Here is a 43,863-nt window from a genome sequence, read left to right as displayed (position 1 = left end):
GTGCTCCAGCGGCCTTGTGCCGGCAGTGGCTTGAGCTGTTTGGGATGGGCATCGTAGCGGGAACGGTCCAGCGCATAGCGCACGGGAACAATGGCAATGTCCGGGCCCTTGAACGGGCACTGGCCGGTGGCACTGGCGGGTGTCTTGTCGAAGCGTGCTGCGCGCCGCTGTTGAAGGGTTCCGTGTTTAACCGTCATGTGTCGCGTCCGTGGCGTTCAGTGTGGTGTGGCAGTAATCGTCCAGGGCTTCGATACGCAACTCGGGAGGGAGGTGCTTCTGTTCGGGAAACAGTGCGAGCCAGTGTTGATAGGGGCTGTCGGCCCGTTCCATGAAATCGAGGCCCCACGTGTGGCAGATATCCGCCCAGGTCACGAAGGCGTACTCACTGATCAACCCCCATGCCTGCCCTGTGTCCAGTACCCGTTCCAGCCAGTTCTGAACTTGTTCGGCGCTGTGTGCGGCAAATCTCTGAGGATGCTGTTCAGTCAGCCAGGCATGAATCTGCCTCATGAACAGCCACTGATATGCCTGTTCAAAGGCTGCCAGTTGAGGCTCCCCCAACAGGGCGAATCGATCGTTCCAGTCTTCAGGCGGGGCTGTGCGGGTAAACCGGGTGACGGGTTCCTCCGGGCTGGCTTGCCACTGATGAACCGGGGCCTTGACCCAGGCGTCGTTGATGGGGCCGAGCAGGGTGTTCAGGTGTTTCTGGCCGTAGCTCGACAGCCAGAAATGCGACACGACAGGGTCGGCAAAGCGCAGCAGACTGGTATTGCCGAGATGATCCGGCGGTTTGATGAAATGGCGCAGATGTCGGGCAACCGTCTGCAAGGGAGCCTGACTGGTGAGGAAAATGGCATGTTCGTGTCGGGCCGGGGTCTGTTGCCATTCATCGATCAATGAGGTGCCGACGGGGGCATGCACCAGGATTGGCCCTTGTTCCATGATCGGAGCCAGGGACGTCCCGAGGTAGAGGGGATCGATTTCCAGAGGCTCACCCCGTTGTTGCAGATAACGAATGGCATGCGGGTGCAGGGCTCCGTCTATCAGCAGGTAGTTGGCCTGGTGAATGCCTGTGGACATTCCTTGTTCCTTCGTGGTGACGGGCCCTATTGCCCGTTGAATGGCAAAGGCACAGTCAAAAGGCATGCCTGATTTTAATTTTTCATATAAATCAGTGTGTTATGGTTTTTGTGTGACGAGATCGTTTGTTTCTTGAACAGGACTTCAGAGGGATGTGCGCAATACCTTGCGTGACTGCGCAATGTGTTGCGCAGTGGGTCGCGATGCTGGAGTGATGAGGAGGGAAAGTGGGCTTCCGATCAGTTGCCCGCAGGCAGTGCGCAATTTCTTGCGCATAGAGGCTCGTGATCATTCACGGTTTGATCGGTAAAAAACGGCACCTCGAGGGCGTCATGAAAACCGGGAGTGTTTATCATGACCCAGGTTGTGGAGCCCTCGATTAACTTGTCTGAAGAGTTCATTCATGTCCGATGTAAAAGCTGAAGTCGTCATTACTTATTGCACCCAGTGCCAATGGTTACTGCGTGCCGCCTGGCTGGCTCAGGAGTTGTTGAGTACGTTCTCGGACGATCTGGGCAAGGTTTCTCTGGAACCCGGTACGGGCGGGGTGTTTCGCATTACCTGTGATGGCGTGCAGATCTGGGAGAGAAAGGCCGATGGCGGGTTTCCGGAAGCCAAGGTGCTCAAGCAGCGGGTACGTGACCAGATCGATCCGCAGCGCGATCTGGGTCATAACGACAGGTCGGGTCAGCCAGAGCGTCAGTGATTCCCGGCGGCTGTGGCGGGCGTGGTGTCCTTTTGATTCATCAGCCCTGAAACCATGATGGCGACAATGATCAATGCACCCCCCAGCAGCATGCGCGGCGATGGTGTTTCAGCGAATATCAGCCAGGCGAACGCAATGCCATAAAGGGGCTCCATGGCAAAGACAATCGCGGCAGTGCGGGCTTTGATCACGGCCAGACTGGCGACGAACAGGCTGTGAGCCAGGCCCGTACAGAACACGCCCAGCAGCCCTATCCATAACCAGTCCAGTCTAGAGACGTCTTTCAGTTCTCCAAAGGCGGCAGGTAACAGGCACAGCGCGACAATCAGGTTCTGGCACAGCGCAGCCTGGACCGGCGGGACATGCGCGGAGCTGGCACGGTTGACCAGCGACAACAGAGAGAACGTCAGCCCTGAAAGAATCGCCCACAGCAGGCCGGTGGTGGCCTTGTTGGCGAAGTCGAAATCAGGCGTAACCAGAATCAGGCCCGCACTGACCAGCAGCACCAGAAGCATTTCCATGCGACGGATCCGCTCGCGAAAGAACAGGCCTTCAAGGATCACCGTGAAGGCCGGAAAGCTGGCGAACCCCAGGGTCGCCACGGCCACGCCCGAGATCTTCACTGCCATGAAGAACGTTACCCAGTGAGCGCTCAGTAAGACCCCACTGAGCAGCAGTGTTGCCCAGTGCCTTGTGGGCAACGATTGCCAAGGGGTATTGCGGGCAATGCGAATGAATAGCCCCAAGGCAGTCGCAGCAAAGGCGGCGCGACCAAACACGATGACCGAGGGGGAAGCTGCCGCCAGTTTGCCGAGTACCCCGGCCAGGCCAAACATCAGTGCCCCGATATGCAAGGCCCCGAGGGCTGAACGCTGATTCATGTGGATACCTGGTCGACAAGATGGCGGACCAGTCTACACCGGTACGAAGGGGTGTCATCACACGGTCATGATGGTGTCACATTCGGTTAACGCCCATGACGCACTCTCTTGGAAAACCTGCGGAGGTCGCCCATGAGCAGTGCTCAGCTTGCCAAACCCAGCTCCAAGCAATGTGTGCGGACCTTGTGGATTTCCGATGTGCATCTGGGCACTCGGGACTGTCAGGCGGAACACTTGTCGGCTTTCCTCAAGCGTTATCGGGCCGACAAGGTGTATCTGGTGGGCGACATCATCGATGGCTGGAAGCTGCGCAGCGGCATGTACTGGCCCCAGGCGCATACCAATGTGATCCGTCGGCTGCTGACCATGAGCAAGCGCGGCACTGAGGTGATCTATATCACCGGCAATCACGATGAGTTTCTGCGCCGTTACTCGAAGCTGATCCTGGGCAATATCCAGTTGGTGGACGAGGTGGAGCACGTGACGGCGGACGGCCGTCGCTTGCTGGTGATCCATGGCGATCAGTTCGATGTCATCACCCGCTATCACCGCTGGCTGGCCTTTCTGGGCGATTCGGCCTATGAATTCACGCTGACCCTCAACCGCTGGCTCAACCATTGGCGGGCGAAATACGGTTACGGCTACTGGTCGCTGTCTGCCTACCTGAAACACAAGGTCAAGACCGCCGTGAATTTCATCAGCGACTTCGAGGAAGCCATTGCTCACGAATGCGTGAAGCGAGGACTCGATGGCGTAGTGTGCGGGCATATCCACCATGCAGAAATTCGCAGGGTCGGGGAGGTGGAATACCTCAACTGTGGCGACTGGGTGGAGTCCTGCACGGCCCTGATCGAACACCTGGATGGCACCATCGAACTGTTTCGTCTGGCCGATGCGCACCAGCGGGAAAGGAATCTTGTGCAGCCGGAGCCGGAGGAAGTCGGCGAGTCTGTCGTCTGATCCAGCTCAGAACGGAATCTTGCCCAGCAGCATGTCGCGGTACATGACGAAATCGCCGAGCAGGCTGTAGAACGGATGCCGGAAAGTGGCCGGGCGATTTTTCTCAAAGAAGAAATGGCCTGCCCACGCAAAGCCGTAACCGGCAACGGGAAGCCACCACAGCAACCACCACCGACCGCTGCCGATACCGAATGCCAACAGGAATATCACCAGACTGGTGCCGATGAAGTGCAGGCGTCGGCTGATGCTGCTGCGATGTTCCTGCAAATAGAAAGGGTAGAACTCGGCAAAGCTCGCAAAGCGCTTGATGTGGTCCATGATGCTCACCCTCGTATCGGCCTTGTTGGGGAACAGTCTAGCCGAGAGCGGGTGAGCGGGGCATCAATGCCGCCAGAAGGCCGGCACACACAGCACCAGAATGGTGATGATCTCCAGTCGTCCCAGCAGCATGCCACCGGACAGAATCCATTTTGCAGCATCCGGCAGGGTCGAGAAGTTGCCCGCTGGCCCGATGATTTCACCCAGCCCCGGCCCGACGCCGGAAACCGTGCTGGCTGCGCCGGTCAGGGCGGTCATCCAGTCCAGACCCAGCAATGAGAGCATCAGGGCGATCACGCAGATGGTGATGGTAAAGAAGAACGAAAAGGTCAGGATCGAACGAACGATTTCGTCGTCCAGCCGATGGCCGTTGTAGGTCTGCTTGATGACTGCGCGTGGGTGGATCAACTGATTGAGGTTGGCCCTGAGCAGGATATAGGCCACCTGGAAACGGAAGATCTTTACGCCTCCGGCCGTCGAGCCCGAACAGCCGCCAATGAAGCCCAGATAAAAGAACAGCATCAGCGAGAAATTGCCCCACAGGCTGTAGTCGCCCAGGGCGAAACCGGTAGTGGTGACGACCGAGGTCACGTTCAGGGCCACGTGCCGAAGCGCCTCGCTCCAGGGCAGATCGGTGGTTGCGCCATACCAGAGGGTCATCAGCAGCCAGGTCACCAGCAGCAGGCCTATCAGCCCCTGAACCTGCTGGTCCCTGAACAGGGCCTTGCGGTTGCCGCGCAAGGTGGCCACGTACAGGGTGAAAGGCAGGCTGCCGAGAATCATTACCACGATCGCGACCCAGTGCACGGCCGGTTGTGGCCACTTGGCCAGGGAGAGATCTGACGTGGAAAATCCGCCGGTGGAAATCGCGGACATCGAGTGGTTGATCGCATCGAACAGGCTCATGCCCGCAGCCCAGAAGGCCAGGCTGCCCAGGGCCGTGAAGCCGACATAAGCCAGGACGATGAACTTGGCCACCATGTGCGAGCGGGGCATGACCTTTTCCGAGCGGTCGGATGACTCGGTCTGGAACAGGCGCATGCCACCGATGCGCAGCAGGGGCAGGATCGCGACCGCCATGCCGATGAAGCCGATACCCCCCAGCCAGTGCAGCATCGAGCGCCAGATGAGAATCCCCGGCGACATGCTGTCCAGGTGGCTGAGCACGGTCGAGCCAGTGGCCGTGATGCCGGACATGCTCTCGAAGAACGAGTCGGTGTAGCTGATGTGCTGGGTCAGCAGGAAAGGCAGGGCGGCGAAGATACAGACGATGATCCAGCTGGACACCGTGAGCATGTACATGTCCCGGGGGCGAAGATGCACATGTTCAGGACGACCGGGGACCACAAGCGCCAGGCCGGCCATGAAGGTAATGGCGCTGGCCCACAGGAAGGAACGCAGGTCTTCGAAGCGGTCGTATATCACGAGTGTCGCCATGGGCACGATCATGGCGACCGCCAGGGTGATCAGGAAGATGCCGATAATGAAACCGATGATGCGAAGGGTCGGCAACGCCATGAACTGCTCTGACTTTTATAGGGAAAGGCGGCCATTTTACCTGTGCTTGAGGCCATGTAAACCGACAGGTCGCCGTCATTGATGGTAAGTAATTTCCCGACACACTCGTTATTGAGTCTGAACACATTCTAGAATGCCCGACCCATTTCCAAGGAGATTGCCCATGGAGGCTCTCGACGTTTTGCTCAATCGTGTTTCCGTTCCGCGATTGGTCGAACCCGCCCCGGATGCAGCGCAGCGGGAAATCCTGTTTGGCGCGGCCTTGCGTTCGCCGGATCATGGCCAGTTGCGGCCTTATCGTTTTATCACGGTTGAGGGGGCCGCCCGCGAACGTATGGGCGAGTTGCTGGCCGAAGCATTGCAGCAAGGCGGTGGCGAAGTGACGCCTCAGGCACTGGAAAAGGCGCGCCTCGGCCCGTTGCGTGCACCCCTGGTGGTCGTGGTGGTTGCCCGGTTGCAGGATCACTTCAAGGTGCCGCGCAAGGAACAACTGATCACGGCCGGTTGTGCCGCTCATGGTGTATTGCTGGCGGCCTATGCGCAGGGCATCGGTGCGGTGTGGCGTACCGGCGAGCTGTCATATTCGCCTCTGGTTGCCAAGGGCTTCGGCCTGTCTGCTGATGAAGAGGTCATCGCCTTCCTGTATCTGGGGACTCCGCAAAACCCGCCGCGTGAAGCGCCGAAAGTGGCCGTGGACGGGTTTGTCAGCGAATGGCAGGGCTGATGGCCGGTCGCCCGGTCGGGCGACCGGACTTTATCCGTTTGTCTGCGGGTTGACGGGGGCGAAGGGAATTTCCAGTGTGGCAAGGAAGCCGCCTTGTGGATGATTGCCCAGTGTCAGGCTGCCCCCGTGGCGCTCCGCCGCCCGTTTCGCGATGGCCAGTCCCAGGCCATGACCGGGAGCTGTCTGGCCCGGTGCCCGATAGAACGGTTCGCCCAATTGTGGCAAATGCTCTTGCGCGACACCGGGACCACGGTCGCGGACGCTCAGTCGTATGTGGTTTTCCATGCGCACGGCCTGGACATCGATAGGCTGGCCCGGTGGGTTGAAGCGCAGGGCGTTGCGCAGCAGGTTGTCCACGGCACGTTCCAGCATGTCCGGCCAGCCTTGCAGTTGCAGGTTGTCCTGAATTTGAAGCTTTATATCCTGCTGGGTGCCGTCCAGTTGGGTGTCGTTTTTCAGGCGATGCAGCATTTCGCTCACGTCCACGGGTTCCGGGCTGCCAAAGTCTGCATCCAGGCGTGCCAGTGCCAGAATTTCGCTGATCAAGGCCTCCAGGCGATCGCATTCACGGCCCAGACGTGGCCAGAGTTTTTCCCTTTCAGCCGGTTCTGCGCGTTCTGCCAGTGCAAGGGCAATGCGCAGTCGCGCCAGAGGCGAGCGAAGTTCATGGGAGACGTCACGCAGTAACTGACGCTGACTGCCGATGAGGCTTTGCAGGCGGGCACCCATGCGGTTGAAGTCGGTCGCCAGCACGCCGAACTCATCACGTCGGTTGGCCAGTTGCGCCAGGCTGTGTTGTTGATAGCTGGTTTGCCCCAGGTCATGCACGGCTCCACGCAGACGACTCAGTGGCCGGGTGATGGAGAGCGTCACCAGCAAGCTGAACAGGGTCAGTACCACCAGCGCGATCCCCAGCGCACTCAGCGGCCACATCAGGCTGCGGCGGTGCCAGTCTTCCAGTTCGGGGTGTGGAATGCGAAAGATCAGCAGGTAAGTGATGCCGGTATTGGCACTGGTGTATTCGGTGGTCAGGCGACGCCATGGCAATTGGCGCGGATCGTCCTGCTGGCGGGCTTCGAAAGCGGCGGCGCGTGGGGGGAAGGTTCCCGGTATCACGGGTTCGCCATTGTCATTGAGCACCTGAACGTCGATCCGATAGCGACGCTTTATGTTTTGCAGGTAGTCCTGGGCGGTGACGGCTCCTTGTTCTTCATAGATCTGCGCCCACTGTTTCGGCAGATCGTTCAGGACCGGGTGACGGTTGAGAATCCAGGCATCCTGATTGAGCATGTGCCCAAGCAGAATCGACAGGCCTGCAACCAGGGCAATGGCTAGCCAGAAGCTGGCCAGAATTCGCCAGAACAATGAGCGCACAGAATGACCTCAATGGAGAAACCCGGCAGGCTGCGGAGCCTGTCGGGTCTGGATTACGTGAGCAAGCTCACAATCAGGGCGATTATTGCGCCTTTTTTGCTTTTTCTGCCTTCCAGGCTTTGAATTCCGCCCATTCGGCACGGCGTTCTTCCTGTTTTTTCTTGATTTCGTCGAACTGCTTCTGTTGATCAGGTTTGAGCAGGGCACGAATGTCGCTGTCGGTCTTGGCCTTTTTGGCTGCCAGTTCGTCTTGCAGGGCTTTCTGGTCGGCCGGGGACAGCTTGGCCAGGTAGCGTTCGGTGATTTCATGGCGACTGTGCATCTGCTCGCCCAGCAACTTGCCGATCTGTTGGCGCTGTTCGCGATCCAGGTCCAGTTCACCGAAAGGGCCCGGGCCGCGTTTCATGTCCGGGCCTGGACCCCGGTGATCACGATCCTGATGCATGCCAGGAGCATCGAAATCAGGGCCGCCGGGTTGTGGAGCAGCCATGGCAACGGTAGGCAGGGCTGCTGCGAGCATCAAAGCGATCAGGGTCTTGCGCATGGTGAATCTCCTTGTCTCTAGTCCGGCTCTGTGCCGTTGGAGCCCAGTTTAGGGAGATCAAGGTCAAGGGCGGTCAGCCTTGGGTAAAGCTTGTGTAAAGCGCGTCAGGCCCCGTCTTTACAGGCGTCGGGGCCTGTCGTTTCACAGGCTGTAGAAGTAGCCGCGGCTGCGCAGGGCCACGATTCGTGGCCGGCCATCGGGGTGCGGGCCGATCTTCTTGCGCAGGTTGCTGACGTGCATGTCCAGGCTGCGGTCGTAGAGGGTCAGTTTGCGTCCCAGGGCCAGTTGAGCGAGCTCCTGCTTGTCCAGCGGCTCGCCGGGCTGACGCAGCAGCGCTTCAAGCAGGCGGCTTTCCGAAAGGGTCAGGGTCAGTTCTTTTTCATCGATACTGACCACGCCGCGCACCGGGCTGAAACACAGGTCACCCAGTTCAAGCTGGCTGGGCGTGGCAACCGGGTGACTGCGGCGCAGCACGGCCCGTAGCCTGGCCGTCAGCTCGCGTGGGTCGCAGGGTTTGGCCAGATAGTCGTCGGCACCCAGCTCAAGGCCAAGGATGCGATCCAGCGGTTCGCCGCGGGCCGACAGCATCACGACGGGGAGTTCGGGGTGATCGGTGCGCAATTGCTTGAGCAACTCGAGGCCGCTGCCGTCGGGCAGCATCACATCCAGGACGACGGCTGCCGGGGCTGTTTCAGCCAGTGCGCGACGTGCGCTGTTGCCATCGTGACAGGCCCGCACCTGAAAGCCTTCCTGATTCAGCCAACTGCTCAGAAGCTCACAGAGCTCCTGATCATCATCAATTAATAACAGCTCGCTCATGACTCACTCAATTTAGCCATTGCTGACGTTTCTTACGTCTACCGCCGACCAATATACCGCACAGAAGGGAGGTCATCGCAACGCTACCCCCTGCGATGAACCATTGTTGTTGCTCTGTCAGCATTCGTGAAGAGGTGGCGGATTGTGCTTCTTTGAGTTGTAACTTGAGTCTTTGGTTCTCTTGCCGCAAACGCGTCAGTTGCGCGTTCTCGCGATCGGTCTCGGCATTCTGCGCCTGCCTGAGAGCTTCTTCCCGCAGACGCTCGCTTTCCTTGAGGCGTTGCTGAAGCTCGGTAATCTGACTGGACTGGCCGGGTAAGTGCACTGCCGGCGGGGTGCTGGAGGGACTGGTTTCCTCAGCCTGAACCTCAACCGTTGCCGCGAGTACCACCATCAACAGACACAAAGCACCTGGACGCATCTGAACTCCCTGATAATGCAGTCTTTTATTCGGACATTGAGTAGGTTGTCGGCAGGGCGTCAGGAATGATGAGCAGGTGAAGGTGTAGGAGCGGATTCATCCGCGAAGAGGCCGGTACATCTCTACCGTCTGGAATACCATTTTCGCGACCAGGGTCGCTCCTACATACCGCTTGTGCAAGAAGGGTTACGGCAGGACTTGCTTGAACGGCTTGACCACGACATTGGCATAAACGCCAGCAGCCACGAACGGATCGGCCTTGGCCCAGGTTTCGGCGGCGGTCAGGGAGTCGAACTCGGCGACGATCAGGCTGCCGCTGAAGCCGGCAGAACCCGGGTCATTGCTGTCCACGGCAGGGTGCGGGCCAGCCAGGACCAGACGACCTGCATCCTTGAGGGCGTTGAGTCGTTCCAGGTGAGCAGGACGTACGCTCAGGCGTTTTTCCAGCGAGTCGGCAACGTCTGTGGCGATGATGGCGTAGAGCATGTCAGTCCTCGGTTTTGGTGGTGGAAGAAGGTGCCGCGTCACTCAGGTGACGGCTCAGGTAGATGCCCTGGGCGACCAGGAAGATCAGTGTCATGCCCAGGCTGCCGAAGACCTTGAAGTCGACCCAGAAGTCTTGATAAGTGAAGGCGACATACAGGTTGGCCGCACCACAGAACAGGAAGAACAGGACCCAGGCCACGTTGAGCCGGGTCCAGACGGCTGCAGGCAGGTTCAGGGCATGGCCCATGACGCGCTGGATCAGTGGTTTTTCACCGATGAAATGGCTGCCGGCGAAAGCCAGGGCAAACAGCCAGTTGACCACCGGCGCTTTCCACTTGAGGAAGGTTTCGCTGTGAAAGGCCAGGGTCAGGCTGCCGAAGACCAGACAGGCAATCAGGGTCAGCCACTGGCTCTTTTCCAGTTTGCGCTGCTTGACGTACAGAATGCCGTACACCACCACAGAACTGAGAATCAGCATGGCCGTCGCACTGAAAATACCGCCCAGCATGTAGCTGTGGCCCAGGATGTCGACGGCTTGGGGTTCGGTTTTGTAGACGGCGAAAAACAGGAGCAGCGGGATGAAGTCGATGAGTTGTTTCACAATAGCAGCCAGAAGCAGGATGTGACGGCATAATAACAAACATCAAAGACAGCGAAAGCACCCTGACATGAATGTTGATCTGCACTGCCACAGCACCGCTTCGGACGGCTCTCTTGCGCCGGCCGCCGTGGTTGCCCGTGCCTATGAAAACGGCGTGCGCGTCCTTTCACTGACCGACCATGACACGGTCGAAGGCCTCGAAGAGGCCCGTGCGGCCGCGCATTCGCTGGGGATGCAACTGGTCAACGGGGTTGAATTGTCCTGCACCTGGGGTGGGGCGACCATTCACATTCTGGGCTACGGATTCGATGTAAAGGCCCAGGCGCTGGTCGATGCGATCAACCGTTTGCATGAAGGCCGCTGGCTGCGGGCCGAAGAAATCAGCCGTAAATTGGCGATCAAAGGTATGCCAGGGGCGCTGGAGGGTGCCCGGGCGATCCAGCAGGAACTGGGCGACAGCGGCAATGCGCCGGCCCGGCCTCATTTTGCCGATTTCCTGGTGCGTGCCGGTTTCGTCAAGGATCGCGCCGAAGCGTTTCGCAAATGGCTGGGGGCGGGCAAGCTGGGGGATGTGAAACAGCATTGGCCGACCCTGGAAGAAACCGTCGCGACCTTGCGGGCTTCAGGTGCCTGGGTCAGCCTGGCGCATCCATCGCATTATGACTTCACACGCAGTAAACGGCGTAGACTGGTCGCCGATTTCATCCAGGCCGGTGGTCATGCCATCGAAGTGGTCAACGGGATGCAACCTGCCGAACAGGTGGGGACCCTGGCCATACTGGCTCGCGAGTTCGGTCTGCTGGTCACTGCCGGCAGCGATTTTCACGGGCCTGGGGCCTGGTCCGAGATCGGCATCTATCGTCCGTTACCTGAGGATTTGCCGCCCCTGTGGTGCAGATTCAAACATGAACAGCCTACTGCCTCCGTCTGAACAGGAAGTTACCGTGAGTCAATTTTTCCAGGTCCACCCGGAGAACCCGCAACCGCGCCTGATCAAACAGGCGGCGGAAATCATCAAAGCCGGCGGGCTGGTGGTGTACCCAACCGATTCGTCCTATGCGCTGGGTTGCCAGATCGGTGACAAGAGTGCCATCGAGCGCATTCGTCGCTTGCGCCAGCTGGACGACAAGCACAATTTCACCCTGATGTGCTGTGACCTGTCACAGCTGGGCCTGTTCGCCAAGGTCGATACCGGCGCCTTTCGTGCGCTCAAGACCCATACGCCCGGGCCTTACACCTTCATCCTCAATGCCACCCGCGAAGTGTCACGCCTGATCCTGCACCCCAAGCGCCGCACCATCGGCCTGCGGGTGCCCAGCCATCCGATTGCCCAGGCCTTGCTGGAGCAACTGGGCGAGCCGTTGATGAGTGTCAGCCTGATCATGCCGGGCGACAGCGTTCCCTTGAGCGATCCTTACGAGATGCGCCAGATCCTGGAGCATCAGGTGGATCTGATTATCGACGGCGGAATGGGCGGAATTTCGGCGTCTACCGTCATCAACCTGGCCGATGGCGAGCCGCAGGTCATCCGTGTGGGCTGCGGTGATCCGACGCCCTTTGACGAAGACGCCTGATGACGAACGTGGAAGCGGTAGACAGTCAGGCCGATGCCCAGCAGGAGTTGCCGTTTGCCCTGGTCTATGGGCAGGCGGTCACGCAAATGCCGCTGGACCTTTACATTCCGCCGGATGCCCTGGAGGTTTTCCTCGAGGCATTCGAGGGCCCGCTCGACCTTCTGCTCTACCTGATCCGCAAACAGAACATCGACATCCTCGATATTCCGGTGGCAGAAATCACTCGCCAGTACATGGGTTATGTCGAGCTGATGAAAACCGTGCGCCTTGAGCTGGCCGCCGAGTACCTGGTGATGGCCGCGATGCTGGCCGAAATCAAGTCGCGCATGCTGCTGCCGCGCTCGGCCGAAGTCGAAGAGGACGAAGAGGACCCGCGTGCCGAACTGATTCGCCGTCTTCAGGAGTACGAGCGCTTCAAGGCGGCGGCCGAAGGTATCGATGAATTGCCACGGGTCGGGCGCGATGTGATTGTGCCCAGGCTCGATGCACCCGAAGCGCGGGCCCGCAAGCTGTTGCCGGACGTCAGCCTGGAAGAGGTATTGATGTCCATGGCCGAAGTGCTGCGTCGGGGCGACATGTTCGAGAGCCATCAGATCAGTCGTGAAACACTGTCGACCCGTGAGCGCATGAGCGATGTGCTGGAACGGCTCAAAGGCGGTGGTTTTGTGCCTTTTGCCGAATTGTTCAGCGCAGAAGAAGGACGTCTGGGTGTGGTCGTGACCTTTATGGCTGTATTGGAACTGGTCAAGGAGTCCCTGGTCGAGCTGGTCCAAAACGAGCCCTTTGCGGCCATCCATGTCCGGGCGCGAGCCGAGTAGAGCAAGAACTCAATCATGAACCTCAATGAACCCCGCGAACTGGCCCCGTTGCTTGAAGCGTTTCTGCTGGCCTCCGGAAAACCGCAGACGCTTGAACGTCTCTATGAACTGTTCGAGGAGGCCGAGCGTCCCGAGCCCAAGGTTTTCAAGAAAGCGCTGGATATCCTGCGCAAGTCCTGTGAAGGCCGTGCCTTTGAACTCAAGGAAGTGGCTTCGGGTTATCGCCTGCAGATTCGCGAGCGCTTCTCGCCATGGGTCGGGCGCCTATGGGAAGAGCGCCCTCAGCGTTATTCCCGGGCCATGCTGGAAACCCTGGCATTGATTGCCTATCGTCAGCCGATCACCCGTGGCGAGATCGAGGACGTGCGTGGCGTGGCGGTCAACAGTCATATCGTCAAGACATTGCTGGAGCGCGAGTGGATACGGATCGTGGGGTATCGTGATGTGCCCGGCAAACCCGCCATGTTCGCGACCACCAAAGGTTTTCTCGATCACTTCAACCTCAAGAGCCTCGACGAATTGCCGCCGCTGGCCGACTTGCGCGAGATGGAAGCAGAGCCGGTGCTTGAGTTCGACGACGCCCCCGTCCCGGCACACTTGCAGGCCCTGGCCGATGCCAGCCTTGAGGACGATGCAGAAGAACCCGAGGCGCCACGGGACGAAACCAGCTTCCGCAGCCTGTTGGTCGAACTCGACTCCATGGAGCAGGGTCTGAAGATCGACTTCGATGATTTGCTGGTCGATGAGCCGGACAAAGAGCCTGAGGACGACGTCTAATTGCCTTTCGCGAATGATTTCGCTCCTACTGAGTGGGAGCGAATTCATTCGCGAACTGCCCCCAGGCGCTAATACACAAAACGGTGAGAGCCACGCCCGATGAGCAGCACCAGGAACCCTTGCATCAGCCTCTGCAAGTTTGACGACGACATCTGCCTGGGCTGTGGCCGCAGCAAGCGGGAAATCAAGGCCTGGAAAAAGCTCGACAAGGATGACAAGCGTGCCGTGCTGGCCGAGTCGGCCATGCGTCTGGCGAAGCTGAAGACCACTGGTCGCAAAAAGAAGAAGTGAACGGCAGATTTTCAACCGGCTCTGGATGCACAACGGGCTTCATGAGCGTATGATTCGCGACCCTTTGGCGATTCAGCGTCGCCCAGGTTCAAAGTATTTCGCCCTGCGGCTATCCACAGTACGCATGGCAACAGGTCTTGCCGGTCCTCGGCAATCCCTGATTCGACACACCGGGAGGTGCCCAGATGAGTGAAAAAGATACGCAGGACAGCCAGGAAATCAGACCCGCAGGTGAAAAGCTGCAGAAGGTCCTGGCACGCATTGGCGTCGGTTCGCGCCGTGATGTCGAGGCCTGGATCAGCCAGGGCCGGATCAAGGTCAACGGCCTGGATGCGACCCTCGGCCAGCGCGTCGATATGCACGATGCCATTACTGTTGATGGCCGTGTCATCAAGCGCGAAGAGGCGGCCGAAACGGTACGCCGCGTCATCATGTACAACAAGCCGGATGGCGAAATCTGCACCCGTGACGACCCTGAAGGCCGTCCAACGGTGTTCGACCGTCTGCCGCGTCCGAAAGAAGGCCGCTGGATCAATATCGGTCGTCTGGACATCAACACCACCGGTCTTCTGATGTTCACCACCGACGGTGAACTGGCCAACCGTCTGATGCACCCGTCTTTCGAGATGGACCGCGAGTATGCGGTTCGTGTCCGTGGCGAGGTCGATGACGACATGCTGCTGCGCCTCAAGAACGGCGTGATCCTCGAAGACGGGCCAGCCCGCTTCACCGACATTCAGCAGGCACCGGGTGGCGAAGGCTTCAACCACTGGTATCACTGCGTGGTGATGGAAGGTCGTAACCGTGAAGTCCGTCGTCTCTGGGAATCCCAGGGTCTGGTGGTCAGCCGCCTCAAGCGCGTTCGTTACGGGCCGGTTTTCCTCAATTCCGACTTGCCGATGGGGCGCTGGCGCGAAATGAGTCAGCAGGAGGTCGACATCCTGGCAGCCGAAGTCGGCCTGACACCTGTGGCCCAGCCGCAGATGAACGCCAAGACCAAGGACAAGCTGGAGCGTCTGCAGCGTCAGTCGTCCCGACCACTGGGCAAGAACGAGCGTGTACGGACACTGCGTCCGGCCGTTGGCGCCCCGGCGACCAGCGAGCGCACGCCGCGTCAGCCGCAGGTTCCGGGTGAGCGCTCGCGGGGTGACTCCACTCAGCGTCCATCGCCACGCAAGGACTCGGGCAAGCCCGGTTCGCGTTCGCCACGTCCAGCCGATAATGGCCGTGGTACGCCTGTTGCCGAGCGTCCGAGCGAGGTGAGCAAGCGTCCGGCCAAGCCTTCGCCAAAGCGTGCAGGCATCAAGCTGGTGGATGACGACGCTCCGTCGGGCAAGCGTCGTGGGCCGCCAGCCGGTTCAGGCCAGCGTCCTGGCTTCGGACGTCGCAAGCCGCAGTAAAGGCGGCCAATAAAAAACGCCAGTTTCGACTGGCGTTTTTTATGGAGAGCGGTAGGAAATTATTTCCCGCTCTTTGAGCGAATGATTCTCGTTATGTTGTTTGTCGGGTAAATCGACGAAAAATCAGTCTCTTGCGACGACTGTCGGCTTTTTTCTTCCTTGTCTTTCCGGTGTAAACTGGCCGCTCGCGCTTACGTGCCTTCAGGTCCCGCTAAAAAATGACGCAGATTTCCGAACGCTTTCTGGTACAGGCTCACCTTGATGCCAAACAGCCCAAAGCGTTGAGTATCGAAGAACAAGCCCATTACCGTGCCGCGATTGCTGCCGAGCTCAAGGCCAGGGATGCGGTATTGGTTGCCCACTATTATTGTGATCCGGTCATTCAGGCGTTGGCCGAGGAGACCGGTGGTTGCGTGGCCGACTCTCTGGAAATGGCCCGTTTCAGCAACAATCATTCGGCCAGTACCGTGCTGGTGGCAGGCGTCCGCTTCATGGGCGAGACGGCCAAGATCCTCAACCCGGAAAAGCGCGTGTTCATGCCCACGCTCGAGGCCACCTGCTCGCTGGATGTCGGTTGCCCGGTCGACGAGTTTTCCGCTTTCTGCGATCAGCACCCGGATCGCACCGTGGTGGTCTATGCCAACACCTCGGCGGCGGTCAAGGCGCGTGCCGACTGGGTCGTGACTTCCGGCTGTGCGCTGGAAATCGTCGAAAGCCTGATGGATAACGGCGAAAAGATCATCTGGGCACCCGACAAGCATCTGGGGCGTTATATCCAGCGTGAAACCGGTGCCGACATGCTGCTATGGGACGGTGCCTGCATCGTTCACGAAGAGTTCAAGTCCAAGCAACTGGAGGACATGAAGGCGCTGTACCCGGATGCAGCCGTTCTGGTCCACCCCGAGTCGCCCGAGTCGGTGATCGAGCTGGCGGATGCGGTGGGGTCCACCAGCCAGATGATTGCAGCGGCGCAGAGAATGCCGAACAAGACCTTCATCGTGGCCACCGATCGCGGCATTTTCTACAAGATGCAGCAGCTGTGCCCGGACAAGGTCTTCATTGAAGCCCCGACGGCCGGTAATGGCGCGGCGTGCCGCAGTTGCGCGCATTGCCCATGGATGGCGATGAACACCCTTGAGCGTACCTTGCAGTGCCTGCAAGAGGGGACTAACGAGATTTTCGTCGAACCTGCGCTGATTCCCCATGCCGTGCGTCCTTTGCAACGCATGCTGGACTTCACCCAGGCTGCTCGTCTTAAACAGGCCGGTAATGCCTGACAGGTGTTTCTGAAACGAAAATCCCGGCCAGAGCGCCGGGATTTTCGTTTTGGGGGGAGGGGGTCAGTTCATCATGTCCTTGACCATCCGTTCCTGATCGATCAGGTCCTTCTGGCGGGCATCGATCCGGGAGGCCAGCTGGAAGTTGTTGCTGGCGCGGCGTTTGGCGAATTCCAGTTGCTGGATGGCCTGACGGAAGTCACCGACCAGTGCAAAGTATTCGGCACGGGCCTGATGCAGCCCGATGGTATTGCCGTTCAGGCCCCGGGTTTCTGCCACGACGTACCAGATGTCCGGATCGTCGGAGCGGGTCTTCAGCAAGGCTTCCAGTGCCTTTTCAGCTTCGGCGGTGCGGTTCTGCTTGAGCAGCACATCGATGCGGATATCGTTCAGAGGGTAGTTGCCCGGATACAGCGTGAGCATGCGATCAACCCGTTGCTGGGCTTCCGCCAGACGGTTGTTGGCAATGTCCAGATCGATCTGCGTCATGTTGTAGGTGATGTCATTGGGCGCCTTGGCCAGCAATGGCTTGAGTTCTTCGCGCGCCTCATTGAGCTGTCCGCCCTTGATCTGCGCGATGGTCAGCCCATAGCGTGCAACATCGGAGTTCGGGTTTTCCACCAGTTGGGCGCGGAAGCGCTTGGCGGCCATGCCGGGGGTTTCTTCATAGAACAGTGCGACACGGGCACGCATCAGTTGATAGAGCTGGCTGTCTTCCTTGCCGCCCGGCCTGGCCTGTTCGGCACGGTTGCGGGTGTCGGCGATCCGTGACTCGCTGACCGGGTGGGTCAGCAGGAACTCCGGTGGCTTGGCATCGAATCGATACTGACGCATGAGGCGCTCGAACATGGTCGGCATGTTGCGCGGGTCATAGCCTGCCTTTTCCAGGTTCAGGATGCCGATGCGGTCTGCTTCCTGTTCGTTCTGACGCGAGAAGCGCCGTTGTTCCTGGATCGCGGCGGCCTGTGAGCCGGCAATGGCCGCAATACCGGCGTCACCGGCACCGGCAGCGGCCATGACGATACCGGCCAGCATGGCGGCCATCACGGGCACCTGCATGCGTTGCTGGGCCTCGACGCCACGAGCGAAGTGGCGTTGTGACAGGTGAGCGAGTTCGTGAGCCAGCACCGAGGCGTATTCGCCTTCAGTCTGGGCATTGAGGAAAAGCCCGCCGTTGACACCGATGATCCCGCCGGGCGCTGCGAAGGCGTTCAGCTGAGGGCTGTTGATGAGAATGAATTCGAGACGCCGGTCCTGAACCTGGCTTGTTTCAGCAAGGCGATAGACTGACGTTTCGACGAAATCCTTGAGCTGAGGGTCAGACAGCTGGCCGACCTGGGCGCGCAGCAGGCCCAGCCATGCCCGGCCCAGTTGATGTTCCTGTTCGGGGGATACGATGGAAGAGCTGGCGTCGCCCAGGGATGGAAGATCATCGGCCATGGCCGGCATGGCAAGCAGGCAGGCGAGCGTGAGCAATGTAGGACGCAAAAAATTCATGCACTAGGCTCTGAGCTGGAGAACCCTTACTGTAGCTGGCTCAATAGTGTGCTGACCAGAGTGAGGTATTCTTGCTGCCCTGTCTGAAATGTCCGAACACATTTTTTCGAGTCCTTTTCAATTCAATGTGTCCGCCTGGAGAGAAACGATGTCTGACGCTGTAATGCAACCCGAGGCCTGTGATGCCGAGCTCGATGCGAGTGGTCTCAATTGCCCGTTGCCGTTGCTCAAGGCCAAGATGGAGCTCAATCGTCTGCCCAGTGGTGCGGTATTGAAGGTGATCGCGACCGATGCGGGATCGCAGCGTGATTTCCGGACTTTTGCCAGGCTGGCGGGGCATGTGTTGTTGCATGAAGAAGTCTGCGCGGGCGTCTACCGCTACTGGTTGCGCAAGGCGTAAGTGTTGCCCGCTCTCTCTCCGAAAAAGGATGTTTGATGTTCAAGGTGCTTCGCAATTGGGTACAACTCTACTTCTCCGATGAGGAGGCTGTTGTACTGGCCGTGTTGCTGTTTCTGGCGTTCACCATCGTTCTGACCCTGGGGGGAATGCTGGCGCCTGTGCTTGCCGGTCTGGTCCTGGCTTTTCTGATGCAGGGCGTGGTCAACTTTCTTGAGCGCCTGCGCATGCCCGAAGTAGGGGCGGTCGGCCTGGTGTTCACCCTGTTCATGGGCGTGTTACTGGTCTTTCTGCTGGTTCTGGTGCCGTTGCTCTGGCATCAGTTGATTACCCTGTTCAATGAGCTGCCCGGCATGCTCGCCAAATGGCAGTCGCTCCTGCTGTTGCTGCCGGAGCGTTACCCGCACCTGGTTTCGGACGAGCAAGTGCTGCAAGCCATTGAAGTCGCTCGCGGCGAGATCGGAAAATTCGGCCAGCTGGCCCTGACGTTTTCCCTGTCCAGCCTTCCTCTGCTGGTCAACCTGATGATCTATCTGGTTCTGGTGCCCATCCTGGTGTTCTTTTTCCTCAAGGACCGGCAGATGATCGGGCGCTGGGTACGTGGCTATCTGCCGCGTGAGCGAGCCTTGCTGACACGGGTGGCCGAGGAGATGAACCGCCAGATCGCCAATTACATTCGTGGCAAGGTCATTGAAATATTCATCTGTGGTGGTGTGACCTACGTTGCCTTTGCTGCGCTGGGTCTCAACTATGCGGCACTGCTGGCGATGCTGGTGGGTATTTCGGTGGTGGTGCCTTATGTCGGAGCGGTGGTGGTCACCGTGCCGGTGGCGCTGATCGGCCTGTTTCAGTGGGGATGGGGCGATCAGTTCATTTACCTGATGGTGCTGCACGGCATCATTCAGGCGCTGGACGGTAATGTGCTGGTGCCGCTGCTGTTTTCTGAAGCCGTCAACCTGCATCCGGTCGCAATCATCTGCGCCGTGCTGCTGTTTGGAGGCTTGTGGGGGTTCTGGGGTATCTTCTTCGCCATTCCGCTGGCGACGCTGTTCAAGGCTGTTCTGGATGCCTGGCCGCGTCATGCGCCCAGTGTCGCCCCGATGTTGTAGCCTTTGCTGCGGTGCATTGCGCGCCGCAGCACGGCATTCAGGCAATCAGGCCTTGTTCAGGGCCTGAGCCTGGGCCAGCACTTCGTCCACGTGGCCGGGGACCTTGACGCCACGCCATTCCTTGCGCAGTACGCCGTCCTTGTCGATCAGGAAGGTGCTGCGGTCAACGCCCAGGTATTCCTTGCCATAGAGCTTCTTGAGTTTGATGACATCGAAGAGTTGGCACAGAGCCTCGTCCTTGTCCGAGATCAGCTCGAACGTGAAGGCCTGCTTGGCCTTGAAGTTCTCGTGGGTCTTCAGGCTGTCGCGCGATACACCGAAGACCACGGTATTGGCGGCCTGGAACTGCTCAAGGCTGTCACGAAAGCCCTGGCCTTCAGTGGTGCAGCCCGGCGTGTTGTCCTTGGGGTAGAAATAAATGACGACCTGTTGCCCCTTGAGCCCTGAAAGGCTGACTTCTTGTCCGCCTGTGGCGGGTGCCTGAAAGTCGGGAACGGCTTGATCTACTGCAACTGCCATGGGAACTCCTTACATGGGGGCTTGCGGACGCCAGGGTTCGATCAGTGCATCGAGATTCAGGGCGTCGGCGAAATCCAGGAACTGGTCGCGCAGCCAGCTGATCTGTGTGCCGGCCGGCAGTGTGACCGTGAAGGTCGCATTGAGCATGGTGCCGCCGGTCTGCGGTGCCTGATAGGTGTCGCAGATCAGGTTTTCCAGCTCGACGTTGTGGTCGATGAAGAACTGGCACAGCTCGTTGATGATGTCCGGGCGATACGCCGAGCTGACATAGGCCACATAAGGCAGGGCCTCCGGGCGGCTGTCGAGCGTGGAGCTGCGTACGAGGCTGATGGTGAAGTCGTGCTTCTTCGACAGCCCCGGCAGGCTGGTCTCCAGACGTGCCAGGGCATCCCAGCTGCCGGAAACCTGAAGAACCAGTGCGCTGTATTCGCCGTGACGGGTCAGGCGCGAGCTGATAACCGAGCAGCGGCTTTCGTGGCTGGCACGGCACAGGACGTTGGTCAGCTCCATAGGGTTTGTGCCAAGGGCACTGAGGACAAGGAATTGTTCGCGAACTGTGGGGGTGGACGACATGCAGCATTCCTAAGCGATGAGCGGTCGGTACTTTTTGGGTCCTGCCGGGCTGTTTCGACGATCGAGAGCGCGGACTGCCAGCCTGGACCCTGTTGTGATACGCCTGCATGAGTTTCCCGTGGCAGGGCTGCAAGGCTTGTAAACAAGGGGGTTGGCGATAAAAAACGATCGATTGAGCGAGGTGCGCAGGTGACCAGTACGGATCAAAGGACGAAGGGTAGCGAAAACCATCGCTCAGGGGAATGCTCGCAGTGCGGTACTTCGCTTGTACAAGGCTGATAGCGCCAGTACCATTACGGCTCTCTTTTTCCGGCAGGAGCGGTTGCATGATTGCGGGCAGTATGGTGGCACTGGTCACACCCATGGATGCACAGGGGCGTCTGGACTGGGACAGCCTGAGCAAACTGGTGGACTTCCACCTGCAAGAGGGCACCAACGCCATTGTTGCCGTCGGCACGACAGGTGAGTCGGCGACACTCGACGTGAACGAGCACATCGAGGTCATTCGTCGTGTGGTTGCCCAGGTGGCAGGGCGTATCCCTGTGATTGCAGGTACTGGCGCCAATTCCACGCGCGAAGCCGTCGAGCTGACGACCAACGCCAAGACGGCGGGTGCCGATGCATGCCTGCTGGTAACGCCTTACTACAACAAGCCTACGCAGGAAGGCCTGTTCCAGCATTTCAGCCATATCGCCAAGGCCGTCGACATTCCACAGATTCTCTATAACGTGCCGGGCCGTACCGCCTGCGACATGTTGCCCGAGACTGTCGTGCGCCTGTCGAAGGTGAACAACATCATCGGTATCAAGGAAGCCACCGGCAACCTGCAACGCGCCAAGGACATCCTGGCAGGCGTCAGCAGTGATTTCCTCGTGTACTCCGGCGATGACGCCACGGCTGTCGAGCTGATGCTGCTGGGCGGCAAGGGCAACATTTCCGTGACGGCCAACATTGCACCGCGCGCCATGAGCGAGCTGTGTGCCGCCGCGATGCGCGGTGATGTCGAGACGGCGCGGGCCATCCACGAGAAGCTCATGCCGGTCAACAACACCCTGTTCATCGAATCCAACCCTATTCCCGTGAAATGGGCGCTGCATGAAATGGGTCTGATGCCGGACGGTATCCGTCTGCCGCTCACCTGGCTCAGCGAAGCCTGTCACGAACCGCTGCGTCAGGCCATGCGCCAGTCCGGCGTCCTGGTTTAATTGAGGAAGCACTACGCAATGAAGCGACTGGCCGGACTTTCCGCACTAGCCTTGATTATCTCCAGCACCAGTGGGTGCGGTTGGCTATGGGGGCAAGATGGTTACTTCCGCGATCGCGGCAGTGACTATCTTGAAGCCACCCAGACAGCACCGATGCAGGTGCCTGCCGACATCTCCAGCGCCAAGCGTCTGGACCCGCTGCTGCCTATTCCACGTAACGTGGCCGACAGCACTGTAAAGGGTGAATACAAGGTGCCTCGCCCTCTGCCGCTGTCGACCGTGGCCGAAGCGAGCGATTTCAGCCTGCAGAAAAGCGGCGATGCCCGCTGGATTCTGGCTCAGCGTCCTCCTGCCGAAGTCTGGCCGGTGGCGCATCAGTATTTTGAGGACAATGGCTTCCGCATCGCCGAAGATCGTCCGCAGACCGGTGAGTTCAGCTCGACCTGGCAGCGTCTGGACGAGCTCTCGGCTTCCGTCGCCAAGCGCCTGACCGCCAGTGGCGTGTCGGCCGATTCCGAGACCCGTGTCCGGGTCCGTATCGAACCGGGCGTTCAGCGCAACACCAGTGAAGTCTATGTGGTCAGCGTCGAGCGTCCAGCCGGCAGCACTGCCGACGTTGGCTTCCCGGCACGCACCACCAACCTCGGGCTTGATTCCGCGTTGACCGACGATCTGCTGGCCAGCATGAGCCGCAGTGCCGAGAAGGGCGGTTCGGTTTCGTTGCTGGCGGCCCGCGACTACGACACCCCTAGCCGTGTCGCGCTGAGCGAAGACGGCAACGGTAACCCGGTCCTGACCGTGGGTGCTGATCTGGATCGTGCATGGTCGAGCGTCGGCCGTGCACTGGATCAGGGTGAATGGCGTGTGGAAGATATCAACCGCAGCCTTGGCCTGTACTACATCAACCTTGCAGAGAAGGCGAAAACGCCTCAGAACGAGCCGGGTTTCTTCGGCCGTCTGTTTGGCAGCAAATCCAGCAAGGAAGAAATCGAAGCCCGTGCCGAGCGTTATCAGGTCCGCCTGAGCAAGGTGGGTGACAGCGTGCAGGTTACTGTCGAGAAGAACATCAATACCGTTGCGCCAGCCGATGTCGCTCGCAGGGTCTTGGGTATCATTCAAGACAACCTGGGTTAAGTGCGTTTCGCAGTACTGGGCAGTGGTAGCCGTGGCAACGGCACATTGGTCGAAAGCAACGGGACGTACGTGCTGGTCGATTGCGGTTTCTCCCTGCGGGAAACCGAGCGACGCCTGACACGACTGGGAGTCAGTGCCAGGCAGTTGAGTGCCATTCTGGTGACCCACGAACATGCCGATCATGTGCATGGCGTGGGTTTGCTGTCTCGGCACTACAATCTTCCGGTTTACCTCAGTGGTGGCACCTTGCGCGGGATGCGCAAGCCGGTTGAAGCCGCCGGGGTTTTGATGGGTGGGCAAAGGTTGCAAGTGGGAAATCTGGGCATCGATGTGGTGTCCGTCAACCATGATGCGCTTGAGCCTACCCAGTTTGTCTTCAATGACGGACAACGCCGTTTTGGCCTGCTAACGGACCTTGGGTCCTGCTGCCCGAACGTGCTGCAACACTATCGGGGCCTGGATGCCTTGATGATTGAAGCCAACCATTGTCGCGACATGCTTGCCCGAGGCCCTTATCCGGCCTTTCTCAAGCGGCGCGTGGGAGGCGCAACAGGACATTTGAACAATCATCAGGCCGCAAGCCTGGTGAGTGAACTGGGATGGCAGGGTTTACAGCACCTGGTGCTGGCCCATCTCAGCAGCAAGAACAACCTGCCGTCTCTGGCCCGGCAATGTTTTGTCGAAACGCTCGGGTGTGACCCGGACTGGCTGGAACTGGCCGATCAAGATTCAGGGCTCGACTGGCGACATATCGCCTGGCCCAACTACTTAGCAAGCGGAGCCCATCATGGAAAAACGTGAAGAACTCTACCGCGGCAAAGCCAAGTCGGTTTACAAGACCGACGACGCTGACCGCTTGATCCTGCTGTTTCGCAACGACACCTCGGCGTTCGACGGCAAGCGCATCGAACAACTTGACCGTAAAGGCATGGTGAACAACAAGTTCAACGCCTTCATCATGCAGAAGCTGGAAGAAGCGGGCATTCCGACCCAGTTCGACAAGCTGCTGGGCGACAACGAGTGCCTGGTCAAGAAGCTGGACATGATCCCGGTCGAATGCGTCGTGCGTAACTACGCTGCCGGCAGCCTGGTCAAGCGCCTGGGTGTCGAGGAAGGTCAAAAGCTCGATCCGTACACCTTCGAGCTGTTCCTCAAGGACGACGCCAAGGGCGACCCGTTCATCAACGAATCCCACGTGGTGGCATTCGGTTGGGGCACGGCCGAGCAACTGGTACGCATGAAAGAACTGTCTCTGAAGGTCAATGAAGTCCTCAGCAAACTGTTCGACGACGCCGGCCTGCTGCTGGTCGACTTCAAGCTCGAGTTCGGCGTATTCCACGGCCAGATCGTTCTGGGCGACGAATTCAGCCCCGACGGCTGCCGCCTGTGGGACAAGGGCACCCGCAAGAAGATGGACAAGGACCGCTTCCGTCAGGGTCTGGGCGACGTCATCGAAGCCTACGAAGAAGTCGCAAACCGCCTGGGCGTACCGCTTTAAGGCAAAAAGTTACGCAAGCGCTTGATAGCACGAAAAAAATTAGCGCAAAGGGCTTCGCCTTGCGCGCCGATGCTGTTATCATGCGCGCCGTTGGAGAGATGCCAGAGTGGCCGAATGGGACGGATTCGAAATCCGTTGTACCTTCGCGGGTACCTAGGGTTCGAATCCCTATCTCTCCGCCATACATTGAAAGCCCCGTAGATTAACGTCTACGGGGTTTTTTGTTGGTGCCGCTCTCAGCGAAGTGGAAGAGCAGAGCGGTTCGCAATCCCCAAAAAATCCTGACCGTCCGTTCAGCCTCCTGTTTCGTTTTGCGTCGATGTGTTGTATAGCTGGGCCTCATCGTTTTGTGATGCAAGGAGCTAACAGATGTCGGACGTAAACCAGGCGCAACAATCGCAACCGTCTCCAAGCCAGAGTCATGATGACGTCATTGCCCAGTTCAAGTGGCAGGGCAAGCAGATTGACTGGCTGCTTCAGTGGCTCGTCAAGTTCGTTGCAAACACCAAGGTTGAGCTGGGGATTACCCTGTCGGTCGGCGGGAATCTGGTTTCCGGTCATCTGATTTCTCACGATGCCTATTTCGAGCAGCTTGCCGAAGACATTTCGGCACCGTTCGGTCAGTTCCATAACGGCACTGACGCTTCCATGAAGGAAATGATCCTGTCGTTCAGGCCGGGTGAGTCCAATGAAGACACTCCGGCGTTTCACTTCATCCATCTGAAAGACTGCAGAACATACTCGACGGATGAAAGCCCCATCTGCGAGGCGGGTGTGCTGTGGCGTGGCAGGATTTCTGCTGTCGACGGGTTCACCATCGGGATCATTGCCAGGAAGTAAAATCCTGAAATGCTCGATAGCCTTGGCTCGCCGGGGTTATCGAGCCAGTCTGCTTTGAAATGTCTCCCCGAAATACGCCGGCAACGAGGTCATTCGTGATCTGGGTGGGTTGCAAGGCTACGAATCATAAGGGAGTAACCTGCTTTCATTGGTAAATATGGTCATCCCTCCTCAAGCAAGATAATCTTGCGATCGCTCTTTGATGGCCGGTTAGCGGCCCTTCAGTATGATCAAATCTCTTTCTGCGCTATGTGTTGAACCCTGGTTTATGGATGGAATGAAATGACTGATCGCTCGAAAATCGTAGTGACCGGTGCTGACGGATTTGTCGGTGGCGCACTGGTCAGGTATCTGCGCGAGCGGGGAGTGGGAGAGGTGGTTCGCTGTGTCAGACCCGGCAAGTCCGGTCCGGGCGATCTCGCATATGACTTGTCTGGACATGGGGTTGTGCCTGGGTTGCACGATGTAGATGCGATTGTTCATTCTGCGGCCCGTGTGCATGTCATGCAGGTCGAGAGTGATCCGCTGCCAGCTTTCCGTGCGGCCAATGTCGAGGGCACGATGCGTTTGGCGGAAGCGGCTGCGGAGGCGGGTGTCCGGCGATTCGTGTTTTTAAGCTCCATTGCAGTCAATGGCAATGCTACGCCTGTCGATCAGCCTTTCACGGCTGCTGATAGTCCGGCCCCTCACGATCCCTACGGCGTATCCAAGTTTGAGGCGGAGCAGGCGTTGCAGGCTTTATCCGAACGCTCGACGATGGAAGTGGTTATCGTGCGCCCTACGCTTGTCTATGGGCCGGGTGCTGCTGGCAATGTACAGCAAATGCTCAAATGGTTGCGTCTGGGGGTTCCGTTGCCGCTGGCTGGTATCGACAATCGACGTTCCTTTGTCAGCCTGCATAATCTTGTGGATTTGCTTGCCCTCTGTATTACGCATCCGGCTGCAGCTGGCCAGTTATTTCTGGCCAGTGATGCCGAGGCTGTTTCCACGCCGATGTTGCTTGCGGCGCTGGCGAATGGGTTGGGTCGTGGCCCTCGTCTGTTCTGGATGCCTGAAGCCGTTTTGCGGATGCTTGCGGCTGCGGTGGGCAGGCGTGGCTGGGTTGATCGCCTTTACGGTTCCCTGACGGTGGATATCAGCAAGAATACCCGCTTGCTTGGCTGGTCTCCTCCGCAATCCTTTGAAGTGGGCATCAAGGCTACTGTTCAGTCGCCCGTTGCGAGCTCCGGTGCGTGAGCCGGTTTTTAACGCCGCATGACCGAGCGCAGCCATTTTACGTACAAAACCTAGTCTTTTTGATGGTGCTTTTTGTGTAAGGCGAAAGGTTCTTTCTTGTCTTGCTATTCGGGATCGTTTTACGGGGGATACGAATGTTGGGGTGTAATGCTTTTTCGGGGCTTAATATGAAAATTCGCATTTTTTTGTAGGAAAAATGAGTTTTTTATGTGGGATTTGTATTGATTTTTTAACATGTGAATCAAGGCTACTTATGTGCGTTTATTATTCTTCAGGATTTCAGGGCGGGGTGATGAGGGCATTTTTTTGAGCTGTGTCGAGAGCAGTGGTGAGGTGGGGTTATCAAGCGATATCGCTCTCGTTGTGTGGTCGGAGTGGGGGCGCTAGTGGCTGCTTTCTGGTCCAGGCATGCGTTGGGGGCGGAAATGGTTGCGTGGGATTGCTTTCAGGTCCGGTAGTGATGGGGAAATGGATCGAGTCACTGACGCGAGCGAATTCTGAAGAGGCTCGTGACGAACGGTAGAAAACTATTCTGGTTGCAGTCGGCAGCTTGTGTGCACGGTCCGGCAGTGTGTTGGCGGAGCTGTTCCGGATTCGGTTTGATGGCAGGGCGGTAGAATGGGGGTTTTCAAGGGGGTTGCTCCTCTAAGTAGCACACCGATGATCTGCTGTTTCCTTGAACAGATCAGTATTGCGGGCCTTACTTTACAAAATGATGGCTGATTTATAAAAAAATAATAGGTGAATTTCCCTGTCGGTTCCGACAATATATGCGGCTACGTTTCTGGAAACGGCTACAGATACTGGTCGCAACGAACGGCTTGGAATGGATGCTTTAGCCTTAGATGCCACGGTGTATTCGCCTCGATGAATCAGAATTTGTTAACGGCTGATGTTGATTTGCCATTATCTACATTGCTGAATGCTACGCATCCTGTGCTCGCTCCGCGAGCAACTAAATTACCACCTCGCTTGAGGGGTGGTGCCTGTGTGTCTCGAAAATTCTATTTAGCTGCCAGGGTAGCGGACTTCAGTGCCGAGCCTCCTTCGATCATTTTTTGGTGATCGTTGGCGTTTTAATTGTGGCGAGTGGACAGGATTTGCCTGTCTGAAAATATTTGAGTAAGGAGTGTCAAATGAATAGTCGTGAACGCAAGATGCTTGAACTCCTCAAGCGCGGTAAAGAGGAATATGGCTATCTCGCCGTCAAGGCCGAGTTTGAAGCTGAAGGGACTCGTGTTGACGAACTGCTGCGCCTGATCGAACTCGCCCGTCGTGCTGACTTGGGTATCGCCCTGAAAATCGGTGGCTGTGAGGCTATTCGTGATTTGCTGGAAAGCAAGCAGATTGGTGTTGAATACATCATCGCGCCAATGATCGAATCCGCGTATGCCGTGAAGAAGTTCATTGAGGCAAAGAACAAGGTCTATACCCGCGAAGAGCAGGAAGACACCAAGTTCCTCTTCAACCTTGAAACCATCACCGGTTTCAACAATCTGGACGGTTTGATCGACGCGGCCAGCGTGCCGGATGGCCTGGACGGTGTAGTGTTCGGTCGTGTCGACTTCTCGCTGTCGAACGGTTACAGCCGTGATGATATCAACCATCCCAAGGTTACCGAGTATGCCTTGAAAACAGGTACTGCGGCCAAGGCCGCCGGGCTTGAACTGGTTGTTGGCGGTGGTGTATCCAGTGATGCTATCGAAGAGCTGAAAAAGCTCGAAGCCAACTATCTGGCTCGTTTCGAGACTCGCAAGGTCGTCTATGCGGCTGATTCGGTACGTACTCGTGATATCGAAAAGGGCCTGCTCAATGCTGTGCATTTCGAGCTCCTGTGGCTGGAAAACAAGCGGGAGTACTACGGGTTGATCGAGAAAGAGGATGACAAACGCATTGCCATGCTCGATGCCCGCTGGAAACTTTTGGGCGGTCAATAAAACGTGGGCGCTGCTACGGCTACACGGCCGCGCATAGCGATTTTTGGCGCCTCCGGCACCATCGGTTCCGGGTTGGTGGATTGGTTCGCTGCCCGCGACTGGAACGTTTCGGCCATTGTTCGGCAAGTCGCTGCGGGGGGGGGGGCACGTGAGCAAGTGGCCACCATCGTGTGGAATCCCCTTGCCAACGAACCCGTGCCAGCCTCGCTCAGCCAGCTCGATGCGGTGGTCTGGGCTCAGGGCGATAACTGCACTGACAACATTACCGACCTGGATTACGAGCGCCACATGCGCATGTACGAAGCCAATGTCGGCCATGTTCTGGTTTCGCTGAACGCCTTGCTGAAAGCTGATGCGTTGGCAGGCAGCGGAGCGGGGCTTTGCGTCATCAGCTCGATCTGGCAGAACATCGCACGACAGAACAAGCTTTCCTACTGCGTCACCAAAGCGGCCCTACAGGGACTTGTTCGTTCGGTGTCTCTTGATCTGGCAGATGAAGGTCATGTCATCAATGCCGTGCTGCCTGGTGCGCTCGATACACCCATGACGCGTGCCAATCTCAGCGCCGATCAGATATCTCGACTGGAAGCTGCAACGCCGGGCGCCCGACTGGCAGGCGTTGCCGATGTGGCGGCAGCGGTAGAGTTCTGCTGCTCGCCTGCGCATCGCTCCATCACTGGCCAATTTCTGACTGTCGACAAGGGGTTCACTCATGCGCGCATCGTTTGATATCAACAGTTCGACAGGTGTGTATCGAGTTTCGCTGGGTGAAGGACTGGTTCAGGAAGTCGTGTCTACCCAGGCCCATCGGATTTTTCTGGTGGATAGTCGTCTGACCGCTCAGGTGGCGTTTGTCTCTGACCCGATCATCGCGGTGGATGCCACCGAAGATAACAAGTCTCTGGAGCGGATCGCCCCCGTCATCGAGGCGCTCAAGCGCCATGGTGCAACGCGTGAAACCGAGATTGTCGCGGTAGGCGGCGGTATCATTCAGGATATTGCGACTTTCGTCGCTTCAATCTATATGCGCGGCCTGCGCTGGCATTACTGCCCGACCACATTGCTGGGAATGGTTGATTCCTGTATCGGCGGCAAGTCATCTATTAACGTCGGTGCCTTGAAGAATCTGGTCGGTAACTTCCATCCACCGGCCAGTATTCTGATTGACCTTGCGTTCGTGCACAGCCTGAGTGCCGAGCAGCAAACCAGCGGCCTGATGGAGTCGGTCAAGATCTGTTATGCACGCGGAGCGGAAGCATTCGCTGCTTACCTCGATTTGCAGCCCGTTGCACCACTCAAGTCAGAAACCGCTTTTGCAATCATCGAACAGAGTCTGACCACTAAAAAGTGGTTTATCGAAATCGACGAGTTTGACCAGGCTGAGCGTTTGCTGCTGAATTTCGGTCACACCTTTGGTCACGCAGTGGAGTCCGCTACTCGTTTTGCAATTCCTCACGGGATTGCGGTGGGCGTGGGCATTCTGATGGCCTATAGGTATGCCCAGGTGGCGGAAATTCTGACCCCTGAGGGTGAAGCCCGTGCCGGGCGCCTTGTCGCTCATGTGCAATCCCTGCTGCAGCCGATGCGCCATACCTTGGCTCCTCTGGTGGGGATCAGTGCCGATGAGTTGCTCAAGCATTTCGGGAGCGACAAGAAACATTCCCAGAGCCATTACCGGGTCATCGTCCCGGTGGGTAACGGCGATTTGCAGCGATTGTCGGTCGAGCGTACGGCTGCTGTTCAACGGCTTATTGGCGACGCCTTTGCCCAAGGGGCAGAGCTCGCTGTCAACGGCGGTGTATGATGGACGGCTTTCAGCAAGTCGATTTCGTTGTCATTGGCGCTACTGGCTGGTTGGGGCAGGCCACGCTTGAATACCTGTTCCGTCAGCTTGCTCCGACAGATTGGCCGCGAGTACACGCCTTTGCTTCTACTGCGCGATCACTGACCTTGCGCGATGGAACGGTTGTGCAGGTCCAGGCCTTGTCTTCGCTGGCAACGATGCGTACGCAGCGCCCTGCACTGGTGTTTCATTACGCATTCCAGACCAAGGACCGTGTGGGCTCCAGCAGCCTTGAGGATTACATTCTCCTCAATCGCAGCATTCGTGAGGCATTGGCGCAGTTTGTCGATACCAACCCTATTGCAGGCTTGTTTGTGCCCTCCAGTGGCGCAGCTTACGCGGGGATGGATGAGGCCAATCAAAGCGATGGCGCGATCTATGGACGCTGTAAACTGGATGACGAGCGTGCATTTGAGGCAATGGGGCTGCAATACCGTTTCCCGGTTGTGAGTCCGCGGGTGTTCAATGTCAGCGGGCCCTACATCAATAAGCACAATCTTTATGCGCTGGCTTCAATCATTGCTGCCTGCCTGCGAAATGAGCCAATCAGCGTACGTGCTACTCATCAAGTGATTCGCTCGTACTATAGCGTCACTGACCTGATTGAGTTGTGCTGTCGCCTGATGCTTGCGGGACGGAGCAAGGGGGCAGCGTTTCATGCGTTCGATACCGTTGGTACTGAGGTGGTCGAGGTGGGAGAACTGGCGCTGAGGTGTCAGGCCTTGCTTGCTCCGCACCTGCCTATCGAGCGTCCTTCCCTTTGCGATGCGCCGGCAGACCGATACGTGGGTGATGCCACTGTGATTCGTGAGTTTGAACGTACTTTCCAGATAGCTCCTATCGAGCTGGATCAGCAGATCAAGATGACTGCCGATTATATGAGCGCTTTGCCGCAGGTAGCATGTCATGACTGAAACCCGATCGCTTTTCATTCCCGTGCGGCGTAATCCTTATTACATCGTTACTGCGCGCTATGTTCGGACTTCAGCGGGCATCAAGGCTCTGCATTTTCTCTGCCATGCGCTCAATCGTATGGGAGAGCAGGCTTTTCTGATCATGAACCCTTATTTTCCGCCGTCCCTGTCCACGCATCCGACATTGAATACGCCGCTGTTGAACAAGCGCATCATGGATTATCACCGTGCAGAAGGCCTGACGCCGATCACCATCTACCCCGAGAGCATCAAGGGTGATCCCATGCAGGCACCCTTCATTGTTCGGTATATCCTGAACTATGCCGGTCTGCTTGGGGGGGATGAGCAGTTTCCTGATACGGAATATTGCATCTCCTACAGCGAAGCCATTGCCGCAACGGTTCCAGAGTCAAAGCAGACTATCTTTATTCCTGCCTCTGATCCGAACTTTTTCGTTCCGCCTGCCTTGGGTACCAAGCGGCAAGGGGCGTGCTTTTATGCCGGTAAGTACAAGAACTATCACGGCGGAAAGACCTTTGCGGTGACGGATGGGCTAGTCGAAATTGTTCGGGATCGCGAAGGTGAGCAGACGCCGGAGCAGATTCGTGATCTGTTCCAGCAGTGTGAACGCTTCTATTGTTATGAAAATTCGGCGTTGGCCATTGAAGCCATGCTGTGCGGCTGCCCGGTCGTGTTCTTGCCGAACGAATACTTTACCGATCTCATCGGCAAGGCCGAACATGAGGAGAAAGGTTATGCATGGGGTGAAGACGCTGCTGCTTTCAAACATGCCCAAGACACTGTAGGCCAGGCACGCGAACATTACTTGAGCTTGTATGGTCGCGCAGAGCGAGGGTTAGCTGATTTTGTGGCTGCAACTCAGGTCTTGGCGCAGGCGACTCCCTATGACACCCCGATGAGTGACGCGTATGTAGAAAAGATCACTCGGTCGGCGAATTATGCCGGCCTCATCAAGATGGTTGCTCTGATGGTTCGTGATCGCGGTCTGTTTCATACTATTCGTTTGATCCTGGCGCGTTTGAAAACGGGCCGAATCCCGCTCGGTGACGCATAAACAACATTTTGGATAAAGATCATGGAAGCGGTTTCTCCTGGCGCCCCAGCATTGACTATCTGCATTCCCACCTATAATCGTGGTAAACGGGTGCATGCGTTAGTGCTTTTTCTTAAACAAAATCTTCTTTCTTTGACTGAGGAAGTTGAAATTGTTGTTGTTAATAATTGTTCAGATGATGAAACCCGGGAAATGATCGAGCCTCTTGTAGGGGGCGCGATCACACTGTTCAATCGAACAGAGTTTCTCGATACGGCTGAGCTGAATATGTTTCATTCTCTCGAACTTTGCCGAGGGGAGTTCGTCTGGTATCACGGGGATGATGATATTCCGTCTGTTGATACTATCATCAGCCTGATTTCCATGATTCGGCAGGATGCAGCAGACCTTTATGTATTCAACTCTCCGGTGATCGATGACGACGGTGTCGTGCTTTGTCGACGCATGGCTAACATGAGAACCTCGCATCTGGATTTGTGCGGGGACTCGTTGATTGAAACTGCCGGATTTGTCTTCATGTTGGCGGGGATCACTAACGTGATATTCCGCCGCGATAAGGCTGATGTAGACGTCGCATGGGAAGCCAATGCGATTCAGCCTCTGTATGGGCATGTATGTTGGCTTTTGGCTTGTTTCGGACAGCTTCGGAGCCGGATTGTGAACAGGCCGTTAGTGTATTATCGTAGTTCGGATATACCTAAACAGATTGTGCATTTCAAGAAAGTGGCCGCTCGTAAAAATGTGGGGGATCACCACTTCTGGGGGATGGGCGTCGCGTTGCAATTGAAGTGGCTTGTGGAGCGAGGCGTGATCTCGGCATCCACACTGCCGAGAGTTTTTGAAGGGCGTCGCGACGGCACGCGTTTTAAATTACTGAATGAAGTAATTCACAAGATTTATACCCAGGTTTCGGAATCCGTTACTCATCCAGAGGAACGATTCCGTATCGACCAAAAAACACTCGCGGAGGTTCGAGATTTTTTTGTGTCGTGCGACCTTTTCGCCTATGACCTCTTTGAGCCCATAGAGCAGTTAAACGAAATCGCCACAGGTAAGCGCCCACGTAAAGAGTTTGAAGGGCTGCGGAGAACCTTTGAGCGGTTACATCGTTCCCATGATGCCGATATTTATCGCAATAACTGGCAGGGTGAGCGAAGCGGTTATCAGATTTACCGTATGGCTTGCCATTGGGTCGCGATAAGGCCTGATATCGAGGGTGGGATTTTAAATGCGCTCTCTGTTATCGATCTTGAAGAGCAGGCGCCATTACTGCTTATAGACGATGATTTTGAAACGTTGGTTTCCCGGGCGGCGGCACATGCGAAGGAATACGTATCTCCTTCCAATACCCAGGTGAGTTCGTTTACCGAGCTGGAGCGATTGGGCCGACAACATATCGATTTGATGCACCGGGCTCTCCATGAGTACACCCATTCAGTTCATATCTATCGTCAGGCGACATTTTTAGGTCGCAAAGTGGCTCGGGTAGTTATCTACCTTATTGAACCGTGCATACATTTCGGCAGGCGTCTACTGGCTAAATGATGCATCCCCCAGCCGGTGTTGTGTCATGACCAGCCCCGGTGAAAACTATTTGAAATGATGCAGGAACAAACGATGAAGGCAGTGATTTTGGCAGGTGGGCTGGGCAGCCGTCTGAGTGAAGAGACAAGCACACGACCGAAACCCATGGTCGAGGTGGGCGGTCGTCCGATCCTCTGGCACATCATGAAAATCTATTCCCACTATGGCGTGAATGATTTCGTTATTTGCCTGGGCTACAAGGGGTACGTCATCAAAGAGTACTTCGCCAACTATTTCCTGCACATGTCGGACGTCACGTTCGACATGGCGAATAACAAGATGGAAGTCCATCAGAACAACGCCGAACCATGGCGTGTAACGCTGGTCGATACCGGTGCTGACTCCCAGACCGGCGGTCGTCTGCGTCGTGTACGTGAGTACCTGGAGCCAGGCGAAGACTTCTGTTTCACCTATGGCGACGGTGTTGCCGATGTCGATATCGGCAAGCTGATCGCCTTCCACAAGGCTCATGGCAAGAAGGCAACGGTTACTGCTACCCAGCCACCTGGCCGCTTCGGTGCCTTGAACATCAATAATCATCACGTGGAAAGCTTCCGCGAAAAGCCTCACGGTGATGATTCCTGGATCAACGGTGGCTACTTCGTTCTCAAGCCGGAAGTGATCGACCTGATCGAAGCCGACGATACCATTTGGGAGCGTGAACCTCTGGAGGCTCTCGCCCGCGACCGCGAATTGCTGGCTTATGAACATGGCGGTTTCTGGCAGCCGATGGATACCCTGCGTGAGAAACAACAACTGGAGGACTTGTGGGAACGCAAGGTCGCCCCGTGGAAAACATGGTGATAAGTCGCGCATTCTGGCAGGGCAAAAAGGTCTTCCTGACGGGCCATACCGGTTTCAAGGGTGGCTGGCTGGCGTTGTGGCTGCAGGAAATGGGGGCGATCGTTACCGGGTTCGCCCTCGAACCGCAGACTCAGCCGAGCCTGTTCGACGTTGCGTCGGTGGGCGAGGGTATGACCTCGATCATCGGTGACATCCGGGATGCTGCAGCGTTGGCGGCGGCCGTTGCCCAGGCGCAACCGGATATCGTCCTGCACCTGGCGGCGCAGCCACTGGTCCGTTATTCCTACGATGCGCCAGTTGAAACATTCGGGACCAACGTCATGGGCACTGTACACCTGCTGGAGGCTGTCCGTGCCTGCGCCAGCGTACGTTCCTGCGTCGTGGTCAGTTCCGACAAATGCTACGAGAACCGTGAGTGGCCCTGGGGCTACCGCGAAAACGAGGCCATGGGCGGTTATGACCCTTACAGTGCCAGCAAGGGCTGTACTGAACTGGTGACCTCAGCCTACCGCAACTCGTATTTCAACCCGGCCCGCCATGCCGAGCACGGAGTGGCCCTGGGCAGTGGTCGTGCTGGCAACGTGATTGGCGGCGGCGACTGGGCTGCTGATCGTCTGGTGCCGGATCTGCTGCGTGCATTCGAGCGCAAGGAAGTTGCTATCATCCGCAACCCTGGAGCGATTCGACCCTGGCAGCATGTGCTGGAACCGCTGTCCGGCTATCTGGTACTGGCTCAGCGCCTCTATGAGGAGGGGGCACAGTTCGCCGATGGCTGGAACTTCGGCCCGGCAGATGTCGATGCCCAGCCCGTGAGCTGGATTGCCGAACGTATGACTCAGTGCTGGGCTGACGGGGCGCAATTTCGTATAGAAGCCAATGCTGCTGCTCCTCATGAGGCGCATTATCTCAAGCTCGATTGCTCCAAGGCCCGTGCCAGGTTGTCCTGGACACCACGCTGGTCTCTCGCCCGTGCACTGGATGAAGTCGTGGGCTGGCACCGTGAGTTCCTGGCCGGCAGCGACATGCGACAAGTTTGTATCGATCAAATTTCGCGCTTTTCTCAAGCGCGACCACAATGAACACGGATTACCTGATGACCACCCAAGAAGACCTCAGAAAACAGATTGACGATCTGGTCCAGCAATACTCCAAGACTGCGTTTGCACGTCGTGAATTCGTACCAGGTGTGACCGCCATTCCTCCTGCGGGCAAGGTGATCGATGGTGCCGAAGTCGGTCTGATGATCCAGGCCTCGCTGGATGGCTGGTTGACTACCGGTCGCTTCAACACCGAGTTTGAAAAGCGCCTCAGCAAGTTCCTTGGCGTCAAGCATGTATTGACCACCAACTCCGGGTCGTCGGCCAACCTGCTGGCATTCACTGCATTGACCTCGCCAACCCTGGGTGATCGGGCGATCAAGCCGGGTGATGAAGTGATTGGCGTGGCGGCAGGCTTCCCTACTACCGTCAACCCGATCATCCAGAATGGTGCGATCCCGGTATTCGTCGATGTCGACCTTGCTACCTACAACATCAACCCGGATCTGATCGAAGCTGCCATTTCGCCAAAAACCAAGGCGATCATGCTGGCTCACACGCTTGGCAACCCGTACAACCTGCGCAAGATCCGTGAACTCTGCGACAAGTACAAGCTGTGGCTGGTCGAAGATTGCTGCGATGCCCTGGGTTCAACCTACGACGGCAAGCTGGTTGGTACTTTTGGCGATATCGGTACGTTGAGTTTCTATCCTGCTCACCACATCACCATGGGTGAGGGCGGTGCGGTGTTCACCAACAAATCCAAACTGCGCCTTGCGGTCGAGTCTATTCGTGACTGGGGCCGTTCGTGCTTTTGCCCGCCTGGTGAAGATAACACCTGCAAGAAGCGTTTCTGCTGGAAGCTGGGTGATCTGCCATATGGATACGATCACAAGTACACCTATTCTCACCTCGGCTACAACCTCAAGATTACCGATATGCAAGCTGCTTGCGCACTGGCGCAAATGGACAAGCTGCCGTCTTTCGTCGAGGCTCGTAAACATAACTTTGCCTACCTGAAGGAAAGGCTTGCACGCTGTGCAGAGTTCCTCATTCTCCCGGAAGCTACCGAAGGTAGTGAGCCGTCATGGTTCGGGTTCCCGATCACTCTGAAGGACGGAGTTCCCTTCCAGCGTCTTGATCTGCTGACCTTCCTGGACCAGCACAAGGTCGGGACCCGCCTGCTTTTTGCCGGGAACCTTCTGCGTCAGCCATACATGATCGGTCGCGAGTATCGAGTGTCGGGTACCCTGGAAAACACTGACCGGATCATGAATCAGACTTTCTGGATCGGCGTTTGGCCAGGACTGACCCCTGAGATGCTCGACTATGTCGTGGATCGTATCGAAACGTTCTTCGGGATCAACAAATAAGATAGGGCACCCCTTGAGCAAGCGCTTTTCTACAAGAATGAGCGACGCCTGGAATGATCTGTGCGCCGCTCTGGCCGCGACTGAAACCTGGGCGTTTCTGGGTAGTCATGACATTCGGCAGCGGTATCGTCGGTCCGTGCTGGGCCCGTTCTGGATCACTCTTAGCACGGCCGTGCTGATCGGTGGTCTGGGGGTGATGTATGCCGGGCTTTTCAAGATGGATGTTCATGAGTACATCCCTTACCTCGCTGCTGGCATGATCACCTGGAACTTCATGTCCCTGGTGATCAACGAAAGCTGTTTCGTGTTCACCGGGGCGGAAGGCAGTATCAAGGCAGCCCGGATGCCCTTGTCTTCCTATGTGTTGCGGCTGGTGTGGCGTAATCTTCTGGTGTTCCTGCACAATGCGGTGGTATTGGTCGGTGTAGTGCTCTGGTTCCTGCCGTTCAACCCCATGGGTTTGCTGCTGGCCGTAGTCGGGCTGGCAGTGATCGGGGTATTTCTGTTCTGGCTGGCGTTGCTTGTAGGCTTGCTCAGTGCTCGTTTCCGCGATATCCCCCAGATTGTTGCCAACGTGCTGCAGGTGGTGTTCTTCATGACACCCATCATGTGGAAGGCGGATGTGCTGAACAATCGTATGTGGATTGCCGAGATAAACCCGTTCTATTACATGCTCGAGCTTGTCCGTAACCCGTTGCTGGGCCAACCGTTGACCTGGGACCTCTGGGGCAATGTGGGCGTGGTTCTGCTGGCTGTCGCAGCGGTATCGTTTCTTTTTTTCGCGCGGTTTCGTACGCGCATTGTTTATTGGTTGTAACCCATGGCCCACATCATTGCTAAGGATCTGGTAGTCGAGTTTCCGATCTATCAGGGCGCGCAACGATCGATGCGCAAGACGTTTCTCAAGGCGGCGACCGGTGGCAAGCTGGGCGGTAGCGACTCACGGGTTACGGTGCGTGCGGTCGATGGGGCAAACTTCTCGATCAACGACGGTGAGCGCATCGGTCTTCTGGGGCACAATGGCTCGGGCAAGACGACATTGCTACGTGCCTTGAGTGGTGTCTACGAGCCTGCCAGCGGCATTCTCGACATCGCAGGTTCGGTCACGTCGCTGCTGGATATCGCACAAGGCTTCGATTTCGATTCCAGCGGCATCGAGAACATTACGCTGCGCGCCATCACCATGGGTATTTCGCCAAAGCGGATCAAACCGCACATTGATGAAATCTGCGATTTTTCCGGGTTGGGCGATTACCTGAAGCTTCCGGTTCGCACCTATTCGAGCGGGATGATGATGCGTCTGGCATTTGCCATCTCGACCTCCGTCGGCTCCGACATCCTGTTGATGGACGAATGGCTGAGTGTCGGTGACGAAGACTTCAAGGTGCGGGCGGCAGAGCGACTCAACCATTTGTTCAACCGTGCAGCGATCGTTGTGATCGCCTCGCACGACACTGCGCTGCTAGCGCGCACATGTACGCGAATCCTGCACGTGGAGCACGGCAAGATCCTTCGCGAAGAAACCGTTAAAGAGTCCACCGGGAGTGATCATGCAGCAAAAGTATAGTGACTGGGTCAGCACCTGGTTGGCAGAGGCAGGCTACACACACTGCTTCTTCGTGGCCGGCGGCAATATCATGCACCTGCTGGAAAGCCTCAGCCATAATCTGACCTGCATTCCTGTAGTGCATGAAGTGGCAGCAGGTATCGCTGCAGAATACTTCAACGCTACCAACGCCCAGGGCCATAAGGCATTGGCCCTGGTCACCGCAGGTCCTGGCCTGACCAATATCGTCACCGCCTTGTCCGGCGCTTTCCTTGAAAGCCGTGAGCTGCTGGTGCTGGGAGGGCAGGTCAAGACCGCCGACCTGAGCCATGGCGCATTGCGCCAGCGCGGTATCCAGGAAATCGACGGTATTGCCATCGCTCGCCCTGTCACGGTCGCCGCCGAACGTCTGGACACCCAGATTTCCCGGGAAGCCTTTCTGGCTCTGTGCGCTGCAACCGAGCGTGGTCGTCCAGGCCCGGTCTTCATTGAACTGCCACTGGACGTGCAAGGTCGTTTGATGAGTGCCGAGGAACTGCCGACCACGGCAGCTGCAGCCATCACTGGCAAGCCTATGCCGTTGCCTGCGGGAGTTCGTACAGCCGAGACTTCGCTGGATGAAGTGTTGGCCCTGCTACGTGAGGCCCAGCGCCCGGCGGTACTGATTGGTGGTGGCGTAAGCCGTGAAGCAGCGGCTGCACTGACAGCGGTGGCCGAGAAGTACTCGCTGCCTCTGTTCACGACCTGGAATGGCATGGACCGCATCGCGGCGGATCACCCGTGCTATTTTGGCCGTCCCAATACCTGGGGACAGCGCTACGCTAACCTGCTGCTCCAGCAGGCTGACGTGGTTCTGGCGTTGGGGACGCGGCTTGGCCTGCAACAGACCGGTTTCAACTGGCAAGAGTTTGGCCGCGGGGGCAAGGTCGTGCAGGTGGATTGCGACGTGGCCGAACTGACCAAAGGCCATCCTCATGTCGATGTGCCTGTCTGTGCCGATGTCAATCCATGGCTCAAGACCCTGGCTTCCAGGATCGAAGGCCAGTGGAATGAATGGCATGGCTACTGCCGTCAGGTTCAGGCCGCCGTGCCGTTGATCGAAGAGAACGTCACCCATGAAGGCTACCAGTCGCCCTTCAAGTTTGTGGCGCACCTTTCCACCTTGCTCAAGTCGGATGATGTGGTCGTACCTTGCAGCAGCGGCGGTGCTTTCACGGTCATGATGCAGGTATTTGCACAGAAGGCTGGCCAGCGTGTGGTTACCAACAAGGGCCTGGCCTCGATGGGCTATGGCTTGAGCGGGGCTATCGGTGCGGCATTTGCCAATCCTGAACAGCGTGTGGTGCTGGTCGAGGGCGATGGTGGTTTCGCTCAGAACCTTCAGGAAATTGGCACTGTAGGTGTTAACCGTTTGAACGTGAAGATTTTCATCTTTGACGACTCGGGTTACGCGTCCATTCGTTCCACCCAGCGCAGCTACTTCGGTGGCCGTTACGTGGGTTGTGACATCGAAACGGGGTTGGGCTTGCCGAACTGGGCTGCACTGTTTACGGCCTACGGTATTCCGGTCGTGCGTGTTGAACCCGGTTTTGAAAACTCTCAGGATTTCATCTCGCAACTCGAGAGTGAGGGGCCGGGAGCCTTCATCGTCAAGGTCGACCCAGAGCAGACCTATTTCCCGAAGATCACCAGCCGCGTTACACCAACAGGCATGGCTTCCAACCCGTTGCACCAGATGTCGCCTGATCTGCCTGAGGCTGTAGCCGAGCAGGTTACGCGCTTTCTGTAACACACTGTCGATCAGGCGGCCTTCGGGCTGCCTGGTTCATGGTTGATACATCCACTGCGAGTCTGCGGTGGATGGTGTCGCTCCAGATGGGCGTAGCGTTATACCCAGGCCAACTGCGCCACTTCATGACGATGCGAGCATCGACAACTGCTCATGGCCTCTGGGCCTGTTCCTCCTTAACGCATCGCACGGATGGCTCGCTATACCGGGCAACCGAAACTCCCATGGTACTCTCTTCGGTTATCCGTTCATGATGAAGCGGCATTTTCGCGTGGCTTCCTTGTGCAGGCATCAAATTGTGAGAAATACCTGAAGTGACAGAGTCAATGATGGAAGAGCAACAGGAAGAGAAGAGCGGTTTCATTTCATTGCCACGAATAGCCGTATTGCTGGCCGCCTACAACGGTATGGAATTCATTGCTCAGCAACTGGAATCAATACTTGCCCAGCAAGGTGTGAAGGTCACTGTGTTCTGCAGCGTGGATCTTTCCTCTGATGGCACTGAAAAGTGGATCGACACACTGGCAAAGGTGAATGAGCAGGTCGTGCTTTTGCCTTATGGCAATCGCTTCGGGGGAGCGGCTCCCAACTTTTTCCATTTGATCAAAACGGTAGATTTTTCCGGGTTTGATTACATTGCACTGGCGGATCAGGACGATATCTGGCTGGATGACAAGTTACGCCGTGCTCATGATCTGATCACGCTGAACACATGTGACGCCTATTCTGGAAGTGTCCTGGCATTCTGGCCCGATGGACGGGAGTTCTTGATCGACAAGGCTCAACCCCAGGTGTCACATGATTATTTGTTTGAGGCCGCCGGCCCAGGCTGCACTTATGTGCTGACCGTATCCTCGGCCTTGCAGATGAAACAATTCCTGTTACAGCAATGGGACAGGGTCAAGTCGGTGTCGCTACACGACTGGTTTTTGTATGCATGGTATCGGGGCAATGGTTTGACCTGGTTCATCGATAGTCAGTCACGGATGCGCTATCGCCAGCACGATAAAAACCAGGTAGGTGCGAATCGCGGATTTGCAGCGATGAGTCATCGCTTGCGTCTTTTGCGCTCCGGTTGGTACCGCACGGAAATAACGCTTATTGCATCTTTGGTAGCCCCACCGACAGACAAGCTTTCCCGCCTTGTTCAGGGCAAGGGGTGGTGGGCCTATGCAAGACTTCTTCCTCGTCTGGGCCAGATGCGTCGACGATTTAGGGATCGTGTCTATCTGGGAGTCATGATATTGCTAGGTCTTCTTTGACGGCTGCCTGTCTGCATGTGTGAAAGATGGGGTCAAGGCTCTGATTTTTAGGGGTTAATACTGTTATGCCATTATTTCTGCGACAAAATGCCGCAATGGCCTTTGTCGCAGGTAATATGTGCCATCCGATTTTTATGCCCGGAATGGCCTGATTGAGAACTGGCAACGAGAAAAAGAACAAGAAACAAAAGCCAGGCTGCCCGCCCCGGTCGACGCACAGAATCACTGAGTAGACGAAAAAGGCGATTAGAAAAAATGACCAACACTTCGCGACCTTTATACATTTCCTACGCTGGCCCCTCGCTGCTGGAAATGCCCCTTCTGAACAAAGGCAGTGCCTTTACCCCGCAAGAGCGAGTCGAATTCAACCTGATCGGTCTGCTGCCACAGAACGTAGAGACGATCGAGGAACAAGTGACGCGCGTGTACAACCAGTACAAGCAGTGCGCCAGCGATCTGGACAAGCATATTTATCTGCGCTCGATCCAGGACAACAATGAAACGTTGTTCTTCCGCTTGCTGGACTCGCATCTGGACGAGATGCTGCCGATCATCTACACACCGACGGTCGGCCAGGCCTGTCAGGAATTCTCCAAGATCTATCGCACGCACCGCGGGCTGTTCATTTCCTACCCCGAGCGTGACCGCATCGACGATATTCTGCGCAGTGCAACCAAGGACCGGATCAAGATCATCGTCGTCACCGACAGCGAGCGCATTCTGGGCCTGGGCGATCAGGGAATCGGCGGCATGGGTATCCCGATTGGCAAACTGTCGCTGTACACGGCCTGTGGTGGCATCAGCCCGGCCTATACGTTGCCGATCGTGCTCGATGTCGGTACCAACAACCGCGAACTGCTCGACGACCCGATGTACATGGGCTGGCGTCATGAGCGGGTCACGGGCAAGGAATATGACGATTTCATCGCCCTGTTCATCGATGCCGTGCAGCGTCGCTGGCCGGATGTGTTGTTGCAGTTCGAGGATTTCGCCCAGGCCAACGCCATGCCGTTGCTGGACAAGTACCGTGACGAGCTGTGCTGTTTCAACGATGACATCCAGGGGACTGCATCGGTTGCCGTTGGCACCTTGCTGGCGGCCTGCAAGGCCAAGAATGAGACGCTGGGCCAGCAGAAGGTCGTATTCCTGGGCGCTGGTTCTGCCGGTTGCGGGATTGCCGAACACATCATCGCCGCGATGAAGATCGAAGGCTTGAGCGAGGCCCAGGCCCGTCAGCGTATCTTCATGGTCGATCGCTTCGGCTTGCTGACCGAGGGTATGGATAACCTGTTGGACTTCCAGCAGCGTCTGGCGCAGAAGGCCGGGGATGTTGCAGGCTGGGCGGCGGGTGGTGACGCTTTCCCGCAGTTGCTCGACGTGGTGAGCAACGCGGGTGCGACGGTCCTGATCGGTGTGTCGGGTCAGCGTGGCCTGTTCACCGAGCAAGTGATTCGTGAACTGCACAAGCATTGCGCCAAGCCGCTGGTCATGCCGCTGTCGAACCCGACTTCCAAGGTCGAGGCGACGCCTGAAGAGATCCTGCGCTGGACGGATGGCAATGCGCTGGTCGCGACCGGTAGCCCGTTTGCGCCGGTCGAGATCAATGGCCGCACCATCCATATCGCGCAATGCAACAACTCCTACATCTTCCCGGGCATTGGTCTGGGCGTTGTGGCATGCAAGGCTTCGCGTATCACCGATCGCATGTTGATGGCGGCGTCCAATGCACTGGCCGAGTGTTCGCCGATGGTGTCCGGGCAGGGGGATGCCGTTCTTCCGCCGCTCAAGGAAATCCAGGCCGTCAGCCGCAAGATAGCCCTGGCCGTGGCCAAAGAGGCCCAGGCCGAAGGTTTAGCCCTTGAAACCTCGGATGAGGTGCTGCTGGCAGCCATCGAGCGTAATTTCTGGGTGCCGGAGTATCGAGCCTATCGCCGTCGCTCGGTCTGAGCGTAGCGTTTCCGCTCAATGGCCCTTCGCGAGTGCGCTCGTGAAGGGCCATTTTTATAGGGCGGCTCCCCAAAAAATTTCGTAAGCGCTCCATAAACCCCACCAGCTTCATGATGGGTGGTGCGCTTAGCTAGGCGAGACCGGCGAGCAGTTCCAAGGCAGCAGCGCTTCGTAA

At 57.4% G+C, this 43,863-nt stretch carries 45 protein-coding genes, 1 tRNA gene and 1 pseudogene; 33 read left to right on the top strand and 14 right to left on the bottom strand.

Annotated elements, in window-relative coordinates; all coding sequences use genetic code 11:
* Positions 1–197 (bottom strand): hypothetical protein (locus tag ACIPY9_RS23830; RefSeq protein ID WP_400707497.1); only part of this gene is annotated, 197 nt, incomplete at its 3' end.
* Positions 187–1,080: a DUF4123 domain-containing protein gene (locus ACIPY9_RS23825; protein WP_400707494.1), complete on the bottom strand. Its 894-nt coding sequence runs from the start codon at positions 1,078–1,080 to the stop codon at positions 187–189. The genes ACIPY9_RS23830 and ACIPY9_RS23825, both read right to left, overlap by 11 nt.
* A 403-nt stretch (positions 1,081–1,483) precedes the next feature.
* Between ACIPY9_RS23825 and ACIPY9_RS23820 the strand changes: the two genes are divergently transcribed.
* Positions 1,484–1,786 carry a SelT/SelW/SelH family protein gene (locus ACIPY9_RS23820; protein ID WP_400707491.1) on the top strand — a complete coding sequence of 101 codons (303 nt, stop codon included), beginning with the start codon at positions 1,484–1,486 and terminating at the stop codon, positions 1,784–1,786.
* Here ACIPY9_RS23820 and ACIPY9_RS23815 read toward each other — a convergent pair.
* Positions 1,780–2,667 (bottom strand): DMT family transporter, encoded by an 888-nt coding sequence (locus tag ACIPY9_RS23815; protein WP_400707488.1) that lies wholly within the window; start codon positions 2,665–2,667, stop codon positions 1,780–1,782. The two genes, ACIPY9_RS23820 and ACIPY9_RS23815, sit on opposite strands and share 7 nt — an antisense overlap.
* Positions 2,668–2,799: 132 nt before the next feature.
* Between ACIPY9_RS23815 and ACIPY9_RS23810 the strand changes: the two genes are divergently transcribed.
* Positions 2,800–3,627: a UDP-2,3-diacylglucosamine diphosphatase gene (locus tag ACIPY9_RS23810; protein ID WP_400707485.1), complete on the top strand. Its 828-nt coding sequence runs from the start codon at positions 2,800–2,802 to the stop codon at positions 3,625–3,627.
* A gap of 6 nt (positions 3,628–3,633) precedes the next feature.
* Here ACIPY9_RS23810 and ACIPY9_RS23805 read toward each other — a convergent pair whose 3' ends face one another.
* Together ACIPY9_RS23805 and ACIPY9_RS23800 are read right to left on the bottom strand one after the other, a co-directional pair.
* Complete coding sequence (locus tag ACIPY9_RS23805; protein WP_400707482.1) at positions 3,634–3,945, bottom strand: Mpo1-like protein; 312 nt, start codon at positions 3,943–3,945, stop codon at positions 3,634–3,636.
* A gap of 63 nt (positions 3,946–4,008) precedes the next feature.
* On the bottom strand, positions 4,009–5,463 hold the full coding sequence (locus ACIPY9_RS23800; protein ID WP_400707479.1) for a TrkH family potassium uptake protein: 1,455 nt from the start codon (positions 5,461–5,463) through the stop codon (positions 4,009–4,011).
* Positions 5,464–5,626: 163 nt separating this feature from the next.
* On the opposite strand from ACIPY9_RS23800, the gene ACIPY9_RS23795 reads away from it, so the two are divergent.
* Positions 5,627–6,187, top strand: coding sequence for a nitroreductase family protein (locus ACIPY9_RS23795; protein ID WP_400707476.1), 561 nt, complete (start codon positions 5,627–5,629; stop codon positions 6,185–6,187).
* Positions 6,188–6,217: 30 nt separating this feature from the next.
* On the opposite strand, the gene ACIPY9_RS23790 is transcribed toward ACIPY9_RS23795, so the two are convergent.
* From ACIPY9_RS23790 to ACIPY9_RS23765, 6 genes are all read right to left on the bottom strand, one after another.
* On the bottom strand, positions 6,218–7,561 hold the full coding sequence (locus ACIPY9_RS23790; protein ID WP_400707473.1) for an ATP-binding protein: 1,344 nt from the start codon (positions 7,559–7,561) through the stop codon (positions 6,218–6,220).
* 82 nt (positions 7,562–7,643) lie between these two features.
* Positions 7,644–8,105, bottom strand: a complete 462-nt coding sequence (locus ACIPY9_RS23785; protein ID WP_400707470.1) for an LTXXQ domain-containing protein — start codon at positions 8,103–8,105, stop codon at positions 7,644–7,646.
* Positions 8,106–8,246: 141 nt separating this feature from the next.
* Positions 8,247–8,924, bottom strand: a complete 678-nt coding sequence (locus tag ACIPY9_RS23780) for a response regulator transcription factor (RefSeq protein WP_400707467.1) — start codon at positions 8,922–8,924, stop codon at positions 8,247–8,249.
* A gap of 7 nt (positions 8,925–8,931) precedes the next feature.
* Positions 8,932–9,345, bottom strand: coding sequence for a translation initiation factor 2 (locus ACIPY9_RS23775; protein ID WP_400707464.1), 414 nt, complete (start codon positions 9,343–9,345; stop codon positions 8,932–8,934).
* Positions 9,346–9,531: 186 nt separating this feature from the next.
* Positions 9,532–9,831 (bottom strand): YciI family protein, encoded by a 300-nt coding sequence (locus ACIPY9_RS23770; protein WP_400707461.1) that lies wholly within the window; start codon positions 9,829–9,831, stop codon positions 9,532–9,534.
* Between the two features lies 1 nt (position 9,832).
* Positions 9,833–10,432: a septation protein A gene (locus tag ACIPY9_RS23765; RefSeq protein ID WP_400707458.1), complete on the bottom strand. Its 600-nt coding sequence runs from the start codon at positions 10,430–10,432 to the stop codon at positions 9,833–9,835.
* Positions 10,433–10,499: 67 nt separating this feature from the next.
* Between ACIPY9_RS23765 and ACIPY9_RS23760 the strand changes: the two genes are divergently transcribed.
* The 7 genes and pseudogenes from ACIPY9_RS23760 to nadA all read left to right on the top strand — a co-directional run bounded on the left by ACIPY9_RS23760 (position 10,500) and on the right by nadA (position 16,569).
* Positions 10,500–11,363, top strand: a complete 864-nt coding sequence (locus ACIPY9_RS23760) for a PHP domain-containing protein (RefSeq protein ID WP_400707455.1) — start codon at positions 10,500–10,502, stop codon at positions 11,361–11,363.
* A 13-nt stretch (positions 11,364–11,376) separates the two neighbouring features.
* Positions 11,377–12,006, top strand: a complete 630-nt coding sequence (locus ACIPY9_RS23755) for an L-threonylcarbamoyladenylate synthase (protein WP_400707452.1) — start codon at positions 11,377–11,379, stop codon at positions 12,004–12,006.
* 119 nt (positions 12,007–12,125) lie between these two features.
* Positions 12,126–12,824, top strand: coding sequence for a segregation and condensation protein A (locus tag ACIPY9_RS23750; protein ID WP_400707500.1), 699 nt, complete (start codon positions 12,126–12,128; stop codon positions 12,822–12,824).
* Between the two features lie 15 nt (positions 12,825–12,839).
* Positions 12,840–13,595: pseudogene (gene scpB, locus ACIPY9_RS23745) on the top strand (SMC-Scp complex subunit ScpB); the annotation flags it as partial.
* A 105-nt stretch (positions 13,596–13,700) separates the two neighbouring features.
* Positions 13,701–13,892, top strand: coding sequence for a DUF1289 domain-containing protein (locus ACIPY9_RS23740; RefSeq protein WP_400707449.1), 192 nt, complete (start codon positions 13,701–13,703; stop codon positions 13,890–13,892).
* Between the two features lie 185 nt (positions 13,893–14,077).
* The gene (gene rluB, locus ACIPY9_RS23735) at positions 14,078–15,292 is read left to right on the top strand and encodes a 23S rRNA pseudouridine(2605) synthase RluB (RefSeq protein WP_400707446.1); all 1,215 of its coding nucleotides are present in this window, start codon (positions 14,078–14,080) and stop codon (positions 15,290–15,292) included.
* A gap of 218 nt (positions 15,293–15,510) precedes the next feature.
* Complete coding sequence (nadA, locus tag ACIPY9_RS23730; RefSeq protein WP_400707443.1) at positions 15,511–16,569, top strand: quinolinate synthase NadA; 1,059 nt, start codon at positions 15,511–15,513, stop codon at positions 16,567–16,569.
* A gap of 63 nt (positions 16,570–16,632) precedes the next feature.
* Here nadA and ACIPY9_RS23725 read toward each other — a convergent pair whose 3' ends face one another.
* Positions 16,633–18,066, bottom strand: a complete 1,434-nt coding sequence (locus tag ACIPY9_RS23725) for a M48 family metalloprotease (RefSeq protein WP_400707440.1) — start codon at positions 18,064–18,066, stop codon at positions 16,633–16,635.
* Positions 18,067–18,214: 148 nt separating this feature from the next.
* On the opposite strand from ACIPY9_RS23725, the gene ACIPY9_RS23720 reads away from it, so the two are divergent.
* Together ACIPY9_RS23720 and ACIPY9_RS23715 are read left to right on the top strand one after the other, a co-directional pair.
* The gene (locus ACIPY9_RS23720) at positions 18,215–18,466 is read left to right on the top strand and encodes a sulfurtransferase TusA family protein (RefSeq protein ID WP_400707437.1); all 252 of its coding nucleotides are present in this window, start codon (positions 18,215–18,217) and stop codon (positions 18,464–18,466) included.
* A 35-nt stretch (positions 18,467–18,501) separates the two neighbouring features.
* A complete protein-coding gene (locus ACIPY9_RS23715) occupies positions 18,502–19,572 on the top strand; it encodes an AI-2E family transporter (protein ID WP_400707434.1) in 1,071 nt (356 codons plus the stop codon).
* Between the two features lie 45 nt (positions 19,573–19,617).
* Here the strand turns inward: ACIPY9_RS23715 and ACIPY9_RS23710 are convergent, their stop codons facing one another.
* Together ACIPY9_RS23710 and ACIPY9_RS23705 are read right to left on the bottom strand one after the other, a co-directional pair.
* Positions 19,618–20,091, bottom strand: coding sequence for a peroxiredoxin (locus ACIPY9_RS23710; RefSeq protein ID WP_400707431.1), 474 nt, complete (start codon positions 20,089–20,091; stop codon positions 19,618–19,620).
* Positions 20,092–20,100: 9 nt separating this feature from the next.
* On the bottom strand, positions 20,101–20,664 hold the full coding sequence (locus tag ACIPY9_RS23705) for a glycine cleavage system protein R (protein ID WP_400707428.1): 564 nt from the start codon (positions 20,662–20,664) through the stop codon (positions 20,101–20,103).
* 326 nt (positions 20,665–20,990) lie between these two features.
* On the opposite strand from ACIPY9_RS23705, the gene dapA reads away from it, so the two are divergent.
* The 21 genes from dapA (at position 20,991) to ACIPY9_RS23600 (ending at position 43,688) form a co-directional block, all read left to right on the top strand.
* Positions 20,991–21,869 (top strand): 4-hydroxy-tetrahydrodipicolinate synthase, encoded by an 879-nt coding sequence (gene dapA / locus ACIPY9_RS23700; protein WP_400707425.1) that lies wholly within the window; start codon positions 20,991–20,993, stop codon positions 21,867–21,869.
* Between the two features lie 18 nt (positions 21,870–21,887).
* Positions 21,888–23,003, top strand: a complete 1,116-nt coding sequence (gene bamC, locus ACIPY9_RS23695; protein WP_400707422.1) for an outer membrane protein assembly factor BamC — start codon at positions 21,888–21,890, stop codon at positions 23,001–23,003.
* Positions 23,004–23,804, top strand: a complete 801-nt coding sequence (locus ACIPY9_RS23690) for an MBL fold metallo-hydrolase (RefSeq protein ID WP_400707419.1) — start codon at positions 23,004–23,006, stop codon at positions 23,802–23,804.
* Entirely contained in the window at positions 23,791–24,501 is a 711-nt protein-coding gene (purC, locus tag ACIPY9_RS23685; protein WP_400707416.1) for a phosphoribosylaminoimidazolesuccinocarboxamide synthase, read from the top strand. Before ACIPY9_RS23690 ends, purC begins: the two co-directional genes overlap by 14 nt.
* Before the next feature lie 92 nt (positions 24,502–24,593).
* Positions 24,594–24,683: transfer RNA gene (locus ACIPY9_RS23680), tRNA-Ser, on the top strand.
* A 187-nt stretch (positions 24,684–24,870) separates the two neighbouring features.
* Positions 24,871–25,341 (top strand): gas vesicle accessory protein GvpU, encoded by a 471-nt coding sequence (gene gvpU, locus ACIPY9_RS23675; protein ID WP_400707413.1) that lies wholly within the window; start codon positions 24,871–24,873, stop codon positions 25,339–25,341.
* Between the two features lie 282 nt (positions 25,342–25,623).
* Positions 25,624–26,577 (top strand): NAD-dependent epimerase/dehydratase family protein, encoded by a 954-nt coding sequence (locus tag ACIPY9_RS23670; RefSeq protein ID WP_400707410.1) that lies wholly within the window; start codon positions 25,624–25,626, stop codon positions 26,575–26,577.
* A gap of 1,136 nt (positions 26,578–27,713) precedes the next feature.
* Entirely contained in the window at positions 27,714–28,514 is an 801-nt protein-coding gene (locus ACIPY9_RS23665; RefSeq protein ID WP_400707407.1) for an aldolase/citrate lyase family protein, read from the top strand.
* A gap of 3 nt (positions 28,515–28,517) precedes the next feature.
* Positions 28,518–29,243 carry an SDR family oxidoreductase gene (locus ACIPY9_RS23660; RefSeq protein ID WP_400707404.1) on the top strand — a complete coding sequence of 242 codons (726 nt, stop codon included), beginning with the start codon at positions 28,518–28,520 and terminating at the stop codon, positions 29,241–29,243.
* Positions 29,227–30,318, top strand: coding sequence for a 3-dehydroquinate synthase family protein (locus tag ACIPY9_RS23655; protein ID WP_400707401.1), 1,092 nt, complete (start codon positions 29,227–29,229; stop codon positions 30,316–30,318). The genes ACIPY9_RS23660 and ACIPY9_RS23655 overlap by 17 nt, the downstream gene beginning before the upstream one ends.
* Positions 30,318–31,271 carry an NAD-dependent epimerase/dehydratase family protein gene (locus ACIPY9_RS23650; RefSeq protein ID WP_400707398.1) on the top strand — a complete coding sequence of 318 codons (954 nt, stop codon included), beginning with the start codon at positions 30,318–30,320 and terminating at the stop codon, positions 31,269–31,271. Before ACIPY9_RS23655 ends, ACIPY9_RS23650 begins: the two co-directional genes overlap by 1 nt.
* Complete coding sequence (locus tag ACIPY9_RS23645) at positions 31,264–32,346, top strand: hypothetical protein (protein WP_400707396.1); 1,083 nt, start codon at positions 31,264–31,266, stop codon at positions 32,344–32,346. The genes ACIPY9_RS23650 and ACIPY9_RS23645 overlap by 8 nt, the downstream gene beginning before the upstream one ends.
* A gap of 21 nt (positions 32,347–32,367) precedes the next feature.
* On the top strand, positions 32,368–33,891 hold the full coding sequence (locus ACIPY9_RS23640) for a glycosyltransferase family 2 protein (protein ID WP_400707393.1): 1,524 nt from the start codon (positions 32,368–32,370) through the stop codon (positions 33,889–33,891).
* A 72-nt stretch (positions 33,892–33,963) separates the two neighbouring features.
* A complete protein-coding gene (gene rfbF / locus ACIPY9_RS23635) occupies positions 33,964–34,734 on the top strand; it encodes a glucose-1-phosphate cytidylyltransferase (protein ID WP_400707389.1) in 771 nt (256 codons plus the stop codon).
* The gene (gene rfbG, locus ACIPY9_RS23630; protein WP_400707378.1) at positions 34,728–35,813 is read left to right on the top strand and encodes a CDP-glucose 4,6-dehydratase; all 1,086 of its coding nucleotides are present in this window, start codon (positions 34,728–34,730) and stop codon (positions 35,811–35,813) included. The genes rfbF and rfbG overlap by 7 nt, the downstream gene beginning before the upstream one ends.
* Positions 35,814–35,827: 14 nt before the next feature.
* Positions 35,828–37,144, top strand: coding sequence for a lipopolysaccharide biosynthesis protein RfbH (rfbH, locus tag ACIPY9_RS23625; protein WP_400707375.1), 1,317 nt, complete (start codon positions 35,828–35,830; stop codon positions 37,142–37,144).
* A 13-nt stretch (positions 37,145–37,157) separates the two neighbouring features.
* Positions 37,158–37,961 carry an ABC transporter permease gene (locus tag ACIPY9_RS23620; RefSeq protein WP_400707372.1) on the top strand — a complete coding sequence of 268 codons (804 nt, stop codon included), beginning with the start codon at positions 37,158–37,160 and terminating at the stop codon, positions 37,959–37,961.
* 3 nt (positions 37,962–37,964) lie between these two features.
* On the top strand, positions 37,965–38,711 hold the full coding sequence (locus ACIPY9_RS23615) for an ABC transporter ATP-binding protein (protein WP_400707369.1): 747 nt from the start codon (positions 37,965–37,967) through the stop codon (positions 38,709–38,711).
* Positions 38,695–40,479: a thiamine pyrophosphate-binding protein gene (locus tag ACIPY9_RS23610; RefSeq protein WP_400707366.1), complete on the top strand. Its 1,785-nt coding sequence runs from the start codon at positions 38,695–38,697 to the stop codon at positions 40,477–40,479. The genes ACIPY9_RS23615 and ACIPY9_RS23610 overlap by 17 nt, the downstream gene beginning before the upstream one ends.
* Before the next feature lie 329 nt (positions 40,480–40,808).
* Positions 40,809–41,741 (top strand): glycosyltransferase, encoded by a 933-nt coding sequence (locus ACIPY9_RS23605; protein WP_400707363.1) that lies wholly within the window; start codon positions 40,809–40,811, stop codon positions 41,739–41,741.
* A 255-nt stretch (positions 41,742–41,996) separates the two neighbouring features.
* A complete protein-coding gene (locus tag ACIPY9_RS23600) occupies positions 41,997–43,688 on the top strand; it encodes an NAD-dependent malic enzyme (RefSeq protein ID WP_400707360.1) in 1,692 nt (563 codons plus the stop codon).
* Positions 43,689–43,863: the final 175 nt, after the last annotated feature.

The sequence above is a fragment of the Pseudomonas sp. NPDC089734 genome, assembly GCF_044748865.1.
GTDB lineage: Bacteria > Pseudomonadota > Gammaproteobacteria > Pseudomonadales > Pseudomonadaceae > Aquipseudomonas.
Note: the sequence above shows the minus strand (reverse complement) of the source record. Positions and strands in the feature narration are given on the sequence as shown.

Bases quoted from the DNA above. Each gene is read 5' to 3' on its own strand.
- ACIPY9_RS23825 (WP_400707494.1), bottom strand. From the start codon at position 1,080: ATGTCCACAGGCATTCACCAGGCCAACTACCTGCTGATAGACGGAGCC.
- ACIPY9_RS23820 (WP_400707491.1), top strand. From the start codon at position 1,484: ATGTCCGATGTAAAAGCTGAAGTCGTCATTACTTATTGCACCCAGTGC.
- ACIPY9_RS23815 (WP_400707488.1), bottom strand. From the start codon at position 2,667: ATGAATCAGCGTTCAGCCCTCGGGGCCTTGCATATCGGGGCACTGATG.
- ACIPY9_RS23810 (WP_400707485.1), top strand. From the start codon at position 2,800: ATGAGCAGTGCTCAGCTTGCCAAACCCAGCTCCAAGCAATGTGTGCGG.
- ACIPY9_RS23805 (WP_400707482.1), bottom strand. From the start codon at position 3,945: ATGGACCACATCAAGCGCTTTGCGAGCTTTGCCGAGTTCTACCCTTTC.
- ACIPY9_RS23800 (WP_400707479.1), bottom strand. From the start codon at position 5,463: ATGGCGTTGCCGACCCTTCGCATCATCGGTTTCATTATCGGCATCTTC.
- ACIPY9_RS23795 (WP_400707476.1), top strand. From the start codon at position 5,627: ATGGAGGCTCTCGACGTTTTGCTCAATCGTGTTTCCGTTCCGCGATTG.
- ACIPY9_RS23785 (WP_400707470.1), bottom strand. From the start codon at position 8,105: ATGCGCAAGACCCTGATCGCTTTGATGCTCGCAGCAGCCCTGCCTACC.
- ACIPY9_RS23780 (WP_400707467.1), bottom strand. From the start codon at position 8,924: ATGAGCGAGCTGTTATTAATTGATGATGATCAGGAGCTCTGTGAGCTT.
- ACIPY9_RS23775 (WP_400707464.1), bottom strand. From the start codon at position 9,345: ATGCGTCCAGGTGCTTTGTGTCTGTTGATGGTGGTACTCGCGGCAACG.
- ACIPY9_RS23770 (WP_400707461.1), bottom strand. From the start codon at position 9,831: ATGCTCTACGCCATCATCGCCACAGACGTTGCCGACTCGCTGGAAAAA.
- ACIPY9_RS23760 (WP_400707455.1), top strand. From the start codon at position 10,500: ATGAATGTTGATCTGCACTGCCACAGCACCGCTTCGGACGGCTCTCTT.
- ACIPY9_RS23740 (WP_400707449.1), top strand. From the start codon at position 13,701: ATGAGCAGCACCAGGAACCCTTGCATCAGCCTCTGCAAGTTTGACGAC.
- rluB (WP_400707446.1), top strand. From the start codon at position 14,078: ATGAGTGAAAAAGATACGCAGGACAGCCAGGAAATCAGACCCGCAGGT.
- nadA (WP_400707443.1), top strand. From the start codon at position 15,511: ATGACGCAGATTTCCGAACGCTTTCTGGTACAGGCTCACCTTGATGCC.
- ACIPY9_RS23725 (WP_400707440.1), bottom strand. From the start codon at position 18,066: ATGAATTTTTTGCGTCCTACATTGCTCACGCTCGCCTGCCTGCTTGCC.
- ACIPY9_RS23720 (WP_400707437.1), top strand. From the start codon at position 18,215: ATGTCTGACGCTGTAATGCAACCCGAGGCCTGTGATGCCGAGCTCGAT.
- ACIPY9_RS23715 (WP_400707434.1), top strand. From the start codon at position 18,502: ATGTTCAAGGTGCTTCGCAATTGGGTACAACTCTACTTCTCCGATGAG.
- ACIPY9_RS23710 (WP_400707431.1), bottom strand. From the start codon at position 20,091: ATGGCAGTTGCAGTAGATCAAGCCGTTCCCGACTTTCAGGCACCCGCC.
- ACIPY9_RS23705 (WP_400707428.1), bottom strand. From the start codon at position 20,664: ATGTCGTCCACCCCCACAGTTCGCGAACAATTCCTTGTCCTCAGTGCC.
- dapA (WP_400707425.1), top strand. From the start codon at position 20,991: ATGATTGCGGGCAGTATGGTGGCACTGGTCACACCCATGGATGCACAG.
- bamC (WP_400707422.1), top strand. From the start codon at position 21,888: ATGAAGCGACTGGCCGGACTTTCCGCACTAGCCTTGATTATCTCCAGC.
- purC (WP_400707416.1), top strand. From the start codon at position 23,791: ATGGAAAAACGTGAAGAACTCTACCGCGGCAAAGCCAAGTCGGTTTAC.
- gvpU (WP_400707413.1), top strand. From the start codon at position 24,871: ATGTCGGACGTAAACCAGGCGCAACAATCGCAACCGTCTCCAAGCCAG.
- ACIPY9_RS23670 (WP_400707410.1), top strand. From the start codon at position 25,624: ATGACTGATCGCTCGAAAATCGTAGTGACCGGTGCTGACGGATTTGTC.
- ACIPY9_RS23665 (WP_400707407.1), top strand. From the start codon at position 27,714: ATGAATAGTCGTGAACGCAAGATGCTTGAACTCCTCAAGCGCGGTAAA.
- ACIPY9_RS23655 (WP_400707401.1), top strand. From the start codon at position 29,227: ATGCGCGCATCGTTTGATATCAACAGTTCGACAGGTGTGTATCGAGTT.
- ACIPY9_RS23650 (WP_400707398.1), top strand. From the start codon at position 30,318: ATGGACGGCTTTCAGCAAGTCGATTTCGTTGTCATTGGCGCTACTGGC.
- ACIPY9_RS23645 (WP_400707396.1), top strand. From the start codon at position 31,264: ATGACTGAAACCCGATCGCTTTTCATTCCCGTGCGGCGTAATCCTTAT.
- ACIPY9_RS23640 (WP_400707393.1), top strand. From the start codon at position 32,368: ATGGAAGCGGTTTCTCCTGGCGCCCCAGCATTGACTATCTGCATTCCC.
- rfbF (WP_400707389.1), top strand. From the start codon at position 33,964: ATGAAGGCAGTGATTTTGGCAGGTGGGCTGGGCAGCCGTCTGAGTGAA.
- rfbG (WP_400707378.1), top strand. From the start codon at position 34,728: ATGGTGATAAGTCGCGCATTCTGGCAGGGCAAAAAGGTCTTCCTGACG.
- rfbH (WP_400707375.1), top strand. From the start codon at position 35,828: ATGACCACCCAAGAAGACCTCAGAAAACAGATTGACGATCTGGTCCAG.
- ACIPY9_RS23615 (WP_400707369.1), top strand. From the start codon at position 37,965: ATGGCCCACATCATTGCTAAGGATCTGGTAGTCGAGTTTCCGATCTAT.
- ACIPY9_RS23610 (WP_400707366.1), top strand. From the start codon at position 38,695: ATGCAGCAAAAGTATAGTGACTGGGTCAGCACCTGGTTGGCAGAGGCA.
- ACIPY9_RS23605 (WP_400707363.1), top strand. From the start codon at position 40,809: ATGGAAGAGCAACAGGAAGAGAAGAGCGGTTTCATTTCATTGCCACGA.
- ACIPY9_RS23600 (WP_400707360.1), top strand. From the start codon at position 41,997: ATGACCAACACTTCGCGACCTTTATACATTTCCTACGCTGGCCCCTCG.